Source organism: Clostridioides sp. ZZV14-6009, assembly GCF_020658095.1.
In the GTDB taxonomy this organism is placed as follows: Bacteria; Bacillota; Clostridia; order Peptostreptococcales; family Peptostreptococcaceae; genus Clostridioides.
The window spans coordinates 1-57,671 of the sequence record NZ_JAGWDG010000007.1 but is presented as its reverse complement, the minus strand read 5'-3'; the positions used below and the strand labels follow the sequence as shown (position 1 = coordinate 57,671).

Here is a 57,671-nt window from a genome sequence, read left to right as displayed (position 1 = left end):
TCTGAGCCCAAAACCAATGGAATATCATATTTTTTTGCTAATTCTAATAAGTATCCATCTACATAAGGCTCTTTACAGTATTTTTTTCTGTTTCCAGAAACATTGTAGTCAAGTTCATATCCTTTTTCTTTAACTAACTTTATTAATTCTTCAAGAACTTTATTTCCTTCATAATCATATGGAAATACTTGATTAAACTTTCTAACTAAATTTAAATGACCTATTCTCTTTGGTTTATATGTACCCAAGTCAGCATTTACAGCTTTTATTAATGCTTCATAATATTTATTATAAACAGCTTCAATGCTTCCAAGCTTATCAATCAGATTTTGAAACTCTTCTACACTATAGTCTACACAACAATAATCACCATCAATTTTAATTATATGTACTGATAATAGAGAATCCTCTAATTCATCACCATATTTATCTAAATTGTTTTTTATGCCTTCTTCATAACCTTCAAGAAAATCTACTTCCGCTCCTACATTTATCTTAATTTTACCCTCATATTTTTGCTTAAAATTTTTAACATCATTAAGGTAATTTGATAAATTTTCAAGATTCATGCAACTATCATTTTCGGGTGCAGGGTCTTTAAATCCCTCTGGATATGGAAAATGCTCTGTAAATGTCATTTCTGTTAGACCAACATCAATTGCCCTTTGTATATATTTTTCAAAATCATCCTTACTTCCATGAGGACAATAAGGTGAATGTATATGACCATCTTTCATAACTAATGCTCTCCTTTTATTAAATTGAACTACGTATACTTAACTGCCTTCAGTAACTTTTAAAGGCGGAGATATATTAAATAACTCAGTCTATAATAAATTTCCTCATTAAAGTATAGTACATACTCATTAGAAATTTCAATAATTAAATATCAATAAAACATAAAAAATCGCCTATATCAAAATATATAAGCGATTTTAACAATCATATTTACATATGTTTTTTAGCCTCTAATAACATTTTATTTGCTTCTTCCATACACTCTATAGCTTTTTCAATACTCTTTGCAGTTTCTTCTTTTCCAATAGCTCTGGCCTTTTCTACCCACTCTCTAAATCCTTCTTCATGAGTCTCATTGTGATTTATCCAATGCACTAAAAGTATTTTTAAAGTTTTCTCATCTTTAGACTCTGATGATTCTTCATGATTATGTTCGTGGTCGTGGTCATGAGTATGGTCGTGTGGATGTTCGTGACATATATCTCCATGAGTATGTTCATGGCAATGGTCGTCATGGTCATGGTGCCCATGGTGGTATCTTACAATCTCTTTATCAAACATCATTAGTTATTCCCCCTGTTATTTTATATTAAATTCTTTTTTTATAACATTAACAGAATCTTTTACAAGTAGTGCTAATGGTTTACCTTCTAATCCAACTAACTCTATATTTTCTGGCATAATAGGTAAAAGTATCTTAAGTGCCTCACTATCTGCAATAGCTTCACTTATATTACAAGTGACTTCCCCCATCATAGAATTAGGTATTATTACAGAAATAGGTGCAACTATTATATTGGCTTTTCTAGCTGATACTACTATAGCATTTTCCCCTGTAGCTCCTTTATTAGCATGAGCCTTCATCATAGAACTAGTTGCTATAGAATTAGTTCCTAGTGCATAAATTTCTACATATGTAGGTAATTCTTCTCTCAAAGAAGAAACTATCTGGGCTCCTATACCTCCACCCATTCCATCTATCACTGCTATTATCATATGAAATTCCCCTATTAATTAATTTTCTTGTATTATTATCTTATGGTCCATCAATCTTATTTCTTTAATTATTCCATCTATTATTTTTTGTTCTCCTAATAAATCAGTTAAATAAATCTTTCCATCACAAGGGTCTATATTAACCACATTTTCCATAACCTTTTCTAATTCATTGTTATTCTTACAAATGAAAGCTGATGATTCACACATATAAATCTCCTCCTAATATGATTTTTATTAAAAATCAAAAAAAGACTTCCTCAGGTATTTCAATACACCAAAGAAACCTTCATGATTTCAATTTTTGTATATTATTATACCTTAAGTATATCACTTTAATTTGCCTAAAGTCAATTAAAGTTAACGCTTTTTATTATACTCTTCATCCTTGTATTTTTTATATAATTCTTCAGCTAATTGCTTTTCATAATCAGTCAATTCTTCTTCTACAAACTCAACATTAAATTGACTAGCCAGTCCTTTTATTAGATTAGCTTGTAGAGTATCTATGTCTATTTTTTTACCAATTTCATTCTCTATTCCACTGGCCTTTTTAGCTGTAAATTTCATTGCTCTTTCCTTTAGTTCTGGTGTTTTAGTCTTTATTAATTTAAACAATTTTTCTACATCAAAATCCATTATTATTGAACCATGCTGTAACAAAACACCATCTTTTCTACTTTGAGCACTTCCAATAACCTTTTTATTATTAATAGTAACTTCATATGATGCATGTGCATTAAAGCATGCAGCTGATAAATTTTCTCTACCTATTCTCTCTCCACTATTTAAGTTATCTGTTTCTATACCACTTAAATTCAATCCTCTAACTAAACCTTCACTTATATATCTATAAGATAGATTTATACTTTTATCAATTAAAGGATTATCTTCTCCTATAATTATACTATAAGTTAGCTCATTATCATGTAATACAGCTCTTCCTCCTGTGATTCTTCTGACACAGTCTATATTCATGCACTTACACTTATCCAAATCTACCTCATCTTCAAGTTTTTGAAAATATCCTACACTCAAGCAAGCTGGCTTCCAAGTGTAAAATCTAAGTGTTGGCTTCACACAGCCTTTTTTATATGCAGTGAATATAGCTTCATCAATTGCCATATTCATTGCACCATCATATGATTTATTATGTATAACTCTCCACTGATTCATGATTATTACGCCCCAATCTTTAGTATAAATATATTCAAGAAATCATTTACAGATTTAGTTCTCTTATAGACAAATCTATCTCATCTTGATTTAAAGGTCTTGAATAATTATATATAGTACTTCCTGGTCTTTCATTATAATACGGTCTATTACAATCCTTACAGCCTCTTATTTCAAAAGGGTAACCCCTGTTTATATCTGATACAATCTCATCATCGAGTTTTATATTCTCTAAGTATCCATTTTTAAATTCAAAGTATTCTTGTGAATAATCTTTATTTACCATATAGGACATTAGCTGTACTCTTCTGTAACTTTCTATATTTGGTTGACTTATTTTTTCCATTTTAGTTCCTCTAACTGGAGTAAATGCAAATAAACTAACAGTTATATTGTTCTTCTTTAAATAAGTATATAAGTTGTATATATCTTCATGACTTTCTCCCATACCAACAATTATATGTGTGCTGATTTTATTAGGATATAACTTTGACATTTTTGTTATAAAATTCAATTTTTCATAATAATTATATCCTTTTATTTTTTCATATAATTCCTTATTTGCTACATCTATCGCTATTCCTATTTTATCTACTCCAGCAGAAAAAAACTTATTTATTTCTTCATCACTTTCTAACTTTGCAGACAATGAAATAGGCATATCTATTTTACCATTTATATAATTTATAAAATCTAAGACAGATTTATGTGCCTCTTCACTTGCCATTGATTGTATACATATTCTCTTTATATTTTTTCCCTTATATGCTCTCAAAGCATCCAGTATTTCCTCTTTAGAATACTCTGGCCAAACTACTCTTGATAATTTATCTTTTCTAGTACTGCTTTCTATTGATTGAGAACAAAAACTACATTTGTTTATACATTTTTCCCCAATCATTATATATGCTGTAGTAGGAGGTATATCGCTTTTTTTATTTAATATTCCAAGTTCTATTGCTGTTCCTGATGATAGTCTAATCATAAAACGCAACACTCCTTACATTCAGTTATTGTCATATTCATATCTATAGCCTTGTTCTTAGCAGATTTTGATGGCAGAACTATTTTATTAACTCCACACATTATAGCTAATTGGTCTAACTCTTTTCTATATACGCCTCTAGGTCTCATACAACCTAGGTTAATCTCTGTATTTGGTAAATTAATTCTCGCTTCACATAAAACATCTGCTACTTCTTCCAACTTAGGAGGTTCTACATTTTCATATTCAGTACCTCTCGTGGGAATAAGAACTATAAATGTCAGTTTATTAGGAGGATTTTTTTGTAAGTATTCTATAATCTCATACTCACCTTTTACTTTTCCTCCTTTTAAACCAATACATATATGTGGTGCTACTTCTGTATTTTCTCTTATTGTATTGTAAGTTTTAATATAATCGTCTTTGCTTTTATCCATTTTATAAACTTCTTTTATAGTTTCTTTATCAAACACCAAGTCGAAAGAAACCATATCTAAATACTTACATAATTCTATAATACTCTCTTTATCCATAAGCCCTAAATGAGCATTTAATCTGTAGCCTTGTTCCTTTAATTCTTTAATGGTCTGTATATGAGTATTTATTGGGACATCACCTTCATAACTACAACCACCACTTAATAAAAAACTAGTTATATTTCTTGATTTAACTTTTTCTTCATAATCCTCAATTGGTATCATATTTTCTAAATAGTGACCATTACAATGAGCACATTTAAGACTACACTTATTACTTGTCGTACTAAGAGCTAGCGTCTGATTAGGATAAGCAAACTCTATCTCATTTCCGAAATTACTTAATTTAATGTCAAACGCAGTTCTTATTTTTTCAGACAAATCCTTATACATAATTTAATCCTCTACAGTAATGTTTTTATGTTTTACTCCTCTATCTATGCATTTATATTTTGATATTTTACTCTTCTAGTAGCTGTTTTGCAGTTGGGAACTGCTCTATATTTGTATGTGGTAAGAAGCATGCAGAAATAAATTCGTCCATGTAACTTGGATAAACACTAAGTTCAACATAAGTTATTTGTCTACCTATTTCTTCAAGTTTATTTTTGGCATCTTTACTTATAAGAGCCAAGTAAGAACCAACAAGTGAACTATTTCCTATATAAGTAAATTTCTCTCTATCGATATCAGGAAGTAATCCTATAATTATTGAATTTTCTATATCTAAGTTATTTCCTATACCACCTGCTATATAAACTCTATCTAATATACTAAAATCCATACCCAAGCTATCTACAAGAGTATATGCTCCTGAATATATAGCTCCTTTAGCTCTAATGAAATTATCTATGTCCACTTCATTTACTACTATATCATTCTCCAAATCAAATTCTTCTTTAAATGCTAATACATACTCTCCTATTTCATGTTCATTAAATCTAACTCTCTTATTGTTTAAATCTCTGTATATCTTACCTCTTCTATCTATTACACCCTTAGTAATCATTTGGCAAATTAAATCAATTATACCAGAACCACATATACCAACTGGCGCACATTCATCTATTATTTTTAATGTAGGCTCTAAAGTTTCTTTATCAATAGCCACCTTTTCTATTGCTCCTGCTGATGCTCTCATTCCACAGCTTATGCCTCCACCTTCAAATGCAGGACCTGCTGAACATGCACAGCTCATCATATAGTCTTGATTTCCAAATACTATCTCTCCATTGGTACCTAAATCTATAAATAAAACATTTTCTTCACTTGACCATATCCCTGCTGATAATACCCCTGCTGTTATGTCTCCTCCTACATAACTTGCTACAGATGGAGCTAAGTACACATATGCACTGTCATTTACAAAAAGGCCTACATTTTCACCCATAAGTTTTGGAGATTTTAAAAATGGAGGTATATAAGGTTCTTGTCTTAAAAAGTCTGTATACACTCCTAAAAATAAACTTGTCATAGTTGTGTTTCCAGCAGCTACTAAAGTGACTACATCCTCCTTATTTATGCCATTTCTTTCATATAATGTTTTTAATAGAGGATTTATAGTTTCATCAACTATAGCTTTGTGTAAAGTTTCTAATCCGTTTTTCTTAGCCGAATATATAATTCTATTTATAACATCTGCTCCATATTTTATCTGAGCATTTCCAGATGATGCTTTATCTACTACTTCTTTTGAATATAAGTCTACTAAACATACAACTACCGAAGTTGTACCAATATCTATTGCAACTCCATACAGAGAATTTTCCTTATTTCCTTCTTCTATATTTATGATTGTAAGTTTCTTTTGTTTTTGAACATATGTTATTGTAACTTTGAAATCGCTCTTTCTAAATATCGTTGGCATCTTTCTAAGTATATCTAATCTAAAATCTATTTCATTGTACCCCAGATGATTTCTAACATGTCTTTCTAATCTATCTACATCACTTATATTATCATCTAAGTTTGGTTCTTCCATTTCTATGTATTTCTTCTTTATATTTGTCTTAAATTGTAAGTTATGCTTTTCTATTATTTTTTTAGCTCTCTCAAAAAGTCCTCTATCTTTTTGTTTATTACTACCTTCTATCTTCATACCATGCATAGAAGATGATACTTTAGAAGGAACTTCAATTTCTATATCTGAGATTACTTTTGTACAACAAGCTAATATATAACCTTGCTCCCATTCGTTATCTGTTATATGTCTTGTTTTTTCTGTATCAACCTTACCTTTTAACAACTTCACCTTACATTTACCACAAGATACATTTCCATTACAAGGAGCATCTATGAATATATCTGCATTTCTTGCTACTTCTAGTAATATATCCCCCTCGTTACAATAAACTTCTTTATTGTTTGGCATAAAATTTACCTTTATCATGATATCCCTCCCAATTTGTTCTATATATTATAAAAGGAAAGTATAGCTAAATTTGCGTGCACTCAAATTTTACTATACTTTCCCCAATTATAATAACATCCCTAGTCTTTAATTATTCTAATCCAGCCTCATATTCTTTATCACTTAATAATGTATCAAGCTCAGCAACATCAGCTAGTTTTACTTTTAATATCCAGTTTTCGTATGGGTCTTCATTTATACATTCTGGCTCATCTTCTAATTTTTCATTAACTTCTAATACTTCACCATTAACAGGAGATATTAAATCAGAAGCTACTTTAGAAGATTCAACTACTCCAAAATCTACTCCCTTAGTTACAGTATCTTCTACTTCTGGTGTTTCAACAAATAATATTTCTCCTAATTGATCTTGAGCATAATCTGTTATACCTATATATACAACATCTCCATCAATTACTTTTACCCATTCATGATCTTTAGAGTATTTTAATTCTGGTAATAATTTCATTTCGATAGACCCCCAATATTATATTATTGATTAATTTATTTAAATCATATTAATATTATATCACATTATTTTAAATTTTCCATCAATTACATTACACTTTCCATAGCTAATGCTGGATGACCTTTTTCTTCTAAGAAAGCTAATACACCTTCAGAATCGTCAGCTATAGTTTCGTCACAAATCATATCACAGAAGTTTTCTATTCCAGTCATTTCTTTAACTGTAGCATTTAATTTATCAGCTACATACTCTTTTAATTCTTTTGGCATCCAAACTATTCTTTCTGGTCCACCTTCTGCATAAGCGAATTTTTTAGAAGATATGAAGTGTCTTCCGTGTCCCATGAATCCTGGAGTTTGAACTCCTCCACCTGTCATAGAAGCAAGTTCTCCGAAAGTCATACCAACTGGAGTAACGCTTGGGAATTCTCTGTTAACTACAACAAATCCATTTGCTTCTGGCATTATACCACAGATACACTCAAAACATCCACAAGAAGTCATAGGGTCTTCTAATATAGAGTATAATGTAACAGCTTCAACTGCACCTTGAGATATTTGGTTTACAGTTTCATTTACAGAGTTCCATACACCTGTTCTATCGTCTAAACATTCACCTTTTTCTATTGGTTGACAAGGACCTGTAGGGTCTAATTCTTTAGTAGCTTTAGCATCTAACCAGCTAACTGCGCCACAAAGACCAAGTCTTTCAGGAGTAACAACACAAACGTGAGCTGGTGCAAATGATTGACATAAGTTACAAGAATAGAAAGTCTCTACACTTTCATCAACCAATGAAGCTAATCTCTCATCTCTCGCATTGTACTTAGCTATTGCTTCACCTTTTAATTCAGAAACTTTTTCAGCATCTGTAATTATAGTTATTTCACACTTATCAACAACTGATTCAAATTCATCTAACATCTTAGCATATAAAACTTCTCCTATATGCTCAAGTCTAAATCCTTTATCAAATGCATCTTTAGAGATTCTTACCCAGGCCATATCTCTTTGTCCAACGTGCATTACACCTTCTATATAGTTTAAGAAGTAGTGGAAACGTCTTTCAAGAACTGGTTCGAAATCTTCTTGCATGTTTTTACCAGCTATCTTAACTATTACAGCAAGTGGTAATCTTAATACACCATCAGCTTCAACTTCATCTATGTTTGGTCCTATTATTTCTATCTTATGGTCTTCAACTTCAGTTGCTTCTTTCTTAACAACAAGCTCCCAAGCTTCAGTTTTATTTCCACCAAATTCAGCAAACATGTCGCTCTTTCTAATTCTTTCACCTTCAAATGCTGCTGCAAATGAAACTGGTATAGGTATTTCAGTAACTTTTATTTTTATTCCTCTAGCTTCTAATGAAGTAGCTACTATCTTATCATAATCTTTTTGAGTTAATAAGTTCATTGGAACTTCAAGAACAGTTTGGTCAGTTATAACTGGGAATCCTAAAGCTATTGCTCCAGCACCTGCAGATACAACTAATTCACTTAATGGTCCAAATGCATTTACAAATGCAGGAACTCTATTAGCTGTGTATTCTAATAATCCGTTTAAATCACCAGGAGTTAATCCACCGAATATTAATGCTGCTCTTACTGCAACAGATACAACGTGGATAACAGAAGTTACATCATATCCTAGAGGTATAACTCTTAGCTCAAGACCCATTTTTACTCCAGCTTCTATAGCTTGGTCTATAACCTTACCAACTAAGAAAGTTAATAAACCTTTAGATTGGTAGTCTTTTATAACTTTTGCTGCTGATTCAGCATCAGGACATTCACCAAGAACAACTGCAACACCAGGTATATCTCCTGTAACTAGTGGTACACCAAGTGATCTGATTATAGGGTCAGTTATATGACCTGCACATGGCTCACTATATGGAGCATCCATAGTTGAGTATTTTAATGCTTCAATTACTTCTGCCGCTAAAGCAGTAGCTAAACCAGCATTAAAAGCATGTTCTAATAAATGAGTTCTATTGATTAAAGATTTTACTACTTCTAAAGCACCTTCTAAGTCCCCTAAAGTGTTCATTTTTTGTCCTGTTGCAGCATATATACAAGGTAATGAATATGCTGTATCAGGGAAAGCTACTTTATGTTCTTTTCCGTTTTTTTCTATAGCTTCAGCTAACATAGCTTGAGCCGCACCTAAAGCTTGTTCTGACCCTGTAAAGATTATATTATATAGATTCATTCTATTTCCCCCTTTAATATTTACACCTATTTTTTATTAACTATACCCTAAAAACCCTAGAAAGCAAATCCACCTTCATTTAACTCTAAGAAAGAGTCTGCATATAAAGATGCCCCGTTGATTATGTCACAAGATTTTACAGTTTTCATTAATTCTGGGTCACATGGATTCATTATAGCTGAACTAAATCCATTAGCCATTGCCATTGCTAAGAATGCGCTATCTAAAACAGGTCTAACATGTTTAGGACATCCATTAGATACATTAGATAATCCTCCTGTAGTTAAAAGTCCCATTTCAGTCATCATTTTTATAGCTTCTAAAACTTCTACTTGTTTTTCTTGCATACCCTTTATAACTAAGCATAATGGGTCAAATAATATATCAGTTGGCTCCATTCCTAGCATTAAGCCTTTTTCTAGTATTTCTTGGCAGTAAGCCATACGTTCATCGTTATCTCTTGGGATACCTTCTTTTGCACATAAACCTATAACCATTGATTCATATTCAGCTGCTATATCTATTAAATCAAATCTTGAACCAGCATCAGCAGAGTTTATTATTGGTTTTGCATTAGTTCTATCATAAACTTTAAGTCCAGCTTCGATAGCCTTTTTATTAGCTGTATCTAATGCTATAGGAACATTGTTAAATTCAGATTGAAGTAGCTTAACTCCCCATGTCATTATCTCTTCGCCATCTCTTTCAGCAGGTCCTATATTGAAATCTATATAGTGTGCTCCTGCTTCTAATTGTTCTTTTGCTCTTTTTAATATTGGAGCTGGATCTCTTTCTGCTAATGCCTTTCTTATTGAAGGTGAGATACAGTGTATTCTTTCACCTATAATCATAAATTTTTCCATTTATAATGTCCCCCTTTAAATTTAATATTAATAGTTAGTTAATATTTTATTAGTTTGTTTGGCATGCTTTTTCTTGGTATCCTTTTAAGAACTTAGGTAATTCCATAGATTCTTCTGGTCCTATAACTACATTCCATCCTGGTAAGTTATCTTCTATATCACCTTTAAGTACTGCAACTTTTCCTGGAATAATAATGTCTTTACAATTAGTTACTTCATCTACTTTACTTTCTTTAATGAAAGCAGATATTGAATTTCCACCAAATTTACCAGCAGCCCAAGATGTAAGAACTGAATATCCACCTGCATCTGGTATTACTAACCATACTGGAACTTTTGATCTTTCTATATCTCCAGCAACTATGAAATAAGTTAATGCAAAGTCAACAGTAACTAATACTGGAGAATTTTCATCTGGGTTATTAATTGGGTAAATCTTTGGTTCAACTCTCATTGGTCTTTGTGGGTCAGTGTATATATTTTGTCTTAATGCAAATAATGGTAATGCTTTAGCATAACTAATATCATCTATTACTATTATAGAACCATATTTTATAGTAAATATTGATGATAAAGCAATTTCCATCATAGGATTTGAGTTAGATAATCTATTTGCAAACACTATTGAAGGATATCCAAATGTTCTATCTTGTTCTTTTAAAGCTATTCTTCTAACTTGCACAGCATTAGTGTAAGTATCTTTTATATTTTCTCCAGTTACATCTAATACTAATTCTTTATATCCAGCAGATTGAACTAATTCAACTGTTTCATATAATTCTTCTAAGCTAGCGGCTTTTACTCCTAATGGTAAGTTTGCTCCTTTAACTACTTCTATCATATCTTTGTAGTTATCTTTAGTTGCTCCATATACCATTGGTCTAGCATCTTTTAATACTTCAACAGCTTCTTTTACTGCTTGTGCATCATCACAAGCTAAAATATAAGCTACTTCTAATCCACTACCTTTTATTTTGTCTATTAGTTTTAAATATGCATCTTTGTCTCCACAGTATTCTAAAACAACCATTTCAACTTTCATTTGTTCACCAATTCTTATATAGTCAACTTTTTTCATGTTAGCTATTTTAGCGTCTACTGCTTCATCACTCATACAAGTACAGAATGAAACTGCATATCTATTTCTACTTACTAATGTTTTTTCATGTCTAAATAATACTGTTTCCCCACCTAGTTCATATTCAGATGCTCCAGCACCAACTTTTAATGCTTTCATTAAAGGTGCAGTAGCTTCTGATAGTTTCGCTATAGCGTCATCAGACATATGTGGGCATTTACCTACTTCTACAGCTCCTGAAGCAACCTTCATAGAGAAAGCCATACAAGTTGGGAATCCACAATCCTTACAGTTTTTCTTTGGTGTTAATTTAAATATATCTAAAGCTTTTAATGCCATTATTTTCTCCCCCTAACCTTAACAATTTAATTAAGCTAATGCGTTAACCAATTCTTTTATAGTTTCTATTGATTTTGGATGACGAAGTATAACTGCGTTTGAACCACCTACTAAAACACTTGCTGCAGTTGAAACTTCCATTGCTATAGTTCTTTCTTCTGGACAACCCCAATCTGGCTCATCTTCCACTGGAGCTATAGCTTCTTTAACATGACCTACTTCGAAAGCTACTGGTGTTATGATAGGCATTTGTAATGTCTTATCATTTTGACCAAATGCTGCAAGTCTAATTCTATCCATAGTAGATGCAACATATTCATATCCATAACCAACTGCTGAACATCCAACATTCATAACTATATTTTCACCTTTAACGCCTAATTGAGTTAACAGTACGTTTAATTGTTTTGCTAGGTTTATATCAACAGAAGATTCTGCTCCAACTTTGTGTGAATAAGCCATTCCAGCTGATGCTCCTACTCCTTTGTAGTTATCTTCTACTGCTGACATAAATAGACAGTTATGACCATCCAATGTTTGAGCTAATTTTTCAAACAGTTTACCATCTTTTTCATGATTTCCTGAACCAGCTACTACTAAAGGCAATGTTATTGCTTCAACTACTGCTTTAGCCACTTCAGCACAGTCATCAACTGATTTATCTAATCCATTTGGGTCAGAACCATCAAATTTTAAACAAATAAAATCTGCTTGTGTATTAGCTTCAACATATTTAGCCCATTCTACTGGACAATTAGCTACATCTTTGTATAACTCTTTATATGAATCAGTCCAGCTTTCAGGATAAACGTCTGATATTTGTATACCTATTTTTGGAGTATTCCCTACTTCTCCATCAAAACTATAAAAAGGTAATACATTTTCCCCACCTAATTTAATTGCTTTTTCCCCTATTCCTACTTCAACTTCTGATATTTTTCCAGAATATTTTTGAGTAGACATTTTAAATGCCATATTTTTTTCCCCCTTAAGCCTATTTTAATTCTAATTTAGCAAAAATTTCTTTCATAGCCACTTTAGATTTTGAATCTTCAGGTAAATCAACTAAAGGAATACCTGTAGAATCATATTCATATATCAATTCATCCATAGGTACAACACCGATTAGCTCTAGGTTATGTTTTTCTATTTCCTCTTTGACACCATCATTCATAACCCCATTTGGAACCTTATTTACAATTAGAAGTATTCTTCCAACATTTAATTTTAGTTCCTCAGCTAAATCTCTTATTCTAGCAACAGCTTGTATACTACGTCTTGAGCAATCACTAACCAATAAAAGCGTATCAACATGTCTAGTAACTTTTCTGCTTAGATGTTCCATACCAGCTTCGTTGTCCATGACTAAGTATTTGTAGTGACCAGATATTTTGTTTACTTGTTCTCTAAGTATCCCATTTACAAAACAGTAACATCCTTCCCCTTCTGATCTCCCCATTACTAATAAGTCATATCCTTCGCCTTCTTCAATTATAGAATTTAATCTAAATTGTAGATATTGTGCTTTTGTCATACCGCCTGGGAATGCATTGCCTAACTTTTCTCTTTGATTTACTTCTTCTCTTATTTCTCCTATTGTTGCTTCAACTTCAATACCTAATACTTCATTTATGTTAGCATTAGCATCAGCATCTACAACCAATACTGGTCCCTTATTGTCCTTAACCAAATAATCAATCAAAAGCCCTGTGAGACTTGTTTTACCAGTTCCACCTTTTCCTGCAACAGCTATATTGTATCCCATTTTAAGACTTCCCCCTTAAATCTAGCCACAGAGCCTTATGTACTCTGTTTACTTATTATAATTTAGGTACAGAATGAACACATTCTCCATGTACATCATGAAGTGCTTCCATTAGTCCTTCAGATAAACTTGGATGTGGATGTATTGCATCCCCTACTTGTTCTACAGTTAATCCTAGATGAACAGCAAGTGATAACTCTGTTAATAAATCTGTAGCATGAGGACCTACTACTGCTGCACCTATTATTTTATCTGTTTCTTTATCAGCTATTATTTTTACAAATCCTTGGAAATGTCCTATAGCCTGTGCTTTTCCAAGTCCTCTAAAATCAAATTGACCTACATTGTATTCTACACCTTCAGCTTCAAGTTGTTTTTCAGTTTTACCAACACCAGCAACTTCAGGTTCAGTATAAACACATCTTGGAATTGCTCTATAATCTACTACTTTAGTTTTTCCTAAAGCATTTTCAACTGCAACAATACCTTCTTTAGAAGCAACATGTGCTAAGAAAGGAGTATCTATTATATCACCTATTGCATATATACCTTCTACATTAGTTTCAAGATGCTCATTAACTACTACTTTTCCTCTTTCCATTTCAATTCCTATATCTTCTACTCCAGAATTATCAAGGTTAGGTCTTCTACCAACACATACTAATGCATATTGTGCTTCTATAACCTTTCCATTAGAAAGAGTTGCAACAGCTTTACCATCAACTACTTCACAAGTTTGTACTCCAATACCTGTAATAACTTTAATCTTATCTTTCTTAAATTGTCTAAGTAGTTGTTTAGCTACATCTTTATCTTCATTTAATAGTATCTGGTCAACCATTTCAACTATAGTTACTTCTGTTCCTAAGGCTCTAAAGAATTGCCCTATTTCACATCCTATAACTCCACCACCTACTATTAACATAGACTCAGGTATATCTTCAAGTCCAAGAACTTCATCACTAGTTATTACAATTTTTCCATCATATGGGAACATTCTTGGTACAACTGGAACAGAACCATTAGCTAGTATTATCTTATCCGCTTTTATAGATTCTACTGTTCCATCATCTTTTGTTACTTCTATAGTATTTTTATCAATCAATTTTCCAAAACCATTAACTAGTTTTACGCCTCTTTTTTCAAATAGGAATTCTATACCACTTATTAATTGATTTACAACTTTATTTTTTCTTTCCATTATAGCAGTGAAATTTGGTGTAACTGTACCATCTATCTCTATACCAAAATCCTTTGCTTCCCTCACAGTATTTAATACCCCTGAAGAAGCAAGAAGTGCTTTAGTTGGTATACATCCTGCATTTAAGCAAGTTCCTCCAACTCTTCTTTTTTCAATAACTGTTACCTCTGCACCAAGCATAGAAGCTTTTATAGCTGCTACATATCCTCCTGGTCCACCACCTACTACTACTATTTTCATCCTTAATTCCCCCAAACCTTATAATCTACAATCTTGTAATACTATAAACCTGCGGCATCTAGTATAGCAGGTATATTTTCTTCTGCCCCAATTGCCATTATATGAACACCATCACATAAATCTTCTTCTTTTAATTGTTTGATAAGTTCTCCTGCCATTTTTATTCCCTCACTTACCCAGTTTTCTTTTCCAGCTGCTCTTAATCTTTCGATTTGTTCATCTGGCACAAATATTCCTGGTACATTTGCAGTCATAAATTTAGCCATTCCTGGAGATTTTAAAGGTACTATTCCTGCTAATACCTTACAATCCATATCCCTTGTTAGTTCTCTAAACTTTCTCATTGTATTTATGTCATAAAGTGCTTGAGTTTGGAAAAATTTAGCTCCAGCTTTTATTTTCTTTTGCATTTTTAATAATTGAACTTCTATTGGAGAATATTCTGGAGTTACTGATGCTCCTAGATAAAAATCTGGAGAACCTTTTAATTTATTACCAGCCATATCCGTACCTGCCATTAGAGTTTCAGCAGTTTGAAGTATCCCTACAGAGTCTAAATCAAATACTCCTTTAGCCTGTGGATGGTCTCCTACGCTAGTATGGTCTCCTGTTAATGCCAACAAGCTGTTTATTCCAAATACACCTGCTGACAACATTTCTCCTTGTATAGCTATCCTATTTCTATCTCTCCCCGTTATTTGAATCACTGGCTCTAATCCAGCATCTTTTAGTAATTTACATGTAGCAAGAGAAGTTGCTCTCATAACTGCTGATTGAAAGTCTGTTACATTTGCTGCGTGAACTCTTCCAACTAACGGCTTCGCACATTCAATTAAATGTGAAAGGTCAGTCCCTTTTGGAGGAGCCATCTCAGTAGTAACTGCAAATTTTCCACTCTCTAGTGTTTCTCTTAATAAGCTCATCTCTAATCCCCCTTTTAACCTTCTAAAAAAAACTTTTATGAATTCGCTGTTGCTTCTTTCTTTTTCTTTGCACTTAAGCTTCTTGGATTATTTTGCTTAGAATAGTCTTTTGGTGGTCTTATTTCTGCTAAATTCTCTAATTGCCCTATAGATTCCAATCTTTCATATATTTTTATCCAAGCACAATCATTTTCTGGATTTACTTCACATTTACCATTTTTAGCTCCACCACAAGCCCCATTCATAAGACCTTTAGCACACATAGTTACTGGACATATTCCACCTGTCCAACCAAGTTCACAGTCTCCACAAGCTTTACAAGCTTCTTCATATTCTCCAACCCTTTGTACTTCCCCTATAAACAAAGTGTTGTTAGCTGGATAAACTGGTTTATTTTTTAGGTTTTTAACTATTGTTTGTGTCCCATCTCCACATGCTAAAGATAAAACTGCATCAGCTTCTTTAGTTTCTTCTTTTAGAACCTTTAAGTCCTTTTTAGACTTTAAAAGGTTACAAGCAGGATCAAGCATTACATATCCTAAGATTTTTTTGCCCTCACCTTCAAGAGTTTCCTTCATTTTTAGAACTTCTTCTTCTCCACCACTCTTACAAGTCGCTGCACATTGATTACAACCAACTAAAACTAGCTTGTCAAAATTCTTTAAGTACCCTAGCACTTCTTCCAATGGTTTATTTTCAGAAATTATCATATCTACTTCCCCCCTAAACCTTCCACAATATCTATCTATTTATTATTTTGCAATTTACAAGCTTTAACTACGTGTTTTGCAAGTATAGATGTTGTAACTGAACCAACCCCCGCTGGAACTGGAGTTATCATCGATACTTTATTTAAAACTGCATTTGTATCAACATCTCCACATAAATTTCCTTCTTCATCAACATTTATACCAACGTCTATAACTACTGCTCCATCTTTCACAAAACTTTCATCTACCATCTTAGCTCTACCAATAGCTGCTATCAATACGTCTGCTTCCGCAGCTACATCTGATAAGTTTTTAGTCTTTGAATGGCATATTGTAACAGTTGCATGTTCACTTAATAAAAGCATTGATACTGGCTTCCCAACTACCATTGATCTTCCAAGAACTGTTACCTTACTTCCTTTTAAATCAACATTATAATGTTTTAATATTTCTACTACTGCTGTAGGAGTACATGGTGGGAATCCACTCTTATCACCTTCCATGACTTTAGCAGAGTTTATTGGACTAAAACAATCTACATCTTTTTCTGGCGCAATGACATATTTTATAACTTCTTCATTTAAGTGTTTTGGAAGTGGTCTAAAACATAATATACCATTAACATCCTTATCATCATTAGCTTTCTTTAAAACATCAATATATTCTTCTTGAGTTATATCTTCAGCTAATTCCAACACTTCAGTTGTTATACCAATGTTTTGACATCTTTTTAGTGCTCCTCTTTCATATGATAAATCATCGCTTCTTGCTCCAACTCTAACTATTGTTAGCTTAGGATTTATACCTTCTTTAACTAGTAACTCGACTTCTTTTATTAAGTCTTCACTAATCTTATCAGCTACAGGTTTTCCTTTTATAATCTGTCCTTTAGTTGACATTACTTCCATATATTCACAACTCCCCTACAAGCAAACTTAAATTAATTTATTCTATATACCACATATTAATAACATAGTATTTACTTTCGTCATTTAAAAATTATTTTCCAAGAGCTTTTTCAACTTTAGCATAAACTTCATCACAAGTTTTAACGCCATCTTTAACCAATTTATCTACTTCTGTTTTTACTTTACTAACATATTCTTGATCTTGTATAGAATTTATATTTATAACTACATTTAATTGTCCTCCAAGTATAGCAGCTCTTAAACATTGAACCCCTACACCAACATCGCTTATAGCAAGTCTTGAACCTTTATCAACTAAATCTTCATGTAACTTAATAGCTTCATAACAAACTCTTACTATATTTAATGGCACTTCACAAGCAACTTTTAGTGCTTTTTCCATTGTTTCTGCTTTTATTCTTTTTTCTTCTTCTGTTTCTTTAGGAAGCCCATAAGCTTTTGATAATGGTAAGAAACATTCTGCATCATCATCTATCATTTTTAATAAATCTTTTTCTAATTTTCCTGCTTTACTTAATATATCTTTTACACTTTCTTCATACTCAGCATACTTTTTCTTTCCTATTGTAAGATTACATACCATACTCCCTAAAGCCATACCAATTGCACCAACTAGTGCGGCAGCCCCCCCGCCACCTGGTACTGCTTCTTTAGAAGATAGTACTTCTACAAAATCAACACAAGTTTTATCTGCTATTTTCATGATAATCCTCCTTAAAAGGATGTAGGAAAATATCTCAAATTATCTTAGAGATATTTCCTACTCTTTATTTATAAATTAATACACTTAGAATAATCCAGCTATTACTCCATTTTCATCAACATCTATTTTTTCTGCTGCTGGAACTTTTGGTAATCCTGGCATTTTCATTATTTCTCCAGTAAGTGCAACTATAAATCCAGCCCCTGCTGAAATTGATGCTTGTCTTACAGTTATTCTAAATCCTGTTGGTCTACCTAATTTAGTTTGGTCATCAGTTAAAGAATATTGAGTTTTAGCCATACATACTGGAACTTTAGTAAATCCAAGTTTTTCTAAGTTAGCTATTTCTTTATCAGCTTCTGGAGTATAATCTACACCATCTGCTCCATAAATCTTAGTAGCTATAGCATTTATCTTATCTTTTATAGATAAATCATCTTCATAGCAGAATCTAAAATTATTTTCTTCTTCGTCTAATAATCTTAAAACTTCTTTAGCTACTGCGATTCCACCTTCTCCACCTTTTGCCCATACTTCAGAAAGAGCAACATTAACGCCTAATTCTTTACACTTGTCTTCAACAAGTTTAAGTTCAGCTTCAGTATCAAGTGGGAATCTGTTTATTGCAACAACTGCTGGTAATCCATATACTTGAGTTATGTTTTCAACATGTTTTAATAAGTTTGGAAGTCCTTTTTCAAGAGCTTCTAGATTTTCTTCATTTAAATCTGTTTTAGCAACTCCGCCATTGTATTTTAATGCTCTTACAGTAGCAACTATTATAACAGCATCTGGTTTTAAGTTTGCCATTCTACATTTTATATCTAAGAATTTTTCTGCTCCAAGGTCAGCACCGAAACCAGCCTCAGTTATTACATAATCTGCAAAGTGCATAGCCATTCTTGTAGCTATAACAGAGTTACATCCATGAGCTATATTTGCAAATGGTCCACCATGTACAAATGATGGTGTTCCTTCAAGAGTTTGAACTAGGTTTGGTTTTAAAGCATCTTTTAATAATGCAGCCATAGCACCGTTAGCTTTTAATTGTCTAGCTGTTACAGGTGCACCTTCGTAGCTATATCCAACTATTATGTTTCCTAATCTTTCTTTTAAGTCAGCTATATCACTTGCCAAACAGAAAGCTGCCATTATTTCAGAAGCAACAGTTATATCAAATCCATCTTGTCTAACTGCTCCATCACCTTTTTTACCCATACCATCAACGATATTTCTAAGTTGTCTATCGTTCATGTCTACACATCTTCTCCAAGTTATTTTCTTAGGGTCTATTCTAAGTTCATTTCCTTGGTGAATATGATTGTCAAGCATAGCAGCTAAAAGGTTATTAGCAGCTCCTATAGCATGAAAATCTCCAGTGAAGTGTAAGTTTATATCTTCCATAGGAACAACTTGTGCATATCCTCCACCAGCTGCCCCACCTTTAACACCAAATACTGGTCCTAGAGATGGTTCTCTTAAAGCAACTAATACATTTTTATCTAATTTTGCAAATGCATCAGCAACACCGATAGTAGTAGTAGTTTTTCCTTCACCTGCTGGAGTTGGGTTTATAGCTGTAGTTAATATTAACTTAGCTTTTTTCCCAGTTTCTCTTTTTAGTAGATTGTAGTCAACTTTGGCTTTGTATTTACCATATAGTTCTACATCTTCTTCACCTAGTCCTAATTTTTTTGCAACCTCTCTAATATCTTGAGGCTTAGCTTCTTGAGCTATTTCAATGTCAGATTTAAATCCCATAACTGAATCTCCTCCCACAACCTAAATAGATTTAAAATATAATTTTTGTATAAATTGTATTAATATGTAAAAATTATATTTTATAAGATAATTATACATGTAAAATTGCTTAAAAACTAGCTACTAAGCCATTAAAATATCTTTACTTAATAGCTAGTCATTTATCTAATTAATCATTCATTACCTATCTAATACCTATTTATTACCTTTAACCAACAAACCAATTATAAATCAAAATTTCTATTTATCTTTAAGTGACATTAATTTTTCTTTTATTTCTTTAATTTGTGCTTTTGTTGTTTCACTAGAATCATATGGAGATTGATTAGCTCTATCAGAATCTATAACATCTTGATTGTAATAGATAAATCCTAAAGATTCGCCATCTTCTAAGTTTTGTATTATAAATTCTTCATCTTCTTTATTTCTGATTTTGTTACCTACAACAAATACCTTATTTACGCCTATATCATGACCAAGTTTTTTAACTTTTCTATAGGTTTGTAGACTTCTTTCACCTGGCTCTACAACTACTATAAAAGCATCTACACCTTGAGCTGTTCCTCTTCCTAAGTGTTCAATTCCAGCTTCCATATCCATAACAACTACATCTTTATTTTGTAGTATTAAATGAGAACAGAGTCTTTTTAAAAGAACATGCTCTGGACATACACATCCAGTACCACCAGAATCTACTGTCCCTAATGTAAGTAATCTCACTCCATTGTATTCTTTACAGAAATTTTCAGGTATATCGTCTACTTTAGGATTCATCTTAAACATTTTTCCAAATGAACCTACAGAAGCTGCTGTTCTATCTGAAACTAATTTTTTCATTTCTGATATAGGTACTATTGATTCATATACTTCTTTTGGAAAACCTAGTGCTAAAGCTAAATTAGCATCAGGGTCGGCATCAACAGCAACAACTCTGTATCCGTCTTCAGCAAACATTCTAGAGAGCATTGAAGAAAAAGTCGTTTTACCTACTCCACCTTTACCTGTTATTGCTATCTTCATAATCCCTACCACCTTTATTACTATTTGCTTTTTATTTTATTTATTTTTTAGTGTAGTTATCTATTTTTTAAACACTAAAAATAAACTACAGCTAGTCCTTACAGGAACCAATTACATTTACCCTACTAGCTTTTCAAAGCAGCATGTATAGTTTTAGTATTCTTCATTATATTGTTTATATTTTATTTATTCAGTATATTCATTGTATTTCGATATTTTTTTCTTTAATATTTGACTTTATTCAACCATAAAATCTTTATTTAGATATAAAATCGTTTTTTCTAAGACTTTAGGCATTTTCTAAGCTTCTGCTTCAACGCCCATTTTTTCTTCAACTAATGCTTCGAAGTGAACACGTTTCTTTTCTATATCTTCTATTATTGTAGCTGCTAACTCTTTTGGATTTGTATTTACAGTAAATGTTGCACCAACTTTATCTTTTAATTCGCTAGTTAATATATCTACTGCTCTTGAAGAACCAGCTATTGGAGGCATTATTCCTAGATAAGTGTCTATACCAGAAGCTACAACATAACATCCTATAGCAACTGCTTTTTCTGACATCCACTCTGGAGCTATACCTACAACTGGAAGGTCACACATATCCATATCTAAGTAATTAGCTGCTGCTCCAACTAAATCTAATATACGGCTTATATCAACGCAAGAACCCATATGTAGTACTGGTGGGATTCCTACTAGTTTACAGACAGTTGCAAGACCTTTACCTGCATATTTTTCAGCTGCATCAGATTCCATTAATCCAAACTTAGCTGCTGCTGAAGCACCACAACCTGTAGTAACTACTATTATGTCATTTTTAATTAATTCTTTCATTATTGTTACATGAGCCTCATTTGAAACTCCTTTAGCATTGTTACATCCAACTACACCAGCTGCTCCTCTTAATACTCCAGATTTTAAACAGTCTGTTAATGGCTTAACTGTTCCTGCTGGATCTATATGAGAGTTTACAACTCTGTCTAATTGATTTACTACTGCTTCTACACTATACCCAACTGTTGCCCCTGATTTTAATTCAGGTATAAGTACTTTTGATTTATCTCTATTTTTAAAGTTTAAGATAGCTTCTTTAACTATTGATTTAGCATCATCAAGAGCTTGTTCTTCTCTAAATTCAATATAAGTTGAACCTGTTATTTTAGCTTTTGGAGAAGTTGTTACAAACTTAGTATGGTAACAATCTGCTACTCTAGCTAGTGCAGGGAATATACATTGAACGTCAACTATTACAGCTTCAACTGCTCCAGTTACTATTGCAAGTTCTTGTTGATGGAAGTCTCCTGCTATTCTTACACCATGTCTCATTGTAATTTCATTACCTGTACAACACATACCAGCTAAGTTTATTCCATCTGCTCCAACTTCTTTAGCTAAAGCTACTAAGTCTGGTTCTTCTGAAGCTAAAACTATCATTTCTGATAATGCTGGCTCATGTCCATGTAATATTATATTAACTTTATTTTCTTCTAATACTGCTAAGTTAGCTTCTGTTCTTCTTGGTACTGGAGTTCCAAATAAGATATCGCTTAGACGAGTACCTATCATAGAACCACCCCAACCATCAGCCATAGAAGTTCTTAGACTCATGTGTATTAAACTATCTATATCACCAGTACATCCTATATGAGTAGAGTGCATTATTGTTGCAATTTCTCTATCTATAGCTCTTGGTTCTATAGCATATTCTTTCCATATTTTTTGTCTTGGTTCTGGTGCATTTTTTATAAATCTTAATGTCCCAAAAGGTTTACCAAATTCCATTAATGCAATTTCTGCCACTTCATGTGCTACATCATAGATATCTCTACCTTCTGTTTCTACATCCCATTCTTTAGCTAAATTAATTAACTTAGCTTCGTCTCTTATTTTATAGTTTCCATTTGGATCAGCTAATGCTAATGTATGTGCTATATCTCTAGCATGGTCTGAATGGGCAGCTGTCCCACCAGCAACCATTCTTGCAAAGTTTCTACCTACTATAGTATGCTCATCTGCTCCACATAACCCTCTTGGAGTTTTAGGACTTATTCTACATGGTCCCATTCCACATATTCTACAGCAAACCCCTTGAAGACCAAAACCACATTGTGCTTTAAAGCCTGCTTTTCTATCATACATTGTTTCTACGCCTTCTTCTCTAGCTTTTGCTATCATCTTCTGGCTGTTTAAATCAATTGTTAACATTTTTTCATCCATATTCCTATCCCCTTTTTTTGATTTTTAAAATCCCCCAGGTGACTGACTTCATGTCATAAAATAATAAAATAAATGCTTTCTAAGTTGATTATATACTAATTTTCAGCACTTTGCTTTAGATTTAAATATTTTTTTAACAAAATTAGATAATACATAAAAATTTTATTTTTAATGCCTAATTTAAGTTAATTTAACTGCTTATTTTTGGCTATTTTTTAATACTTAAGCCTACTTTTTTGATACTTTAGTTTAATTAAATTATGTTTTGATTTTTTAAAATCAATTTTGAATTATTTCTAGTCAATTTTTTGATATTACATCTTATTTGTGTGTTTGTTATTTCTCACTACTTTTTTGGACTTGTTACAGATTTTTACTCCCTATACCATAATTAGTAAAAACTTCTTAGAATAGCATTTTTTGGACTAATTTTTTGAATTTTTTTATTTTTCCTACTTTAATATTAATTATAGCTTCAAATTGAACATTTGTATATATTCATTTGAAGCTATAATTATTTTTTATATAAAATTTTTTTAATATTGCATTAATTCAGATATTATGACTACTTTTTATCTTTTAATGCATCTATTTTACACACTTAATGTTTTTATTTCATACTTTTCGCTACAATAGCTCCATATGCAATAGAGTATAATTTAGATTCATGTGAATCAGCTCTTGATACTAAAACTATAGGAGCTTTTGCACCCATAATTATACCTGCTGATTTAGAATCTGCCATATATGTAAAGGCTTTTCCTATTCCATTACCAACTTCTATTGTTGGAACCAATATAATATCTACATCTCCAGATACTTCACTCTTAAATCCTTTTATCTCGCTAGCTTCTTTTGAAACTGCTAAGTCAAAAGCTAAAGGACCTTCTACAATTACATTATCTCCAAATTCTCCTGCTTGACAAGCTTTTGCTAACATATCTGCATCTACAGTAGCTTGCATTTTAGGATTTACTTTTTCCTTAGCTGCTAAGCATGCAACTTTTACAGTTTCCATACCTAAAGATTTTGCTGCTTTTATAGAATTTTTTAATATTTTTGCCTTTTGTTCATAGTCAGGAGCTATATTCATTCCTCCATCTGTAGTTATCAACAGCTTATGGTATTTTTCTAACTCATATACCATAACATGGCTTAATAAACTATCAGTTCTAAGACCATAATCTTTATTTAACACTTCTTTTAATATAACAGATGTATCTAATAAGCCTTTCATTACAAAATCAGCTTCTTTACTTGATACTAATTTAACTGCTATTTCAGCACAGTCTTTAATATCATCCTTGTCAATAATTTTAATTCCACCCAAATCAAATTCTATTTCTTTTGATATTTCTCTTATCTTTCCTTCATTTCCAACTAATATAGGAGTAATTATATTTCTTTCTACAGCATCCTTTATCGCCATTAAAACTTCTTTGTCGTGAGCTGCTGCTACAGAAAGTACTATTTTTTCTCCTCCTTTAAGCTGCTCTAAAATATCATCTAATTTCTTTATCAAAAGTAACCCCTCCCTTATATATATTTAACTAAATAATACCATATTTGATATACCTTTTCTCAATTTATTTTTTATGTTCTAAAAAATTTGTATAACTAAAATCTGCTTTAATATTTAATTATTACAAGTTCAAGATATTTATGAAATATAATATTACAAAGAGTAAATAAAGGTAAAAAGCTCCCAAACGAAGTAAATAAAAAAGTGGTACAACATAATAAATGTTCTACCACTCTTAATTAATAAAATTTAATAACATCAAATAAAACTCACTAACATCAAATCCAACCTAATAAAATAAAACCTAATAGAATCTAATACAGTTTAACAACATTCTTACTTGTTTATACCAAGCTCTCTTAAACAAGCAATCGTAATCTCATCCTGTGGATTTAATTCATAAGCTCTTTCTATATAGTAAGTTGCATCATCAATATCACCATTGTTTAAGTAAGCCATACCTAAATTACAAAGAATTTCTGGGTCTTCTTTTATCTTGGCAGCTTGCTCAAAATACTCTATGGCTTTATCTAAATTATTTTTAGAAGCTTCACAAAGCCCTAATTCAACTATAGCATCTACTTGCTTAGGTTTTATTACTAATATCTTCTCAAAATACATTTTAGCCTGCTCTATTTCGCCCATACCCTTATATCCTAGTCCTATCATAAACAGTAAATTCCACCAATCCATATGTTCTTCTTCTAATGGCAGTAGTTTTTCTAATCCTTCTTTGAACTTACCATGGAATATAAGTGTATATCCTTCTTCATACTGTACTTTAAAATCCATCTTTCCTAAATTTTCTTGTATTTCAGCCACTAAGTCAGCATCTAGACCTAATCTTAATGCATCTTCCCATGTCAGTTTAGTCTTTAAATATTGACCTTGATTATAATAATGATAACCTAAATGATAATAACCTACTGCAAAATCACTATCAATATCTATTATCTTTTCAAGTTTGGCCATCGCTTCAAGTAAAAATGCATTCATAGCCTTATCATCTAGGTCTTTTTGATATTGTTTTGCTATCTCTTGGCACACAATTGCATAATTATACATTGCATCTAAATCATCTGGATACATAGTTATAAATGCTTTTATATATATTAAAGAATCTGTATGTTCACCAATCTCAAAGTACTTTCTAGACATGTATCCCATATATGCTTTTAAATCTAAGTTAATATCCTTAGCCAAAGCATCTAAAAACTTTTCATATTCTCCATTGTTTTTAAATTTACTATCTATACCAATTATATATATCATTGCATCTGCTATAGACATTGAGTTTAACTTATCTTGAGCAGTTTTTTCTTTTATTCCTTTTACTAGCACCTCATTTTTTATAGGTACATCTAGTCCACCTTTTGGCACATCATAACTCTTTAATTTAAATTCTCCACCATGCTTTATAGTTATAAAAGCTAGTTCTTCTGCCTTCTTTAGCAAATATTTTTCTATTTTAAAATCCATTTTTTCCTCCTAAACACTTAAATTTCTACTTTATGAGTTTTAGATTTCTCAAATATTTTTTTATCATCGTATTCAAATAAGACTATGTTTTCTTCTTCTCTTATTTCTGTATTTATATTATTTTTTAAATCCACAATATTAAATTTAAACGGTTCAAAATGAACATATTTTATTATATGTTTTGCTGGTTTATCAACAAAATTAGGTAGATATGTTGATAAGTTATCATTATCTTGTAAAAATACATGACATCTATTCTTAAAGTCATCCACATCTAACTTATTAAAAAACTGTGGTATATTTGATGTCTTACCTAGCGAAATATAGTCATATTTTAATATATCATTAAATACATCATTGTCTATATTTATTTTTTCATTATAGAAATCCAGTAATATTTTGTATAATTGATTTTTCCCCTGTGCCAAGTCAAAATACCCATTTTCATCAAAGTACTTAGCAAAAGTTTCAAAAAATTTAAAAGGACTTTGTTTGTAAAATCTGCCTATAATATATCTCATGGACAACACAAAGTTTTTAGAATTGTAGTATCTCTCAAGTATATCTTCTATATCCTTTAATTTCAATGTTTCTTCATAGCTTATATAATTATTGTATAAAAACTCATATGGAGCATAATCCTTATATTTAAATCCATGCTCATCTGCTACCTTTCTCATACCTGTACCCTTAATCATCTTTAAGAAGCCTAATTGTAAGTGTTCTATCCCTAGATTAAATACATCATTAAATGAGTTCTCAAAGCTTTCATAATCCTCATAAGGAAGTCCTGCAATTAAGTCTAAGTGCTGATGTATATTTCTATAAGATGCTACTGTCTGCACAACATGAGATAACTTTTTAAAATCATCTCTTCTTCCTACTGCATCAAGTGTTTTTTCATTTGTTGACTGTACTCCTATTTCAAACTGGAAAAGCCCTTCTTTACAGTCAGCCAAAAACTCAATCATCTTGTCATCTATCAAATATGCTGTAACTTCAAAATGATAGGTTGTATATCCATTATCATTTTTCATAAGAAAATCCATAATTTCCATAGCCACTTTTTTATTTGCATTAAAAGTTCTATCAATAAATTTAATTTGTGAGACTCTTGCATCTATTAAAGCTTTTAAATCCCTTTTTATTCTATCTAAGCTGAAATATCTCAGACCAGGAATGGTAGAAGATAAGCAGTATTGACAATTAAACGGACAACCTCTTGACGACTCATAATATACTATTCTATTTTCATATTCCTTTGGATTTAAATTTTCATAAGGACTAGGAATCTCGTCCAAATTTTGAAGAAGTTCCATAGGTTTATTTGCTATTATCTCGCTTCCTTGTCTATATACCAATCCGTCTACATTTTTTATTTCTTTCTTTCCTTTAAGACGAAGCACTAAATCTCTAAAAATTAATTCTCCTTCTCCATAAAGTATATAATCTACAAAATCGTATTTTTTCATTGCCTCATAGCTATCATAACTCACTTCTGGACCGCCCAAAGCTATTTTAGTATTTGGTCTAATTTTTTTTAGATTGTCACAAAGTTTAACTATATCTCCTATATTCCAGATATATGTTGAGAATAAAATTATATCATATTCATTTTTGTATATATCTTTTAAAATATAATCTAAGTCATTGTTTATCGTATATTCTTTCATGTCAACTTCTATTAAATCCCTTACAAATTCTTTTAGGTATCTTATAGCTAAATTTGTATGAATAAACTTAGAATTCAACGTTGTTAATAAAATTTTCAAATATTTCTCACCTCTTTTTAATATTATACTGCTTTTTGTACCCCTTATAGGTTAAAATAGTATATGTAAAGTCTATATAACATTTATATAATTAGATTATTAATTTCAAGTAATATGAGGAAAGGAAGTTTTTTATGGAATTAATTGAAAAAGTATCTATCAACTCTTTATCAAAAAGAGATTTACTGCTTATTATAAAGTCTCTTGAATACACTAATGAAAATACCCAAATTAGTGATTTTATCGACCTTAGAAATAATATAGTAAAAGAATTATGTTTCTTAACTGACACTAAAGAAAAAGATTTTTTGGATTACTTAGAAAAAAACAGTAATCTCTAGTAACCTAAACCTTTTTAAACTTTAATATATAAATACCTGATTTAGAATTTATCTTTATGCTTAATATATTATCACTAAAGGTTTTCGACATAACTGTTATTTGATTAAATATGGGGTCTATTGTAGTATCGCCTTCTTCAAGGCTTATAAGACCACTTGGGTCTATTTTTTTATTATACATTTTAACCCCAATTTTATATTTTCTCAACTTAACAACATATTCTGACATAGAAAAAATAAAATCTATATTATCTTCGTTTAATTCAGTCTCTTCACCTAAAATAGATAATATAGATTTTTTCATGCTTTTAATTCCTTGATTTTCTACATTTCTGTCTTCTATATAAATATCATATAAAATATTTAAAACACTTGGTAGAATACTTTCTTCATCATAATCTTCATATTTTAAATCAATATATTTATCAATTAATTGTATTGTGCTTATCCTTGCCATCTGAAACTTTACAATATCAGACTTGTCTAATTGTATAGAAAAACCTATTATCTTGTCTTTAATATTTTGTAGTAATTCGACATATTCAATTTTACTGTTATTTATAAGATTGTGCATGATAGAATTATACGCTACAGAACTTAATAAATAATCAAATAAAGATTCTTCTTTTTTAAAGTAACTCACATATTTTTTTATTAGTTTAACAACCTCATCTTCACTTTTTTGAATATTAGTATTTGATAAAATTAATGGTAATAAAATATTTAAAAAATTGACATTACCTATTTTTTCTCCATAAAATCTAAAGTAAATAAGTTCATCTTTCAATCTCTTTTCGTCTATATATACACATCTTTGAGTTTTATCATCTATTAAGGATTTTGTATTTATTATAATTAAATCTTTAAGAGCCTTACTTCCATTATTAAAAGAAGATGTGTAGACTTTTTTTATTAATACGTCATTCATAAATATATCCTTTCTCAAAAACTTAATTTAAATATCCTGCTATTAAAAAAAAAGAGACAGCCCGTTAAGAAGCTGTCATATATAGGGGGATAGTAGTGTACAAAAATCATTGTAATCTACTATCTATATATTATTATACGATACTACTTTTTTATATGTAAAGCATCAGTTTTCGACATCCCTATATTCTACAGTTATACAAATTGCGTACTAAGTTCAATTTTATTCTTTTTATTTCAACATTTTATTGTGTTACATTCTTTCTGGAGCGTGCATTCCCAACAGTTTCAGAGAATTTTCTAAAGTTTGCTTTGTAGCTAGCACCAAGGCAAGTCTCGATTTTCTAATCTCTAAATTTTCCACTAAAATTGGATTGTCATGATAAAATTTATTGAACGCTTGAGCTAAATCTAGCATAAATCTTGTAACTATGTGTGGCTCATTCTTCTTTAGAGCAAGTAAAATATTTTTATTAAATGATTCTATAACTCTAAGAACTTCTGCACTATCTTCGTCAGCCAATAGACTATAATCTATATCAGAAGTGATTTTTTCTTCTGCTTTTCTTAAAACTGCACAGCATCTAGCATGTGTATATTGAACATATGGTCCAGTCTCTCCATCAAAGCTCAATGTTCTTTCCCATGAGAAAGTATAGTCTTTTATTCTACTATTAGATAGTTCTTGGAATACTACAGCCCCAACACCTACTTGTTTAGATATTTCATCTACATTTTTAGCATCTGGATTTTTAGCTAGTATAATATCCTTAGTTTTATCTATAGCTTGATTTAATGCATCTTCTAAAAATACAACTCTTCCTTTTCTAGTTGACATAGTCCCTTCTTCAAGAGCTACCATACCAAATCCAACATGCACCAAGTCTTTTGCCCATTCATATCCCATAAGCTCAATTACTTTAAACCATTGTTGGAAATGTAGGTTTTGTTGAGAACCAACTACATATATACACTTATCAAAATCATAAGTTTCTTTTCTATATATTGCAGCAGCTAAATCTCTTGTCATATATAGTGTTGAACCATCATTCTTGGTAATAAGTGCTGGTGGCATCTTATATTCTTCTAAATCAACGATTCTTGCACCTTTAGACTCTTGTAAAAGATTTTTTTCTTCTAATAATTCTATCACTCTATCCATCTTATCAGAATAGAAACTTTCACCTGCTAGAGAATCAAATTCTATATCTAAAAGTTTATATACTCTACTAAATTCTTTTAGACTTTCATCTCTAAACCACTGCCATAATTCTTTTGCTTCTTCATCACCATTTTCTAATTTAGTAAACCATGCTCTTGCTTCATCTTCCATTTCTGGATGTTGTTCAGCTTCCTCGTGGAATCTTACATATAATTTCAATAATTCTGGGATTGGATTAGATTCTACTACTTCCTTTTCTCCCCACTTTTTAAAGGCCACTATTAACTTACCAAATTGAGTTCCATAGTCACCTAAATGATTTATTCTTATAGTTTTGTATCCTTGTGATTCATATATCTTATATAGAGCATTACCTATTACTGTAGTTCTTATATGCCCTATATGGAAAGGTTTTGCTATATTTGGAGAAGAGTATTCAACTATTACAGTTTTATCTTTTCCAAAATCGCTACAACCATAATTTTCTTTTTCATCTAATACTTTTTTGATTACAGTTTCTGCTAATTGAGATTTGTTTACAAAAAAATTCACATATCCGCCTAGTTGTATTACTTTTGTTATCTCTCCACTAGCTTCTATACTTTCTGCTAATTCACTTGCTATCATGTTTGGAGCTTTTCTAAATACTTTAGCTAGTTTAAAGCATGGAAAAGCATAGTCACCCATGTCCTTGTTTGGTGGAACTTCTATAAGTGCCTCTATCTCTTCTATCGACAATTCTTCTATTTTCTCTTTAAGGCAATTTGATATTGCTACCTTGAAATCTTGCATCTTGTTGCTCCTCTCTACATTGTTCCTGGTTTATATTGTGCTTATCTCTTTATGTTAAATCAAATTCCGTGTTTTTTCAAGTATTTCATTACATGGCAAAACACTTTAATAATTATGTTTTCTGTATCTATTAAAAATACTATAATTACAGTTTTTATCCATACCATTATTGACTTTCTATAAGTCTTTTTCACTCTTAACTTTTATTCCTTCTTCTTCTAGTAACTTTGCTGTAATACCTTTCCCTGGTATTTTTTTACCTGAAAAACTACCATCATACACTAGATTACATCCACAAGAGGGGCTACCCTCTTTTAGTATTGCTTCGCTACATACATATAACTTTGCTATTTTTAGAGTTTCTTCAGCACCTCTTACAAAGTTTTCTGTTACATCTTTATAATCTTCTTTTGTGATTACTTTCCCATCAACTATCTCAGCAGGTGGTCTTGGTGTAGATAGACCACCTAACTGTTCTGGACATACAAGGATAAAGTCTTTACCTTTTAGGTATTCTTTTACTTCTTTATTTTCATTATTATCGCCACTATATTTACAATTTATTCCTATTAAACATGCAGATACTAATATCATAAAAATGTGCTCCTATACAAATTATTTTAGTTTAACAATTGTTACTCCTGCTCCACCTTCTCCATACTGGCCACCTCTTTGTGATTTTACATGTCTATTTTTTCTTAAAATATCTTGTAGTCCTGCTTTTAGCACTCCTGTACCAATTCCATGTATTACTGTTACAGATTCTAGCCCTGCTACATATGCATCATCTAGATATTTTTCAACTTCCATTATAGCTTCTTCTAAATTTAAACCTCTAAGGTCAACTTCACTTTTTATATTTCCAGATTTTGCCCTTATGATATTTCTTGTTGATTTAGTAACATTTTTTGAAACATCCTTGTGAGATTTTTGTAACGATTTAAAAGGTAGAGTCATCTTCATTATACCAATTTGCACTACTGCTTCTTTTCTCTTTTTGTCTACAGAAACCACACTACCATTTTGATTTAAAGTTATTACTTTAACTTCTTCTCCTGGTTTTAGGTCTTTTATTTCTTTACTTGAAACCTTTGGAACTATCATACTTTTTACTGTTGGTTGAAGACTTCCCATAGAACTAGTCAATTCTTTTCTAAGTTCTTCTATTTTACGATTTTTTTCTTTAGAAGCTCTTTCTTGTTCTAAACTTCTAAGTTCCTTTATTATAAGGTCTACTTCTTCCTTAGCTTGTCTTGTTATTGAAAATGCTTCTGATTTAGCCTTTTCAATCATCTTATCTCTTTGAGTAACTAATTTTTCAAGTTTTTCGTCGTATTCTACTTTTAGTCTTTCTATCTCTTCCTTCAGTCTTTCAGCTTCTTCTCTATCTTCAATAGCTTTGATTCTATTCTTTTCAACATTTTGTAATACATCTTCTAAAGCTATGTTATCTGTATTTATATATTCTTTGGCACGTGAAATTACATAGTCACTAAGTCCAAGCTTTCTGGAAATCTCAAACGCATTTGATTTTCCAGGAACACCTATAAGTAACTTATATGTTGGACTTAAAGTTTCTATATCAAATTCAACTGCTGCGTTTTCTACACCAGATTTAGTAAGAGCATAATTTTTAAGCTCACTATAGTGAGTAGTTGCTATACATTTCGCTCCTACAGAGTTTATATCTTCTAATACTGCTATTGCAAGTGCAGCTCCCTCAACAGGGTCTGTTCCTGCTCCTAATTCGTCAAATATAACTAAAGAGTCTGCTGTTACGTTTTTTAGTATTGATACTATATTTGTCATGTGAGATGAAAATGTAGATAAACTTTGCTCAATACTTTGTTCATCTCCTATATCTGCAAATACATTATCATACACACACATACTACTTCCATAATCAGCAGGTATGTGAAGTCCACTTTGTGTCATAAGCGCAAATAAGCCTACAGTTTTTATTGTAACTGTTTTACCACCTGTATTTGGACCTGTTATTACCAATGTGTGGAAGTCTCTTCCTAAATAAATAGTATTTGCCACTACTTTTTTCTTATCTAATAGTGGATGTCTTCCATTTTTTATATTTAAATATTTATCCTCATTTAATGTAGGTTCTATACCTCTCATTTGTATAGAAAGTTTTCCTTTTGAAAATGCAAAGTCTAATCTTCCGAGTATCTCTTGATTGGAAATCAAATCTTCACTTACTTCTCCAACCATTGCAGAAAGTTCTGATAAAATTCTCTCTATCTCTTCTTGCTCTCCTAATTTTAGCTGTCTTAACTCATTGTTCATCTCTACTATAGTCATTGGCTCTATAAAAAGTGTCGCACCAGAAGATGACTGGTCATGTACTATACCAGCTACTTGCGACCTATATTCAGATTTTACAGGTACTACAAATCTATCACCTCTTAGAGAAATTATGGCATCTTGTAAGTATTTTTGATAAGTAGTTGAACTTATTATTGAATTTAATTTAGACCTAATGGATTGATTTTTTTGAGCTATTCTTCTTCTGATATCTCTAAGTGTACTTGAAGCATTGTCAGATATTTCTACTTCACTTATTATCGCATTGTATATCTGGTCTTCTATATCTTTATATACATATAGAGAATTTGATAGAGATTGTATTATTGGATAATTAAAATCTTCTTCATCACTGCTAGACAGACTATTTTTTAATCTTCTAGCTACTCTTAAAGTATCCGCTATCATAATTAAACTTCCTGGGTCAAGAGATGCACCTATATAGGCTCTTTTAACCTTATCTTCTATATCATGAATACCATCCAAACCTACTGAACCTCTCTTTATAATAATTGATTGAGCTTCACTAGTTTCTTCTAGCATGGACTTTACTTCTACAAAATCAGTATTTGGAACTAAACTTTCTATATATTTTAGACCTAAAGAAGATGAGGCTTTCTTCTTTAATAAATCTATTATTTTATTGTATTCTAGAACTCTTAACGATTTCTCATTCATTTTTCTATATTCACCATCCTCAATATTTTAACTTTTTTCTTTAATATCTAAAATGTATGCTTTCCAAGCATTTTCAATAAAAACTGCAAGTTTTATTTCTTTTTTATTTCTAAATTTATTATATTTTTTCTCTTTTAGATATATTTTAAACATATTTTGTATTATACTATGTATGTAGCTATCTATATATTATACATAAACATGCTTTATTTGTAATATAATCTGTTAAAAAATCTTCTTTAATATTTTTTAAAGGAGTTTATTTTAGCTTATTTTATAAAAATAGCTACTTATATAGATAAATTAAGGAGGAACACAAGTCATGGGAAACGTATTAGAAGGATTAAAGCCAGAAAATGTTTTTAAAAACTTTGAGAAAATATCTCAAATTCCTAGAGGTTCTGGAAACGAGAAAGGCATAAGTGATTATTTACTTAGCTTTGGTAAAAATTTAGGGCTTGAAACTATCCAAGATGAAAGTTTAAACATAATAATAAGAAAGCCTGCTACAAAAGGATATGAAAATTGTCCAGGAGTAGTTCTTCAAGGACATATGGATATGGTTTGTGAAAAAGAAAAGAATGTTGAACATGATTTTCTTAAAGACCCTATAAAATTAAGAATTAATGGTGATATGATATACGCTACTGGAACTACTCTTGGAGCTGACAATGGTATCGCTGTTGCTATGGGTATGGCTATATTAGAAGATAATACTTTAGAGCATCCAGCATTAGAAGTTTTAGTTACTGTTAATGAAGAAGATGGTATGAACGGTGCTGATGCATTAGACCCAAGCTTAATCAAAGGTCAATATATCTTAAACATGGACTCCGAGGAAGAAGGATACCTGTTAGTTAGTTGTGCTGGTGGTAAAACTTGTGTTGTTAGTCTACCTGTTGAGTACAAAGAAGTTGGAGCTGACAAACAAGCTTTATTAGTTGAAGTTACTGGATTATTAGGTGGACATTCTGGTATGGAAATTGTTTTACAAAGAGCAAATGCTAACAAAGCAATAGCTAGAGTATTAAGCGTACTAGATGTTGATTACGAATTGGTTTCAGTTGATGGTGGTACTAAGCATAATGCTATACCTCGTGAAGCTAAGTGTGTAATAGCCGTTGATAAAGCTGATGTTGAATCTGCTAAAAAACAAATAAATGATATTTTAACTGCATTTAAACATGAGTTTACTACTTCTGACCCTGATATGGCTTATTCAGTAGTTGAAACTTCTGCAACTAAAGCTCTTACTAAAGACTGCAAAGAAAAAGTTATTCAAATGTCAAGCTTAACTCCTCACGGTGTTCAATCTGTAAGTCTTGATATAGAAGGGCTAGTTGAAAGTTCTACTAACTTCGCTATAATTGAAACTAAAGAATCTACTATTGAATTCTTAACTTCTGTTAGAAGTTCTGTTATGTCTATTAGAGATGAGATAGCTGATAGAATAAGACTTTTAGCTCAAGCTTTAGGTGCTAACTATGGTCTTACATCTCAATATCCAGCTTGGGAATTTAAAAAAGGTTCTAAATTAGAAAAAATATGTAGTGAAACTTACGAGAAATTAACTGGTAAAGTTCCTACTGTTATGGCTCTACATGCTGGTCTTGAGTGTGGATTATTACTTGATAAACTTCCTCATGCTGAAGCTATCTCTATAGGACCAGATATGTTTGATGTTCATACTCCAAAAGAACACGTTAGTATACCTTCTATTGCTAATGTTTGGGATTATGTTATTGAAATATTAAAATCTATGAACCAATATTAAGACTAAGTTTTAAGAGATTTTAATTCTAAGTAAATCTATATAAAATTAACCCTGTAAATTAAGACTAATGTTAGCATCAAGTTTAATTTTAGCATTAATTTATAGAAATAAAGCCTAATGATGATAATAACATACATCATTAGGCTTTATTATTTTCACTTTAAAAAGATTTATTATATACTTTCTATTTAGAAATTTATTATATTTTTATACTTCATCTTATATAAATTAACACTTCTATTTTATTTACAATTATACAAAACTCGTTCAATTATATCTTATTTCTAATTTCTATAGTAAATCTTTCTAAAAATTATACTTCTACTATTTTAAATTTATTTCTTCCTTGCTTCTTAGAATCATAAAGAGCATCGTCTGCCATTTTGTATAATTCATCATATTTCTGTCCATATTTTGTTATCGCTACACCCATACTTATAGATACACTTTTTCCATTTGGTAACTTTATAAGGTGAATCTGTTCATATACATAATTACATTTAGCGACAAGTTCTTCCTTATTTATTATATCTCTAATGTAGATACTAAATTCGTCTCCACCCAAGCGACCTACAATATCATCTTTTTCAAAACTTCTTTCAAGCATTTTTGCAACATCAATTAATACTTCATCTCCAACTAAATGTCCATAATTGTCATTAATAGACTTAAAATAATCGATATCTAAAATTAGCAAAGCTCCGTTTTTGTTAGGAGATAAAGTCGATAAACTTTCTGCTGTTAACTTTCTAATATATGCTGCATTAAAAATATTTGTTAAACCATCTTTTTGAGCCTTATCCAGTAACCTATCCTTTTCCTCTTTTTCAGAATCAATATTAGATATTTTTCCAATTACATACACTGGTACATTTTTTTCATTATAAATTATTTTTGAAGTAATCCTAATCCAGTGACAATTACCATCAGAGCAGAGAGAATACATTTCAGTAGTCCCATTTTCCTGTGATTTGATTACATCAGAAAACTTTTTATTATATTCTATTTCAATTTCACTCATAGTACTATTATCACTCTTACTTATACCATAATAAGTACTAATTCCTTTCCCTTTCATAGAAACTATCAATTTATCTTGTCTATAATCATATTCAAAAAAGTATTCACTTGCCATTTCATACACTTCAGAGTGCTTTTTAAGTTCCAAAGAGATTTTCTGATTCATACTTTTACGTGTATGCAAGCTCCATGCCATACCTCCAATAATACAAAGTAATAAACTAGCAACTATTAAAACAGTTTCAATTGGATTTTGTTGCATAATATAAAGCAGTGAAAAATCTTGTCTATATGTAGTATTTTGATAAATAATTGATTGCATCTTTTCTGATGGAATACTTATAATAGCTTTATTAAATATACCCAATAATTCCTGCTTACTTGGTTTAACTATACCAAAGCAAATACTCTGTGGCTCATAAGTCTGTGGAACTAAACGTACATTTTTGTACTTAGGTTGATTCATATAGTACTGTATAGAATAGCCTTCTCCATAAGTATAATCTACATCTCCCTTGTTGACGGCTTCTATACACTCTTCCAAAGTATCATACCATACAACATCTCCCTTAAAATAATTATCATAAATGATACCTTTAGGTAGAGCTAGACGTTTTCCATCCAAACTATTCTCATTTAATTTATTGTTAATCATCATAATGTATTGAGTAGAAACGAATGACCGAGACATAGTTACATTGTGTTTACGAGAATTTTCATAATCATAAATCATTCCTGCTACAATATCAATTTCATGATTTTCAGTCATTTTGTCCAAATCTTTTTGGGACTTTGCAGGTACCAGTTCAAATTTCAGTCCAGTTTTGTCAGATATATGATTCAATAAATCTATTGATATCCCTTTTAATTCGCCTGTTTTTTCATCTATGTTTTGAAATGGTGGCTTATTTAAAAGTACCCCAACTTTTAATGTATCTATATCTTTAATATATGTAGTTTCATCATCAGACAAAAGCATCTTATTATTTTCTGGTGTAAAATATTTTTCATATAGAGTAGTTGAAAAATATGGGTCTGTCTGTTCAATATTGTTAATTGCTGAGTTGAGCCTTTGAGTTAGGTCTGTATTACCTTTAGGTGTAATAAAATAGAATGGTTTTGGTGAGAATTTAGCTATAGTACGCACACCTTCTATTGGACTCATACTCACATTAAGCAGTGCATCTGCCTTACCATTCTTTAGTACTTGTAACTGTTCTTCTTGTGACTTACAATATACTAATTTAGGTGATATTAAATTCATCTTGCAATATTCATTTAATTCTTTAAGCCTAGTATTAGAATTCTCTATTACAGCAATACGAATTTCTTTCATAGATTCTAAACTTATACTATCAATAGCTGTATTTTCATATAATACTTGCAATACTGTATTTACTACTCCATAACTATTACCTGCATAATTATACAATTTTTCCATCTGCTCATTGTATAACATGCCTCCCATTATATCAATCTCACCTTTTTCTAGCATTTTCATTAGTTTTGTAAGAATTTCATTTTCATCTCCAGATACTTGAACAAATTCATAATTCCATCCAGTATATTGCGCAATTTCCAACAAATATTCATATGTATATCCAGAGTATTTACCTTGCTTATCTAGTTCAGTTAGACCTTTTTGAATAGGATAAGCAACCCGAATAGTACGACTATCACTACCTAAAGCATTAACATTAAAAGGAAATATGCCAGAAGTGAATATAGACGCAATTACAATAATTAATAAAAGTAATTTTTTTGAATTCACTATACACTCCTCCATATAATTAAGATTTACAGTGCAAATAATTAAGATTTACAGTGCAAATTACTATATAAATTTTTAGATATGAAAAAATAGATTAGCATATAAAAGGATATAAAAATTTACTTAAAAATTTAAATATCCTTTTATATACAATATATCTAAATTATAACTGATTTATTTGATTATTACAATAAATTTGCTATATTAAATATATACATTCTCTCGTATTAATCGCTAGTATATAATACATTTTAAGTTCTATCTTATTTCAAATTTAGCACTATTTCTATTTACAGTTCTCTTATATTTTACACTTGGGTATCCCAATATAAATGAAGTTATAACTGCTTCATTATCATTCATTCCCAATAATTCCTTTAACTTTGGCTCTACATTTGATGCCATAACGAAAAATCCATTGTAACACATTCCTAATCCTTGAGAATAAGCCATAAGCTCCATATTAGATGCAGCTAATCCACCATCTACATATACACTTCCTCCTAAAGAAGTGTCACCAACAACTACCATAAGTAATGGTGCATCATAAAATAGAGAATCATATCCTTCTTCTTTATATCTTTTGTACATTCTCTTAAATGTATTTTTATACATAGAACGTACAGGGTCTTCATCATCAGTGTTTAATGCCAAGTTATAAAGCCCTTCTATTGCTAATTCTTTTACTTCTTTTAGTTTTTCTTTTACTAATATGTATCTTATAGGTTGTCTATTTCCACCTGTTGGTGTGTATCTTCCTGCTTCTACTATATTTTTTATTTTTTCTTCTTCTACCTCTATGTCTTTATAGCTTCTTATACTTCTTCTAAATTTGATGAAGTTTAGTAATTTTTCAGGCTCTAAATCAAATTTTTCATGATTGAATTCTAATACTTCATTTTTATCAAATCCCTGCATTTCTATTGCATCTGTTGGACATATCGCCATACAGTGACCACAGTTAATACAGAGAATATTTTTCACCTTTGCTTTATCTTCTTTAACTCTTATTGCATTTACAAGGCAGTCTGACTCACACATGCCACATCCTACACATTTGTCTAAATTTATGTCTATCATTCCAGCTTATTCCTCCATTTTAAAATTTTCACTCTAGTATAAATCAAATAGTTGTCTAAGTCAATTTTTATTTTTTTAACAATATACAAGCTTTAATTTTTTAATTAATCTAAGAAATTTACACTGTAATCTTTCAATTTGCCATTATCATATATTATCTTTGCACTAAAAATTTTGCCTGTTTTAGCCCAATCTAAAAATAACCTGTCACCTTCCCACATATTTAAGTCAAATATTTTATCATTATCAACCCAAAGTAATTTGCCTTCTTTACAATCATCTAAATCTTTGCTAGATAAAGTTCCTTCAAATTCATCTGAAAAATACAAAAACATATACCAATCTTCTTCATCTTTAAATTTTGGAAAAGTTATCAATCCTTTATATGTTAATGACTTAATAGTAAGACCTGTTTCTTCTTTAACTTCTCTGATTATACATTCTTCAGGTGTTTCTCCCTGCTCAAACTTTCCACCAACACCTACATATTTACCTTCATGTACATCATCTTTCTTCTTATTTCTATACAACATTAAAGTCTTACCATCTTTTTCTATATAACAAATAGTCGTAAGTTTCATATAATTCGCCTTACTTTCTCTTTTCTATTTTTCATTTACTCATTTTCATTGTTTTCAAGTACATCACTAATATTCTTCATTGCATTAAGAGAAAGCTCAGCAAATTCATCAAATGGAATACCTATATCTTCTATACTTCTCATCGCATCTCTATTTACATTTGAAGCAAATCTTGTTTCTTTCATTCTTTTAATTACAGATTTTGTCTTTACACTTGTAAGTTTTTTATCTGGATAAACTAAAGCTATTGCAGTTATAAATCCAGTTATAGGGTCTGCTGCATATATAGCTTTTTCCATTAGGCTAGTTCTTGTAACTCCCATACCATCATGATGACCAAGTATTGCTCTATACATTTCTTCATCACCAAAATTTTCTTTTTTAAGAAGTTCTACAGTCGTTGTTGCATGACCTTCACAGATTTCTCCTGGCTTTCTTCCAACTATATCTGAATCCAAATCATGTAAAAGACCTGCAACTGCCCATTTTTCTTCTTTTTCTGGCTCTAGTCTTTTGGCTAAATCTTTCATAACTGCTTCAACTGCATAGCAATGTTTTCTCATTCTATCAGTTTCTAAATACTTAAATAAAATCTCTAAAGCTTCTTCTCTCATTTTCAGAAATCCCCCTGTTTTTTCATATATATGATATTTTTTTATATTAATATACATAAATTCAAGTTTTTTTATATATTTATGTATATTTTTCATGTTATATCTATTCTACACCTTTATAGTAGTGTCCTGCAACTGTTCCAATTTCGTCCAATTGCTTATATAAATTAGTAGCTTTTTCTCCAAGTTTATAATTATTGTTTAAAACCTCAATATGGGCTTCAATAACTTTTTTTACCATTTCACTATTTTCCACTGTAAAATCTATTCTAAATATATCTACTCCAATTTCATCTAATTCATAAAGATTGTCCAACATACAAGTGACCTTTGAATTGTAAATAGTGCTTCTACAGAATATATCTTGTGTTATCCTATAACTTGCATCTGTAAAATCTCTCAGAGCATAACTGCTCTCCTTACATTTAGCTACTCTCTTATCTTTTTTACAATCTCTAACAACAACCCCCATAGGACAGTATTCTGTGACCATCATAGGCGTATATCCATATATCACTGCTTCAATTTCTGCATCTGTATATTTTAACGTTTGTTCAATCTCACTTAAATTTAACTCTTGTGATAAACAAACCGTACTTGCTCCTACATCCCTAAAGTGATTTATACTTTCACTATTAAAAGTATTCAAATAGCAATCTATATTTAGATTTTTATCTTTAAAATAATCCATAGAACCCCAATTGCCAACTTGAATTTTATTAAGCCCTTTTATGTTATCTAATACTTCAAACTGTTTGTATTCTCTATTTCTAATAATTCTTGGTGCTGAATAGATTAATCTATCTTCAAGACTAGGTGTTTCTTCACTTGAAGCCATTTCCAAAGCTTCAGATAACGTGTTTATATCTTCATAATAAATTAAATCTACATTATATTTTAGTACTGCTTCTAATTGCTCTAAATTCTTAACTTTAACTCTAAGTTTAGGAGTTGTATTAAATTCTTTATGTCGATTTATTTTAATTGGTCTGTATTTTAATTTGCTTTCCTTAAATTTTCTATCTTTTATCTTTATTCTTTCTTCATCCAAAAGCTCAATACAATCTCTTCTCATTTGATTTAATATACTTATAGGCATACTTACACCTTCATCTAAATCAATTTCTATATTTTTTAATTTATAAGGCGTATTTCCAAGTTTTTGAATCTGTGTTTCGATTTTTTCTTCACTTAAAGCAACCTTTATAGCTTTTTCAGCTACCTTTTCACCCTCTACAACTGCTTTATTACCACAAAAATCACTTATAGAAAGTACTGGTTTTTCACCCAATTTAATACTTACTTTTGCACTTATGTTAGTTTTTATAAGTTCTTTATCTTGCTGGAATGTAGACTGTACTTTGTCCATTAATTCACTGTCTGAAGTCTTGAATATAAGTTGATTTCTCTTTGCTTCCCCAATAAAGTCTAATTCGATTAAATCTCCTTTGTGTGCTATTGTAGTTATCTCTCCATCTTTTATAATTCTTCCAATAGTCCCTCCACCTAAGTTGATTCCATCCCCTTTTTTAAGGGTATTCTCTAGTATCACTCTAAGTCTCTTTGTTTTTCTATTATGGTCTAAAACTTTTCCAACATATAGACCTTGATTGTTAGGTCTATCAGAATTCATTATATCCTTACCAACTTCACCTAATATATATCCTTTAGTAAACTTTCTATTGAAGATAGTATACAAATTATTTATTATTTCCTCAGAAATATTTATTTTATTCCTACTTATAAACTCATTAATCGCTTCTCTATACCCTGAAACTACAGTAGCTACATATTCTGGCTTTTTCATTCTTCCTTCAATTTTTAGAGATAATACTCCTGCTTCGATTATTTTATCTAAATCTTCTATAGTACTTAAATCTCTAGGACTTAATAAATACTCTCCATTACTATTTACTACTTCACCTGTATTTATATCTATTAACTCATATTTTTGTCTACATGGTTGTGCACATCTACCTCTGTTTCCAGACCTGTTTCCTATCATACTACTCATAAGACATTGACCTGAATAACATACACATAAAGCCCCATGCACAAATACTTCTATATCTACAGTTGTATTTTCACAAATCCATTTTATCTCATCAACATTTAATTCTCTTGCCAAGACCACTCTATCAAATCCTACACTTTGAAGGTATTTTACATCCTCTAATGAATGAGCTACCATCTGAGTACTTGCATGTAATTCAAAATCAGGTAGTAATTTTTTTATAAGCCTTGCCATACCTATATCTTGAACTATTAATGCATCAATATCTATATCATATAAAAATTTTACATACTCGACAAAATCATCTATCTCATACTGTTTTATCAATGTATTTACAGTGACAAATACTTGTACTCCTCTTATATGACAATATTTAACAGCTTCAATCAGTTCATTTCTATCAAAGTTATTTGCAGATGCTCTAGCACTAAAGTCTTTTCCACCTAAGTACACAGCATTTGCTCCATTTTGTACTGCTGCTTTCAGTGAATCAAAAGAGCCAACTGGTGCAAGTAATTCTATTTTTTTCATATTTTTCTCCTCTATTTATACTTATTAGGTTAATATAATTATATCTATAACATAAATATTTACATTAAATTTATACACTATTTACTATATAAAGTATATCAAATAATGACTCCATTTTTTTATCAATTTACATTAAGTTAATTTTCATTAAATGAATCATCTTTATTGATAAACATAATTCCAAAGACTACTGCCAAAATAAAGAAACATATTAGGATTGATTTTTCTACAAAAATTCTTGTAAAAAAAGTACCTAAAATAGCTCCAAATATAAAGAATATAATAATAGAATAATACTGCAAACTCTTTTTTATCATAAAAATATTCTTAGTCTGTATATAATGAAATAATGTTTCTGTCGCACTTCTTAAATTTCCAGTACACATTGTAGTTGCAAAACTATTTCCATTTACCTTTCTAAAACTCTCTACTTGCATTGAAGAAATAAAAGAAATAGCAATATTTACAAACATATTAAATTGCCCTCTAGGTACAAAAGAAACCACAAGTATTGTAATCATTTCAATTATAACGATAACTTGACGCCAATGAATCTTAGAATTCTTTTTAAAGTACTTTCTTATTTTCTCTGCTATAAATACACCTAACATAAATGCCAAAATAGGAATCAAGTAATAAAAAGATTTTTTTATATTACCTTCTGCTATATTAAGTCCTAGTAAGACTATGTTTCCAGTCTGTGCATTAGCAAATACTTTTCCTCTTACTACATAAGTATAAATATCTAAAAATCCTCCTATTATCGCCAATAAGGCACATAAGAAGAATGATTCAGACATCTGGCTCTGTTTTGTCATATATAAACATCTCACTTTCTACTGATAGATACCAAATCAAAATTCTTTTAGATATCATTTTTTATTTTAATATTAAAATAAAATTTTATATTTGCATACAATGTATACACTAGTTATATATACATTATATGTTATTTATATTTATTATTTATAAATTAAAAGAAGCTGTCTCAAAAAACAAGAGACAGCAAATCTTTTAATTTATTCCACGTTTTTTACATCATTATTTAACCCTGTACATTTTAGCTGTAAATCATAAGCCTTGTTTTGAAACTCAGAAGCTAAATTTTCAGCTATAGTAGCTCTTTCATTTGATTCTTCAAGCTGAGCAGTTAACTCTTCTATCTTGTTTTTATAAGCATCTAACTCGGCTTTAGAGCCTTCTGTTGTATTACTAAGTTCAAATATTTCTTGCTTTTTATTCTCTATAATCTCAATTAACTCTTTCATTTTAGCTTCAGTTTCACGATTTTCTGCTTCTTTCTCTGCTATTGTAAGTTTTAAAGATTTGATTTCTAATTGAAGCTCTTCGTTAGATGAACCAACCTTCTTGCTCAATTCTTCATTAGCTTTAATCAACCTCTCATTTTCATCTGAACATTCAAATAAAAGGTCTGATATATTTAATGCAGTTAATATTGCAGCAACTGATAAGCTTAGTTTCGGGTTTTGACGTGTTATCTTATCCATTTCTTTATCAACAAAATCAGCAATACTAATCATAAACTTCTCTGACTTGTCTCCAACCATTGGATACTCAACGCCATGGATTTTCACCATTACTTTGTTCATCCTAACCTCCCACGACATTAGTTGTTAATTTGATCTTAAGTTAGCATTCAATTTTTCGCTTAATTCACTTAATATCTTATCATGCACCTTAGCTACTTCTTCATCTGTTAGAGTCTTATCTTTGCTTCTATAAGTTATTGAATATGCAATTGATTTATATCCAGCTTCTATTTGAGAACCTTTGTAAACATCAAATAATTTGTAGCTTTCTACTAATCCTTGACCATTTTCCTTTATTATATCTTCTATTTGCTTTACAAATACATCATCCTTAACAATAAGAGCTATATCTCTTGATGTAGATGGATATTTTGGTAATGGCACATAATTCTTTGTTCTATCAGAATTATCAAATACAAAATCAATATCTATTTCAGCAACATAAACTCTTTGACCTAGATTGTAGTTTTCTATAACATCTGGATGCAATTCACCTAATGTACCTACATATTTATTATTATACACTATTTTAGCACATCTACCAGGGTGGAAGGTAGTATTATTATCTTGAGGTTCAATTTCATAATCTTTGAATCCTACATTAATAAGTACAGTTTCTATAGTTCCTTTTAATGCAAAGAAATCTACGTCCTTGCCATACATACCTACACACATTCTATTTACTTCCATAGGAAGTTCTGAATCTTGTGGTATGAATATATGTCCACACTCAAATGCTGATACTTCTTCTATTTTATGAGATACATTAGTTGATAAAACATCTAACATATTTGGTATTAAAGTAGTTCTCATTACAGAAGTTTCTTCTCCTAATGGGTTCATCAACTTAACAAAATTTCTCTTTATATTACCTTCTGGTACTCTTATCTTGTCAACTCCCTTAGGGCTTACAAATGAATATGTTAATATTTCGTTTAATCCTACAGCAGTTGAATTATTTTTTAGTGCTTCCATGAATTTTTGTTTTGAAGTTTTAACTCCTGCTGTTGTATTTCCTTCTAATTGTACAGAAGGTATATTTTCAAATCCATAAATTCTAGCTATTTCTTCCCATACATCAGCTTCTTGTTCCATATCTGTTCTGAAACTTGGTACATCTACTTCTAGCTTATCATCAGCAATTAAATTACATTTAAATTCTAATGATTCTAAAATTCCTACAAACTGTTCCATTGGAACATCTACACCTAAAAGATGGTTGATTCTTTGAGGATTTACCACCAATTTTTTAGGTTCTGGTTTATTTGGATATACATCAACAGTTCCTTTTAATACTTTTCCTGCTCCTAACATCTCAACAAGTTGTACAGCTCTATTTGCTGCTATTTCTGCAAGATTAGGGTCTAAGGCTTTTTCATTTCTTGAAGATGCTTCTGACCTAATTCCCACTTTTTTAGCTGTCATTCTTATGTTTTCTGGTTTGAAATTGGCACTTTCGAAAAGTACAGTCTTTGTCTTATCAGTTATTTCTGAGTTTGCACCACCCATTACACCAGCTAGACCAAGTGACTTTTCTCCATTTGTTATAACTAACATATCTTTGTCTAATGTTCTTTCAACATCATCTAGTGTTACAAGCTTTTCTCCGTCTTTAGCAGTTCTTACTACTATTCTTCCTGTTTCTACTTGGTTTATATCAAAAGCATGAAGTGGTTGACCAAGCTCTAACATTACAAAGTTCGTTATATCAACTATGTTGCTTATAGGTCTTACACCTGCTTCTGTAAGTCTTCTTTGCATCCAGTATGGAGAAGGTTCTATTTTTACATCAGTTACCATTCTGGCAACATATCTTCTACATAAATCTGGATTATCTATCTCAACTTTGAAGTCTATTTCTTCATCACTTTCTTTTACTTCTATTTCAGGATATTTTACTTTTGTTCCTATAGTTGCAGCTGCTTCTCTAGCTATACCCATCATACATTTGCAGTCAGGTCTGTTTGAAGTTAATTCAAAATCTATTAAAGCATCATTTAATCCTAAAACATCTTTTACATCTTTTCCTAATTCATAAGAGTCTTCGTGGTCTAAAATATATATACCACCTCTTTTGTATTCTTCAATATAATGTTCATCTATACCTAATTCAGCTGCTGAACACATCATACCATCTGATAATTCCCCTCTGAAGTCAGTTTGTGTAATTTCAACTCCTCCAGGTAATTTAGAACCATTTACAGCTACTGGAATATAATCTCCTTCTGATATATTTGTAGCTCCTGTAACTATTTGAACAACTTTCTCTCCAACATCTACTTTAGTTACAACTAACTTATCAGCATTTGGATGTTGTTTTATTTCTAAAATCTTTCCAACTAATATATTTTCTACTTCTTCACCATAATAATCTATTGTTTCAACTTTAGTTCCTGTCATTGTCATTTTATCAGCGAACTCTTTTACATCCATGTCTATATCAACATAGTCTCTAAGCCATTTTAAAGATACTAACATCTACACACCCTCCTAATTAAAATTGATTTAAGAATCTCATATCATTTTCGAATAATAATCTAATATCATCTATTTCATATTTAAGCATTGCAAGTCTTTCAACCCCAACTCCAAATGCAAATCCACTGTAAACTTCTGGGTCTATTCCACAATTTCTAAGTACATTTGGATGAACCATACCTGAACCTAATATTTCTATCCAACCTTCATACTTACACATTGGACAACCTTTACCACCACATTTGAAACAAGTAACATCAACCTCTGCACTTGGTTCTGTAAATGGGAAGTTATGAGGTCTAAACTTAGTTTTGATATCAGAACCAAACAATTTTTCAACGAAGATATCCATAGTTCCTTTAAATTCTGCCATAGTAACATCTTTTCCAACAACAAGCCCTTCTATTTGATGGAACATTGGTGAATGTGTCGCATCTGGTGAATCAAATCTAAAGCATCTACCTGGTGCTATTACTTTAATTGGTAACTCTTGACTTCTCATAGATCTTACTTGAACTGGAGACGTTTGAGTTCTAAGTAATACACCATCATTGATATAGAATGTATCACTCATATCTCTTGATGGATGGTCTTTAGGAGCGTTTAATGCATCAAAGTTATTTTCTACTGTTTCAACTTCTGGACCTTCTGCTATAGAGAATCCCATTCCGATAAATATATCTGTTACTTCATCTATAATTTGAGTTATTGGATGTTTCTTTCCAACTTTTAATACTTTTCCAGGTTGAGTAACATCTATTACTTCTTCTCTTAATTTTCTTTCTTTTTCAATAGCATTTATTTCTTCTTTTTTAGAATTTATGCTAAGTTCAATATTCTCTCTTACATCATTGGCAACTTTTCCAACTACTGGTCTTTCTTCAGCAGATAATTTACCCATCTCTTTAAGTATGGCAGTTATCTCACCTTTTTTTCCTAAATACTTAACTCTTAAACTTTCTACACTTTCTATGCTTTGTGCCTCTTTTATTTCAGCTAAAGCTGCTTCACGTAAAGCAAGTAATTTTTCTTGCACACATATCACCCTTTCGTTTTTTTGTATAAAAAAAGCCCCTCAATCCCTGTCTAGGGACGAAAGGCTATAGTTTCGCGGTACCACCCTAGTAGTTTAACAATCTAAAAATCATCAAACCACCTCTAACAAACTTAACGCGTTTTTCACGTCAAAGCCTACTATCAAATTTCAGCTTTGTTACTCCAGAGGGAACTTCTCCTGACCTCTTAGAAAACACTCCCAGCCTCGGTGTTTATCTCTTTACTAAGTTTAATCAAAATACTTTCCTCTTTCATTGCATTTACAATATTATATTGTTTATTTTAGTATTATATCATTTATATCTACATTTTGTGATTATCTTATTGTGACTATTTTAAAGTACAATCACATAATATTTTTATCAATCATTTTTAAAATATATTGACTATTTTTGATACTCTACTATTTAATTCAAGATTATAACACGACATTATATTTATTACAATACATTAAATTAAGTATTTTTTTATTTCATACATCAGTATAGCAGAACTTATTGCGGCATTTAACGACTCAGCTTTGCCATATATAGGTATTTTAACCAAAATATCAGATTTTGATACAAGCTCTTCATTTATCCCATTTGCTTCGTTTCCTATCACCAAAGCTACTTTTGAGCCATAGTCTATTTTGTCATAAAAATTATCTGTATTTAAATAACTTGAAACTATATTAAACCCTTGTGATTTAAGTACATCTGCAGTCTCATCTTGTAGGGCATTAATTATATTCATATCAAAAATAGAACCCATAGTTGACCTAATTACCTTTGGATTGTATATATCGACACATCCCTTTAGTGCTATTATTGCATCTACTCCAGCAGAGTCAGCAGTCCTTATTATGGTCCCCATATTTCCTGGGTCTTGTATTCTGTCTAAAATCAATACAAACTTATCTTTTTCATTTATACTTTCTTTTAAATTTTTTTCCTTAAATGAAACTACACCTATTATACCTTGAGTATTTTCTGTGTCTACAAGTTCTTTAAAATTTTTATTAGTAGTCTTATATACATTTGTGTTTTTTTTATCTAAGTTTTCTAATAGTTCCACGTGTTCCTTTTTATTTTCAAAGTCCTCATGGATAAATACATAATCAAGATTTGCATTACATTCAAGTGCAAGCACTACTATTCTGTACCCTTCTATTATGAACTTTGACTCTTTTGTTCTATTTTTTGACTTTAACAGTGCTTTAGTATATTTTAATTTTTCATTATCCTTACTGCTTATAGTTGTAATCATTTTATCTAAATGCTAACTTAATATTAGCACAACCTCCTTATCATTCTTTATCCTACTTTTAAAATCTTGATTTCGATTAAAACTCTATTCTCAATTAAAATAAAAATAGTATCATATAACTATTCATAATTATATGATACTATCTACTTTCATTGCAATCAAATATATCTTAAATAATAAACTATCTTCTTCTAATTATACCCTTATTTCCAGATGTAATAGCTGTTATACTAGTATTTTGACCAATTATAACCAATATACTTCCAGCTGTAAGTTCCTCGTCAGGAGAAGGTGTCACATTTATATTTTTACCAGTCTTGATGGCAAGCACAGTTATCTCATATCTAGCTCTAAGCTCAAGTTCTACAAGTGTTTTACCAACCCAATCATTTGGAGTTACGATTTCAACAATTGAATATTCTGGGTCAAGTTCAATATGGTCTAATATATTGTCAGAAACTAAATTATGTGCAACTCTTACTCCCATATCTCTTTCTGGGAATACAACTCTATCTGCACCAATCTTATAAAGAACTTTGGCTTGTAATTCATCTTTTGCCTTACATATTATCAACTCTACGCCCATTTCTTTGGCTATAAGAGTCGCCATTATAGATGCTCTTATATCAGAACCTATTGCAACTACTGCTACATCAAAGTTACCTAGACCCAATGATCTTAATGCTTGTTCCTCAGTAACATCCACTATAAGTGAATGCGTTACTTTATCAGATATACTTTGGACTGAATCTTCATTTTTATCTATTGCCATTACTTGATGTCCTAAAAGATGCATAGTAGATGCAACTGAACTTCCAAATCTCCCACACCCAATGACTATATATTGCTTCATCTCGAAACTTCCTCCCTAACACACAATTTGTATAATATCTATTAAATTAACTTTTATATAGATAAATTAATTTAATTTTTATATTTAATATTTTTGTTTTATTTGATTAATCATATCTAAATTTATTTCCTAGATTATTACTATCATTAGTTAATTTATTTAATTAATCACATCTAAGTTTATTTTCCTATATTATATATCATTATTAATCAATTTATCTCATAAATGGTACTCTATCCAACCATAATCTTCCCTTCTGCGTATCTAACTGGCTGACTCTTTCTTTTCCCTCCAGAAAGTATAGCCATAAATAAAGTAAGAGAACCAACTCTCCCCATAAACATAAAGATTATTATTATAACCTTACCTAAAGCATTTAGGTTTGAACTTCCAGCTAAACTTGAACCAACTGTAGCTAGTGCTGAAGTAACCTCAAATGCTGATTGAACTAGCGTAAACTTAGGTTGAGTTATTGAAATAATCAAAGTTCCAAAAATAACTGCGGATATACTAATTACAAATATCCCTAGAGATTTTTTTATAGTTGCTGGAGCTAGTCTTCTCTCAAAAGCTTCTATATCAGATTTTCCTGATAAAAAACTTCTAACTGTAATTATTAATACTGCTAATGTTGTTGTTTTGATACCTCCACCAGTAGATGCAGGTGATGCTCCAATAAACATCAAAATTATCATTATAAATATACTACTTTCTCGTAAAGTAGCTAAATCAAGTGTATTAAAACCAGCCGTTCTTGCTGTTACTGATTGAAATATCGCTGATAATATTTTCCCTTTTACAGGTAATTCTGCCATAGTGGCCTTTTGGTTAAACTCTATAAGAAAAATAAATATTGCACCTACTAAAATAAGTATTACAGTTGAAAATAAAACAACTTTAGAATGCACATTTAATTTTGAAAATCTTTTTTTTCTTACAATATCAAGGACAACTGGAAATCCTAATCCACCTAACACTATAAGTGCGCAAATAGTCATTGATACTGTAACATTGTTTACATAAGAATTTAGCGATGTAAATGGCCCACTTACACTACCCATTAAATCAAATCCGGCATTACAAAACGCTGATATTGCATGAAATATGCTATACCATATTCCTCTAGATAAACCAAATTGTGGAATAAAGACAGTTGATAAAACTAGTGCACCTATTCCCTCTATTGTTATAGTTATTATTAATACAAATCTTGTAAGTCTTACTAGCCCTGATAAATCTGCTTGGTTTAATGATTCTTGTATCAATAATCTTTCTCTTAGTTGTATTTTTTTTCGTGCCATAAGTGAAAACATTGTAGCTACGGTCATAAATCCAAGACCACCAATTTGTATCAATGTTATTATTACTATCTGTCCAAATAAACTCCAATAAGTTGCTGTATCTACCATAACGAGACCAGTAACACAAACCGCTGAAGTAGCTGTAAATAGAGCATTTAATAAGCCTATACTCTCTCTACTCTGTGACGATATCGGGAGTGTTAACAATATGGCTCCAATTAAAATAATTGCTGCAAACCCAGATACCATTATTTGAGTAGGTCGCATTCCATCTGCGTAGAGAATAAGTCTTCTAACTATTGTTTTCAACTTTCTTTATACCTCCTTAACATAAAATCATTACTGTTAAGACCTTTAATTTGTTTATTTTTAGAGCTTTCCTCTAAATTATTATTCTATTATAGTATAAATATTGTATAAAGACAATGATATGAATTTTTATAATTTTTGTTTGGAATATTGCAAATTTTTATATATGTCTTTTAATTTCAATTACATCAAAAATTCCTATATTTTTTGCATATAATAAGTATAATATTAGAATAGTTTTTCGCATTTTGTACTTAAAATTTATTTATCATTTTACCAATACAATTTTCATATACTTTTTTGAAGTTAAGTTTTTATATTATTTATAATCTTGTCCATATTTTTATGTTAAATTTTCTTAATATGCATTTTTTATATTTAATATAGTAAAATAACTAATAACTATATCCATGATTGGAGGATTTCTATGATTAAATCCAAGAAAAGATTATTTATTTCTCTAATTTTAATTGTAATTTTTATTATATTTGCATTATACATAAAAAATTATACTAATGATTCAAAAAAAGATTCAGTTAGAGGAACTATTCCTTTTGAAAAAATGGAATATAAGCGTCCTGATATAAAGTCAGTATGCGAAAATATTAACACATATAACGACAAACTTTTAACATGTAAAAATGCCAAAGAGCAATTGAACGTATTTAATAATGTCGATAAGATTTACCAAGACTTCTATAGTACACTTACTATAGCAAAACTTAGAAACAATATAGATTCATCAGATGAATTTTACTCTAAGGAATACAAGTACCTTATGAGTAAATCTGTGGATGTTGACATGGCATACAAAGATTTTCAGGATACATTTGTAAATTCTAAGTTTTCTAAAGAACTAAAAAAAGAAATTGGAAAAGATGGATTTAATTATTTAAAAAACATTGGAAAGCTTAATTCAGAAGAAGTCGAAAACCTACTTAAAAAAGAGCAAGACTTAGTTGTTAGATATGAAGACTTATTATCTAAGTCTACTGTATCAGTAGATGGAATGGAAATAGATTTTGAAGAAGCTATGTCAAAACCCAATCTTAGTTATGAAGAATATGTAAAAATTTATTCAGATTACTTAAAAAAATACAACCCTATATTTGGTAATATTTTTTTAGAGCTTGTGCAGACGAGAACTGAGATAGCAACTAAACTAGGTTTTAAGAATTATACCGATTATGCTTATTTAAATTTAAATAAAGATTACTCCCAAGAGGATGCAAGAAAATTTAGAAGTGAGGTAAAAGAGTATATAGTTCCATTATATATGAAAGTTACATCACAACCTTCTGACTCTTCTATTTATATTAAGGCATATAAGAATCGTTCATTTAGAAAATTTGATAAAGTACTTGAAGATATATCTCCAAAATTAAAAGAGTGTTTTAATTACATGAAAAAATATGACTTATACGATTATTCTTCTGGAAAGAACAAATCACCTGGAGGTTATACTACTTATATAAACAAGTACAAAGCACCCTTTTTATTTAATACATGGGACAATTCTTTTTTAGGTGTTACTAGCTTTGCCCATGAGTTTGGTCATTTTTATAATTACTACAACAGTATTAACTTAAATAATACGATACAGCCAAGTATTGATATATGCGAAGTTCATTCTACATCTTTAGAAATTTTATTTTACAAGTATTTTGATGAATTCTTTGGGAAACAATCTGAAGCCATAAAAAAGGAACACTTATCGATTGTTTTAAATACTATTATTGATGCTTGTCTTTACGATGAGTTTCAAGAAATTATATATAAAAACCCATATATGAGCTTAAATGATATCAATAAACTATTTTTTGACTTAGAAGAAGAATATGGAGTATCTAATAAGATACTTAAAGACAAAAATGCTCCATTTTGGATACTTGTATCTCATAACTTCCAAGTTCCTTTTTACTATTTAAGTTATGGCCTTGCATCTGATGTATCTCTTCAAATATGGGAGTTATCACAGGATGACTATAGAAAAGCTGTTGATGTATACATGGATTTTTTAAATCAAAATACAGATGCAGGATTTAAAGATGTAGTAGAAAAAGTTAATCTACAATCTCCTTTTGAAAGCGGAAACTTGGAGGAAATAAGCTCAGCTTTATACGATTATTTTGGTCTAGAGAACCCTCTTGAATTAGAAAATGCTTCTTAACATTTAATAATAAAAACGTCAGAAATTTTATAAGCCTTTGCTTTTATTACTTCTGACGTTTTGTATATTTGCCCAGTTAGATTAATATTTTTTTATGTACATAATTAAAAGAATTATAGTAATCAATAAAAACACACCTGTAAAAATAGCACTATTCATGTGAAATTTAATAGAACTTGTATCTGTTACCTTGTTATTTCTAATCCAAAAACCACAAATCATAGTTGAAATAAAAAATAAAGCAGTAATAATACTTGCACCAATAGTTATAAGTTTCATTTTACATCATCCCCTTTGATAATATTTTCTATTAAAATATCAATAAAATTATCTCTCTGATGTTTAACTTTTATATTTGTACCACTATATAATTGAAATGATTCTGGTGATAAAGCCGCCATTTGTATAGGTAAAATAATTTGTAAGGCAATAGTTCTTAAACTCATTTCGTCTTTTTCGTCCCCAAATATATTACGAAGTATAGGAATGATAGCAAGTTGTGCCTGCATATTTCCATTGATTATACATTGATTCAATATAAAAGGTAGTACCTTATCATAATGTATACCAATATCACACAGTCTCTTCAATAAATCCTTTAAGTTCTCAACAGAATCTAGAGTATATACACTATCATACGATAACTCTGTTATTATATTTGACATTGTATCTCCTATTGCTATACTCAATAAATTATCTTTAGTCTTAAAATGATAATTTATTAATCCAACTCCAACCCCTGCACGTTCAGCAATTTGACGAACTGTAATCTTATCAACATCCTCTACTTCTTCTAAAATCCTTAATGTAACTTCAATTATACGCTCTCTCGCATCTTTATCTTTTTCTTTATTTATCATAACATACCTCCAAAACATTTACATTTTTTGTTCTGAACATGTTCAGTATAATGGTTTTTTTATTATATGTCAATATATAATTTTTAGTTGACTCTACCACTATGATATGGTTTATATTGAGATTGAGCTCAAAAATAATACCTTTATAAAGGAGATATAAATATGTTTAAGATAGGCGATTTTTCAAAACTTAGTAAAATTAGTATTCGCATGCTACGTCACTATGATGAAATTGGACTTTTAATACCAACTCATATAAATAAAATTAATGGTTATAGATACTACAGTGCAAATCAACTTTCCACTACAAATAGAATCCATGCCTTAAAAGATATGGGATTTAGCTTATCTTCTATCAAAGAAATTTTGACGGAATACAATGATAGAGAAAGCTTGATAAGGTATTTAAATATCCACCATTCTCAAGTAAGAGAACATCTAGAAGACACGCAAAAAAAACTATTAAAAATAGAAACTACTATTGAGAGAATTGAAAGGATTGATATTATGAAAAATTATGATGTAACTATAAAAGACTTTGCTCCAAAATATATGATGACTTTAAGAAGAACTATACCTACTTATCAAGATGAAGGAATGCTATGGCATCAATTATGCTCAGAAACAAAAGGGCATAATGTACAAGTTGATGTTCCTAACTATTCTAAAGCAGTCTTTTATGATGTTGGGTATAAAGAAAATTATGTTGATGTTGAGATACAACTTGCTGTATCTGGAAATTATAAAGATACTGAAAATGTTAAGTTTAGAACTGTTCCAAGTGTAACTGCTGCAACTGCTATTGTAAAAGGAAACTTCAATCAACTTACAGATGCTTGTGAGGCTATTGGTAATTGGATATCTGACAATAACTATGATGTAGATGGCCCTATGTTTAATATTTATCATATAGGACCTGGTCAAGACAGTAATTCTGATAATTGGGTAACAGAAGTATGCTTTCCAGTTAGAAAAAAATAAGTTTCAATGATGTTTTATTTATGTAATATTTGTATTCTAGCTCTTGTTGTACTTCTTTATAAGTCTTTTAAACATAGATTCATACTTTAAGTACTACTTTTGAATAAACATCCCAATTAATGACTAAGAAATTGCTATAACCATCAATTACAATCGGCTTTAGATTCTTTCGTTTTTTCAAACTTTGCTAGAATGTCTGACAAGCTTCCTAACTAATAGGAACTTGTTAGACCTCACATTTTATTTCTTCACTGAGTATAAATATCCTTTGTTAAACTTACAAACTAGCGAATAATATTTATTTTTATTCTAATATCTTATTTTCCAAACATCGAACTACTAATAGCAAAAGTGTATTTTTTCATAGCATTGTTAACTACTCTATTGAAAGTACCATATTCACATTCTCACCTTCTGGATAATCACCTTGACCCCATTTACCGAAATGTTTCCCATAATAATCTTTAGGATTAAAACAATCACTTACCACAAAACCACATTTTTCATAGGCCTTTATAGCACGAGGATTTTTAATCCATGGTCGAATAATAAATGTGCCTATCTCATAGTCTCTAGTCAAGCTGTCAATTAACAACTTCATAGCTTTTGAACCAATCCCCTTACCAGTATATTTCATTGAACGCAACCACATATCTAGCTCCATATTAGGTATCTTCCCATCATTGTATGCATGAGAAATGGTCCCCACAATTTGATTATCATATTCTATAAGCAAGTATTTATTAAGACCAGGAGTACTACTAAAAAAGTAAGATTCTTCATCATGAATGTCAGACCAGTCAAAATCCTCTTTATTATCAAACATTGACTTCCATATCTCATCTTCCTCAAATGCCATATCATATATTAGTTTTCTATCAGAATCTTCAGCTTGAACTACTCCACCTTAATTACCTTCGGTAATGTTTGAAGGTTGAGATTCCTATTCGATAGCACTTTTGCACTAAGCATTCATAGGCTCTAAGGGCTGTTCCATCCCCACTAATCTTAATCCTTCTTTTAGTATATTTATGCTGGCATTTATATCTCTGTCATGCTGTGTATGGCACTCTGAACAAACCCACTTTCTAAGTGATAAGTTTTTTACATCTTTATTTCTATGAGCACATACACTACATAACTGACTTGATGGATATGTATTTCCTATTACAGAAATTAATCTCCCATACCAAGTAGCTTTATACTCAAGTAACCTTCTAAATTCATACCAACTAACTTCACTTATTGCACCTGCTAATTTATGATTCTTAATCAT

At 30.4% G+C, this 57,671-nt stretch carries 48 protein-coding genes, 1 pseudogene and 1 other annotated feature (1 of these 50 running past the window's edge); of the genes and pseudogenes, 4 read left to right on the top strand and 45 right to left on the bottom strand.

The window, feature by feature from the left end:
- From hisJ to KGF36_RS10835, 25 genes are all read right to left on the bottom strand, one after another.
- On the bottom strand, window positions 1-737 hold the 5' portion of the coding sequence (gene hisJ, locus KGF36_RS10955) for a histidinol-phosphatase HisJ (RefSeq protein ID WP_227829482.1). It extends 43 nt beyond the left edge of the window; only the first 737 of its 780 coding nucleotides appear in the window; its start codon is at window positions 735-737; its stop codon lies off the left edge, out of view.
- 211 nt (window positions 738-948) lie between these two features.
- Window positions 949-1,302, bottom strand: a complete 354-nt coding sequence (locus KGF36_RS10950) for a zinc transporter (RefSeq protein WP_227842781.1) — start codon at window positions 1,300-1,302, stop codon at window positions 949-951.
- Window positions 1,303-1,317: 15 nt separating this feature from the next.
- Window positions 1,318-1,734, bottom strand: a complete 417-nt coding sequence (locus KGF36_RS10945; protein ID WP_227433437.1) for a DUF3842 family protein — start codon at window positions 1,732-1,734, stop codon at window positions 1,318-1,320.
- 18 nt (window positions 1,735-1,752) lie between these two features.
- Window positions 1,753-1,944, bottom strand: coding sequence for a CooT family nickel-binding protein (locus KGF36_RS10940; RefSeq protein ID WP_227433438.1), 192 nt, complete (start codon window positions 1,942-1,944; stop codon window positions 1,753-1,755).
- Window positions 1,945-2,094: 150 nt separating this feature from the next.
- Window positions 2,095-2,910 carry a lipoate--protein ligase family protein gene (locus tag KGF36_RS10935; protein WP_227829480.1) on the bottom strand — a complete coding sequence of 272 codons (816 nt, stop codon included), beginning with the start codon at window positions 2,908-2,910 and terminating at the stop codon, window positions 2,095-2,097.
- A 46-nt stretch (window positions 2,911-2,956) separates the two neighbouring features.
- Entirely contained in the window at window positions 2,957-3,895 is a 939-nt protein-coding gene (locus KGF36_RS10930) for a radical SAM protein (protein ID WP_227829479.1), read from the bottom strand.
- Window positions 3,892-4,764 (bottom strand): radical SAM protein, encoded by an 873-nt coding sequence (locus tag KGF36_RS10925; RefSeq protein ID WP_227829478.1) that lies wholly within the window; start codon window positions 4,762-4,764, stop codon window positions 3,892-3,894. The genes KGF36_RS10930 and KGF36_RS10925 overlap by 4 nt, the downstream gene beginning before the upstream one ends.
- Window positions 4,765-4,831: 67 nt before the next feature.
- Window positions 4,832-6,760, bottom strand: coding sequence for a corrinoid activation/regeneration protein AcsV (gene acsV, locus KGF36_RS10920; RefSeq protein ID WP_227829477.1), 1,929 nt, complete (start codon window positions 6,758-6,760; stop codon window positions 4,832-4,834).
- A 112-nt stretch (window positions 6,761-6,872) separates the two neighbouring features.
- Window positions 6,873-7,250 (bottom strand): glycine cleavage system protein GcvH, encoded by a 378-nt coding sequence (gene gcvH, locus KGF36_RS10915; protein ID WP_003418363.1) that lies wholly within the window; start codon window positions 7,248-7,250, stop codon window positions 6,873-6,875.
- A gap of 86 nt (window positions 7,251-7,336) precedes the next feature.
- The gene (acsB, locus tag KGF36_RS10910) at window positions 7,337-9,463 is read right to left on the bottom strand and encodes an acetyl-CoA decarbonylase/synthase complex subunit alpha/beta (protein WP_227854704.1); all 2,127 of its coding nucleotides are present in this window, start codon (window positions 9,461-9,463) and stop codon (window positions 7,337-7,339) included.
- Between the two features lie 56 nt (window positions 9,464-9,519).
- Entirely contained in the window at window positions 9,520-10,326 is an 807-nt protein-coding gene (acsE, locus tag KGF36_RS10905) for a carbon monoxide dehydrogenase/acetyl-CoA synthase methytransferase subunit (RefSeq protein WP_227433444.1), read from the bottom strand.
- Between the two features lie 49 nt (window positions 10,327-10,375).
- Window positions 10,376-11,743 (bottom strand): acetyl-CoA decarbonylase/synthase complex subunit gamma, encoded by a 1,368-nt coding sequence (gene acsC, locus KGF36_RS10900; RefSeq protein WP_227842780.1) that lies wholly within the window; start codon window positions 11,741-11,743, stop codon window positions 10,376-10,378.
- 30 nt (window positions 11,744-11,773) lie between these two features.
- A complete protein-coding gene (gene acsD / locus KGF36_RS10895) occupies window positions 11,774-12,718 on the bottom strand; it encodes an acetyl-CoA decarbonylase/synthase complex subunit delta (protein ID WP_227829474.1) in 945 nt (314 codons plus the stop codon).
- Between the two features lie 19 nt (window positions 12,719-12,737).
- Complete coding sequence (locus KGF36_RS10890; RefSeq protein WP_227829473.1) at window positions 12,738-13,508, bottom strand: carbon monoxide dehydrogenase accessory protein CooC; 771 nt, start codon at window positions 13,506-13,508, stop codon at window positions 12,738-12,740.
- A gap of 55 nt (window positions 13,509-13,563) precedes the next feature.
- A complete protein-coding gene (gene lpdA, locus KGF36_RS10885) occupies window positions 13,564-14,949 on the bottom strand; it encodes a dihydrolipoyl dehydrogenase (protein WP_227829472.1) in 1,386 nt (461 codons plus the stop codon).
- Between the two features lie 41 nt (window positions 14,950-14,990).
- Window positions 14,991-15,872, bottom strand: coding sequence for a methylenetetrahydrofolate reductase (locus tag KGF36_RS10880; RefSeq protein ID WP_227829471.1), 882 nt, complete (start codon window positions 15,870-15,872; stop codon window positions 14,991-14,993).
- A 35-nt stretch (window positions 15,873-15,907) separates the two neighbouring features.
- Window positions 15,908-16,582: a methylenetetrahydrofolate reductase C-terminal domain-containing protein gene (locus KGF36_RS10875; protein WP_227854703.1), complete on the bottom strand. Its 675-nt coding sequence runs from the start codon at window positions 16,580-16,582 to the stop codon at window positions 15,908-15,910.
- A 35-nt stretch (window positions 16,583-16,617) separates the two neighbouring features.
- Window positions 16,618-17,490: a tetrahydrofolate dehydrogenase/cyclohydrolase catalytic domain-containing protein gene (locus KGF36_RS10870; protein WP_227829469.1), complete on the bottom strand. Its 873-nt coding sequence runs from the start codon at window positions 17,488-17,490 to the stop codon at window positions 16,618-16,620.
- Window positions 17,491-17,581: 91 nt separating this feature from the next.
- Window positions 17,582-18,214: a cyclodeaminase/cyclohydrolase family protein gene (locus KGF36_RS10865; RefSeq protein WP_227842778.1), complete on the bottom strand. Its 633-nt coding sequence runs from the start codon at window positions 18,212-18,214 to the stop codon at window positions 17,582-17,584.
- A gap of 84 nt (window positions 18,215-18,298) precedes the next feature.
- Window positions 18,299-19,975: a formate--tetrahydrofolate ligase gene (locus tag KGF36_RS10860; protein WP_227829467.1), complete on the bottom strand. Its 1,677-nt coding sequence runs from the start codon at window positions 19,973-19,975 to the stop codon at window positions 18,299-18,301.
- A 240-nt stretch (window positions 19,976-20,215) separates the two neighbouring features.
- Complete coding sequence (locus KGF36_RS10855) at window positions 20,216-20,995, bottom strand: AAA family ATPase (protein ID WP_227433452.1); 780 nt, start codon at window positions 20,993-20,995, stop codon at window positions 20,216-20,218.
- A gap of 300 nt (window positions 20,996-21,295) precedes the next feature.
- On the bottom strand, window positions 21,296-23,215 hold the full coding sequence (gene cooS / locus KGF36_RS10850; protein ID WP_227829466.1) for an anaerobic carbon-monoxide dehydrogenase catalytic subunit: 1,920 nt from the start codon (window positions 23,213-23,215) through the stop codon (window positions 21,296-21,298).
- A 610-nt stretch (window positions 23,216-23,825) separates the two neighbouring features.
- Window positions 23,826-24,737, bottom strand: a complete 912-nt coding sequence (locus KGF36_RS10845) for a bifunctional enoyl-CoA hydratase/phosphate acetyltransferase (protein ID WP_227829465.1) — start codon at window positions 24,735-24,737, stop codon at window positions 23,826-23,828.
- A 336-nt stretch (window positions 24,738-25,073) separates the two neighbouring features.
- Window positions 25,074-26,216: a tetratricopeptide repeat protein gene (locus tag KGF36_RS10840; protein WP_227829464.1), complete on the bottom strand. Its 1,143-nt coding sequence runs from the start codon at window positions 26,214-26,216 to the stop codon at window positions 25,074-25,076.
- Window positions 26,217-26,233: 17 nt separating this feature from the next.
- Window positions 26,234-27,988, bottom strand: a complete 1,755-nt coding sequence (locus tag KGF36_RS10835) for a B12-binding domain-containing radical SAM protein (protein WP_227854702.1) — start codon at window positions 27,986-27,988, stop codon at window positions 26,234-26,236.
- A gap of 134 nt (window positions 27,989-28,122) precedes the next feature.
- Here KGF36_RS10835 and KGF36_RS10830 point away from each other — a divergent pair, with 134 nt between their 5' ends.
- Window positions 28,123-28,329, top strand: coding sequence for a hypothetical protein (locus KGF36_RS10830; protein WP_227433457.1), 207 nt, complete (start codon window positions 28,123-28,125; stop codon window positions 28,327-28,329).
- Window positions 28,330-28,333: 4 nt separating this feature from the next.
- Here the strand turns inward: KGF36_RS10830 and KGF36_RS10825 are convergent, their stop codons facing one another.
- From KGF36_RS10825 to KGF36_RS10810, 4 genes are all read right to left on the bottom strand, one after another.
- Window positions 28,334-29,257 carry a hypothetical protein gene (locus tag KGF36_RS10825; RefSeq protein ID WP_227842776.1) on the bottom strand — a complete coding sequence of 308 codons (924 nt, stop codon included), beginning with the start codon at window positions 29,255-29,257 and terminating at the stop codon, window positions 28,334-28,336.
- 252 nt (window positions 29,258-29,509) lie between these two features.
- Complete coding sequence (gene argS, locus KGF36_RS10820) at window positions 29,510-31,210, bottom strand: arginine--tRNA ligase (RefSeq protein WP_227829461.1); 1,701 nt, start codon at window positions 31,208-31,210, stop codon at window positions 29,510-29,512.
- 177 nt (window positions 31,211-31,387) lie between these two features.
- Window positions 31,388-31,804, bottom strand: coding sequence for a DUF523 domain-containing protein (locus KGF36_RS10815; protein WP_227829460.1), 417 nt, complete (start codon window positions 31,802-31,804; stop codon window positions 31,388-31,390).
- Window positions 31,805-31,825: 21 nt separating this feature from the next.
- Complete coding sequence (locus KGF36_RS10810) at window positions 31,826-34,204, bottom strand: endonuclease MutS2 (RefSeq protein ID WP_227829459.1); 2,379 nt, start codon at window positions 34,202-34,204, stop codon at window positions 31,826-31,828.
- Between the two features lie 322 nt (window positions 34,205-34,526).
- Here KGF36_RS10810 and KGF36_RS10805 point away from each other — a divergent pair, with 322 nt between their 5' ends.
- Window positions 34,527-35,978: an aminoacyl-histidine dipeptidase gene (locus KGF36_RS10805; RefSeq protein ID WP_227829458.1), complete on the top strand. Its 1,452-nt coding sequence runs from the start codon at window positions 34,527-34,529 to the stop codon at window positions 35,976-35,978.
- A 313-nt stretch (window positions 35,979-36,291) separates the two neighbouring features.
- Here the strand turns inward: KGF36_RS10805 and KGF36_RS10800 are convergent, their stop codons facing one another.
- From KGF36_RS10800 to KGF36_RS10745, 12 genes are all read right to left on the bottom strand, one after another.
- The gene (locus KGF36_RS10800) at window positions 36,292-38,784 is read right to left on the bottom strand and encodes a diguanylate cyclase domain-containing protein (protein WP_255287810.1); all 2,493 of its coding nucleotides are present in this window, start codon (window positions 38,782-38,784) and stop codon (window positions 36,292-36,294) included.
- A gap of 243 nt (window positions 38,785-39,027) precedes the next feature.
- Window positions 39,028-39,849 (bottom strand): nitroreductase family protein, encoded by an 822-nt coding sequence (locus tag KGF36_RS10795; RefSeq protein ID WP_227842774.1) that lies wholly within the window; start codon window positions 39,847-39,849, stop codon window positions 39,028-39,030.
- A 104-nt stretch (window positions 39,850-39,953) separates the two neighbouring features.
- Window positions 39,954-40,430: an NUDIX hydrolase gene (locus tag KGF36_RS10790; protein ID WP_227850451.1), complete on the bottom strand. Its 477-nt coding sequence runs from the start codon at window positions 40,428-40,430 to the stop codon at window positions 39,954-39,956.
- 35 nt (window positions 40,431-40,465) lie between these two features.
- Window positions 40,466-41,044: an HD domain-containing protein gene (locus KGF36_RS10785; RefSeq protein ID WP_227829454.1), complete on the bottom strand. Its 579-nt coding sequence runs from the start codon at window positions 41,042-41,044 to the stop codon at window positions 40,466-40,468.
- A gap of 103 nt (window positions 41,045-41,147) precedes the next feature.
- Window positions 41,148-43,589: a U32 family peptidase gene (locus KGF36_RS10780; RefSeq protein WP_227850450.1), complete on the bottom strand. Its 2,442-nt coding sequence runs from the start codon at window positions 43,587-43,589 to the stop codon at window positions 41,148-41,150.
- Window positions 43,590-43,726: 137 nt separating this feature from the next.
- Complete coding sequence (locus KGF36_RS10775) at window positions 43,727-44,407, bottom strand: YoaK family protein (protein WP_227829452.1); 681 nt, start codon at window positions 44,405-44,407, stop codon at window positions 43,727-43,729.
- Between the two features lie 201 nt (window positions 44,408-44,608).
- Window positions 44,609-45,199: a cell division protein ZapA gene (zapA, locus tag KGF36_RS10770; RefSeq protein ID WP_227829451.1), complete on the bottom strand. Its 591-nt coding sequence runs from the start codon at window positions 45,197-45,199 to the stop codon at window positions 44,609-44,611.
- A gap of 24 nt (window positions 45,200-45,223) precedes the next feature.
- Window positions 45,224-47,617, bottom strand: a complete 2,394-nt coding sequence (pheT, locus tag KGF36_RS10765; protein WP_227829450.1) for a phenylalanine--tRNA ligase subunit beta — start codon at window positions 47,615-47,617, stop codon at window positions 45,224-45,226.
- Window positions 47,618-47,633: 16 nt separating this feature from the next.
- Window positions 47,634-48,653 (bottom strand): phenylalanine--tRNA ligase subunit alpha, encoded by a 1,020-nt coding sequence (pheS, locus tag KGF36_RS10760; RefSeq protein ID WP_227829449.1) that lies wholly within the window; start codon window positions 48,651-48,653, stop codon window positions 47,634-47,636.
- A 49-nt stretch (window positions 48,654-48,702) separates the two neighbouring features.
- Window positions 48,703-48,937, bottom strand: a binding site (T-box leader).
- Between the two features lie 186 nt (window positions 48,938-49,123).
- On the bottom strand, window positions 49,124-49,921 hold the full coding sequence (locus KGF36_RS10755; RefSeq protein ID WP_227829448.1) for a TrmH family RNA methyltransferase: 798 nt from the start codon (window positions 49,919-49,921) through the stop codon (window positions 49,124-49,126).
- Window positions 49,922-50,102: 181 nt separating this feature from the next.
- Window positions 50,103-50,774, bottom strand: a complete 672-nt coding sequence (locus tag KGF36_RS10750; RefSeq protein ID WP_227829447.1) for a potassium channel family protein — start codon at window positions 50,772-50,774, stop codon at window positions 50,103-50,105.
- A 233-nt stretch (window positions 50,775-51,007) separates the two neighbouring features.
- On the bottom strand, window positions 51,008-52,384 hold the full coding sequence (locus tag KGF36_RS10745) for a TrkH family potassium uptake protein (RefSeq protein WP_227829446.1): 1,377 nt from the start codon (window positions 52,382-52,384) through the stop codon (window positions 51,008-51,010).
- Window positions 52,385-52,811: 427 nt separating this feature from the next.
- Here KGF36_RS10745 and KGF36_RS10740 point away from each other — a divergent pair, with 427 nt between their 5' ends.
- On the top strand, window positions 52,812-54,554 hold the full coding sequence (locus KGF36_RS10740) for a peptidase M3 (protein ID WP_227842772.1): 1,743 nt from the start codon (window positions 52,812-52,814) through the stop codon (window positions 54,552-54,554).
- 81 nt (window positions 54,555-54,635) lie between these two features.
- On the opposite strand, the gene KGF36_RS10735 is transcribed toward KGF36_RS10740, so the two are convergent.
- Together KGF36_RS10735 and KGF36_RS10730 are read right to left on the bottom strand one after the other, a co-directional pair.
- Window positions 54,636-54,833 carry a hypothetical protein gene (locus tag KGF36_RS10735; protein ID WP_227829444.1) on the bottom strand — a complete coding sequence of 66 codons (198 nt, stop codon included), beginning with the start codon at window positions 54,831-54,833 and terminating at the stop codon, window positions 54,636-54,638.
- Window positions 54,830-55,414, bottom strand: coding sequence for a TetR/AcrR family transcriptional regulator (locus tag KGF36_RS10730; RefSeq protein WP_227829443.1), 585 nt, complete (start codon window positions 55,412-55,414; stop codon window positions 54,830-54,832). The genes KGF36_RS10735 and KGF36_RS10730 overlap by 4 nt, the downstream gene beginning before the upstream one ends.
- Before the next feature lie 162 nt (window positions 55,415-55,576).
- Here KGF36_RS10730 and KGF36_RS10725 point away from each other — a divergent pair, with 162 nt between their 5' ends.
- Window positions 55,577-56,395 (top strand): MerR family transcriptional regulator, encoded by an 819-nt coding sequence (locus KGF36_RS10725; RefSeq protein ID WP_227829442.1) that lies wholly within the window; start codon window positions 55,577-55,579, stop codon window positions 56,393-56,395.
- A gap of 376 nt (window positions 56,396-56,771) precedes the next feature.
- On the opposite strand, the pseudogene KGF36_RS10720 reads toward KGF36_RS10725, so the two are convergent.
- Both KGF36_RS10720 and KGF36_RS10715 read right to left on the bottom strand, forming a co-directional pair.
- Window positions 56,772-57,269: pseudogene (locus KGF36_RS10720) on the bottom strand (GNAT family N-acetyltransferase); the annotation flags it as partial.
- Between the two features lie 90 nt (window positions 57,270-57,359).
- On the bottom strand, window positions 57,360-57,671 hold a 312-nt coding region (locus KGF36_RS10715), incomplete at its 5' end, for a transposase (protein ID WP_227854701.1).

Excerpts from the sequence above, each read along its gene's own strand:
- KGF36_RS10865 (WP_227842778.1), bottom strand. The coding sequence starts at position 18,214 with ATGAAAATAGCAGATAAAACTTGTGTTGATTTTGTAGAAGTACTATCT.
- KGF36_RS10825 (WP_227842776.1), bottom strand. The coding sequence starts at position 29,257 with ATGAATGACGTATTAATAAAAAAAGTCTACACATCTTCTTTTAATAAT.
- acsV (WP_227829477.1), bottom strand. The coding sequence starts at position 6,760 with ATGATAAAGGTAAATTTTATGCCAAACAATAAAGAAGTTTATTGTAAC.
- KGF36_RS10860 (WP_227829467.1), bottom strand. The coding sequence starts at position 19,975 with ATGGGATTTAAATCTGACATTGAAATAGCTCAAGAAGCTAAGCCTCAA.
- KGF36_RS10735 (WP_227829444.1), bottom strand. The coding sequence starts at position 54,833 with ATGAAACTTATAACTATTGGTGCAAGTATTATTACTGCTTTATTTTTT.
- KGF36_RS10755 (WP_227829448.1), bottom strand. The coding sequence starts at position 49,921 with ATGATTACAACTATAAGCAGTAAGGATAATGAAAAATTAAAATATACT.
- KGF36_RS10725 (WP_227829442.1), top strand. The coding sequence starts at position 55,577 with ATGTTTAAGATAGGCGATTTTTCAAAACTTAGTAAAATTAGTATTCGC.
- KGF36_RS10935 (WP_227829480.1), bottom strand. The coding sequence starts at position 2,910 with ATGAATCAGTGGAGAGTTATACATAATAAATCATATGATGGTGCAATG.
- KGF36_RS10950 (WP_227842781.1), bottom strand. The coding sequence starts at position 1,302 with ATGATGTTTGATAAAGAGATTGTAAGATACCACCATGGGCACCATGAC.
- KGF36_RS10945 (WP_227433437.1), bottom strand. The coding sequence starts at position 1,734 with ATGATAATAGCAGTGATAGATGGAATGGGTGGAGGTATAGGAGCCCAG.
- KGF36_RS10750 (WP_227829447.1), bottom strand. The coding sequence starts at position 50,774 with ATGAAGCAATATATAGTCATTGGGTGTGGGAGATTTGGAAGTTCAGTT.
- KGF36_RS10780 (WP_227850450.1), bottom strand. The coding sequence starts at position 43,589 with ATGAAAAAAATAGAATTACTTGCACCAGTTGGCTCTTTTGATTCACTG.
- acsB (WP_227854704.1), bottom strand. The coding sequence starts at position 9,463 with ATGAATCTATATAATATAATCTTTACAGGGTCAGAACAAGCTTTAGGT.
- lpdA (WP_227829472.1), bottom strand. The coding sequence starts at position 14,949 with ATGAAAATAGTAGTAGTAGGTGGTGGACCAGGAGGATATGTAGCAGCT.
- acsD (WP_227829474.1), bottom strand. The coding sequence starts at position 12,718 with ATGGCATTTAAAATGTCTACTCAAAAATATTCTGGAAAAATATCAGAA.
- KGF36_RS10880 (WP_227829471.1), bottom strand. The coding sequence starts at position 15,872 with ATGAGCTTATTAAGAGAAACACTAGAGAGTGGAAAATTTGCAGTTACT.
- KGF36_RS10925 (WP_227829478.1), bottom strand. The coding sequence starts at position 4,764 with ATGTATAAGGATTTGTCTGAAAAAATAAGAACTGCGTTTGACATTAAA.
- KGF36_RS10840 (WP_227829464.1), bottom strand. The coding sequence starts at position 26,216 with ATGGATTTTAAAATAGAAAAATATTTGCTAAAGAAGGCAGAAGAACTA.
- KGF36_RS10790 (WP_227850451.1), bottom strand. The coding sequence starts at position 40,430 with ATGAAACTTACGACTATTTGTTATATAGAAAAAGATGGTAAGACTTTA.
- KGF36_RS10870 (WP_227829469.1), bottom strand. The coding sequence starts at position 17,490 with ATGGAAGTAATGTCAACTAAAGGACAGATTATAAAAGGAAAACCTGTA.
- KGF36_RS10795 (WP_227842774.1), bottom strand. The coding sequence starts at position 39,849 with ATGATAGACATAAATTTAGACAAATGTGTAGGATGTGGCATGTGTGAG.
- KGF36_RS10930 (WP_227829479.1), bottom strand. The coding sequence starts at position 3,895 with ATGATTAGACTATCATCAGGAACAGCAATAGAACTTGGAATATTAAAT.
- KGF36_RS10890 (WP_227829473.1), bottom strand. The coding sequence starts at position 13,508 with ATGGGATACAATATAGCTGTTGCAGGAAAAGGTGGAACTGGTAAAACA.
- acsE (WP_227433444.1), bottom strand. The coding sequence starts at position 10,326 with ATGGAAAAATTTATGATTATAGGTGAAAGAATACACTGTATCTCACCT.
- KGF36_RS10940 (WP_227433438.1), bottom strand. The coding sequence starts at position 1,944 with ATGTGTGAATCATCAGCTTTCATTTGTAAGAATAACAATGAATTAGAA.
- KGF36_RS10855 (WP_227433452.1), bottom strand. The coding sequence starts at position 20,995 with ATGAAGATAGCAATAACAGGTAAAGGTGGAGTAGGTAAAACGACTTTT.
- KGF36_RS10830 (WP_227433457.1), top strand. The coding sequence starts at position 28,123 with ATGGAATTAATTGAAAAAGTATCTATCAACTCTTTATCAAAAAGAGAT.
- acsC (WP_227842780.1), bottom strand. The coding sequence starts at position 11,743 with ATGGCATTAAAAGCTTTAGATATATTTAAATTAACACCAAAGAAAAAC.
- zapA (WP_227829451.1), bottom strand. The coding sequence starts at position 45,199 with ATGAACAAAGTAATGGTGAAAATCCATGGCGTTGAGTATCCAATGGTT.
- KGF36_RS10730 (WP_227829443.1), bottom strand. The coding sequence starts at position 55,414 with ATGATAAATAAAGAAAAAGATAAAGATGCGAGAGAGCGTATAATTGAA.
- KGF36_RS10810 (WP_227829459.1), bottom strand. The coding sequence starts at position 34,204 with ATGAATGAGAAATCGTTAAGAGTTCTAGAATACAATAAAATAATAGAT.
- gcvH (WP_003418363.1), bottom strand. The coding sequence starts at position 7,250 with ATGAAATTATTACCAGAATTAAAATACTCTAAAGATCATGAATGGGTA.
- KGF36_RS10785 (WP_227829454.1), bottom strand. The coding sequence starts at position 41,044 with ATGAGAGAAGAAGCTTTAGAGATTTTATTTAAGTATTTAGAAACTGAT.
- KGF36_RS10775 (WP_227829452.1), bottom strand. The coding sequence starts at position 44,407 with ATGACAAAACAGAGCCAGATGTCTGAATCATTCTTCTTATGTGCCTTA.
- KGF36_RS10815 (WP_227829460.1), bottom strand. The coding sequence starts at position 31,804 with ATGATATTAGTATCTGCATGTTTAATAGGAATAAATTGTAAATATAGT.
- cooS (WP_227829466.1), bottom strand. The coding sequence starts at position 23,215 with ATGGATGAAAAAATGTTAACAATTGATTTAAACAGCCAGAAGATGATA.
- KGF36_RS10800 (WP_255287810.1), bottom strand. The coding sequence starts at position 38,784 with ATGGAGGAGTGTATAGTGAATTCAAAAAAATTACTTTTATTAATTATT.
- argS (WP_227829461.1), bottom strand. The coding sequence starts at position 31,210 with ATGCAAGATTTCAAGGTAGCAATATCAAATTGCCTTAAAGAGAAAATA.
- KGF36_RS10875 (WP_227854703.1), bottom strand. The coding sequence starts at position 16,582 with ATGATAATTTCTGAAAATAAACCATTGGAAGAAGTGCTAGGGTACTTA.
- pheT (WP_227829450.1), bottom strand. The coding sequence starts at position 47,617 with ATGTTAGTATCTTTAAAATGGCTTAGAGACTATGTTGATATAGACATG.
- KGF36_RS10740 (WP_227842772.1), top strand. The coding sequence starts at position 52,812 with ATGATTAAATCCAAGAAAAGATTATTTATTTCTCTAATTTTAATTGTA.
- KGF36_RS10805 (WP_227829458.1), top strand. The coding sequence starts at position 34,527 with ATGGGAAACGTATTAGAAGGATTAAAGCCAGAAAATGTTTTTAAAAAC.